Genomic DNA, 57,671 nt, shown 5'->3' on the forward strand with positions numbered 1-57,671 from the left:
CATGAATTTTGTCCATTACACCGAAAAAGCCCATTATTTTGAATAGTGGGCTTTTTTGCTCTTAAATTTTATTGAATGGGTACAATCAACGACTCGCAATGACGTTACAGCCTGTTTGTGGTTTGTAGGAAAGCGTCACTTACTCTTTCACTTAGCCTATTTTCTTTTTATAGTGGCTAAGCTTACTAGAGAATGCACCTTAATATAAGCTTTGATTTAATAGAAATCGATGCTTAATAAAATTTAAGAAATTTATATGTCTGCTCAAATTCTCTATTAATAACGATAAGAACCATTAATAAATCACAAAAAAACAAGGATAATAATATGCGTGCTAAAACTTATAATATTCGCACCGCTGGACAAGCGAACATTCCGGTACTCGGACTGGGTACATGGCAATCAACGGGACAAGACTGTATCGATGTGGTCAGCCAAGGGCTACAAATGGGCTATGAGCATATTGATACCGCCCAAGCTTATGATAATGAAGTCGAGGTAGGAAAAGGCATTAAGCAATCAGGCGTCGCGCGTGATAAGTTCTTTTTAACGACCAAAATATTTCCTGATGACATGAAGTTTGAGCCAGAAAAACTTATCGCTGCGGCCAAGCGCTCGTTAGAAAACTTAGATACTGATTATGTTGATTTACTGCTGCTGCATTGGCCTGATGATCGGGTGCCTTTGTCTGAAACGATGCCAGCGCTTTGCGAGCTACAAAAACAAGGGCTGACTCGTAATATTGGGGTATCTAACTTTAATATCGCCAATATTATCGAGGCTAAAAAATATGCTGATGTGCCTATTTCCGTTAATCAGGTTGAGTTTCACCCCTTTATTAAGCAAAACACCCTGCAAACTTTTTTAAACAATCACCATATTTTATTAGAATCTTACTCGCCGCTCGCGCGTGGTGATGTGTTTGATAATGAAGTGATTAAGGAAATTGCTGATAAGCACGGGATTACGCCAGCGCAAGTTTCACTAGCGTGGATTTTATCTGATAAGCAGCGTATTGCGATTCCAAAAACGTCCAATCCTGAACACTTACAAGGCAACTTAGATGCTGTCAAGGTGACGCTCAGTGCAGATGAACTCGAGAAAATTGGTAGCTTAGCGCGTAGCGATGGCCGTAAAATCAAGCATCCAGATTATTCACCAGAATGGGATGATTAGTAAGCCATAGTAAAGTAAAAATGAGAGTAAGCACAAAAAAGCCAGTGATAAAGGTCACTGGCTTTCTTATATTGAATACTTTTTATAATAACCATTACTGCTGCAAAGTATCGGTCTTATGGATTTTTTCTGCAGGATTATATTGCTCAGAAGAAGGCACTGCGCCATTGCGATTGTTTTCTTTCATCGATTTAGCAACTTCTGGCGGCATATAGTTTTCATCATGTTTGGCCAATACTTCGCCTGCGACAAAGGTATCGCCTTGCATTTTACCCGTTGCTACCACGCCTGAGTTTTCAGCGAACAAATCTGGCAAAATACCTTGATAAGTCACCGGCACGGTTGATTCAAAGTCGGTGATCGCAAACTCCACGCTTAACGGGTCATCTGGCGCACGTTGGACACTACCGGCAACGACCATACCACCAGCGCGGATACGCTTATCCTGCGGCGCTTCACCTTGCGCAATGGCGGTGGCGTCAAAGTAGTAATCGGTCTGTTGCCCAATGGCATAAATCACCAATACCACGGCAATCGCCGCCCCTGCAAGCGTAAACATAACCCACATCAGTTTTTTGCGACGAACTGCGTTCATACCACTACCTCATTGATGAGTCGCTGCTTTACAAACTACGCATTTGCAAAACAGAAAATATTAAAGAAATTCCTATTAGACTGACTTGACAATACGCCCGTCCAACCGTACTTTTCTAATACCTATATGGTAGCATTTTTTGCCCAAATCAATAAGCCCCCCCCAGCAACCGATGCGGTCATATATTTACCAGTAAGGCATTATTATTTGATAGGCTAAAAATTTGATATTAAAAAGAATTTTTTAAGGAGAATTGTTTAGGATGGTTGTTTGGTTTTAGGATTGGGTGTTTTAGCTGTGCGCTGTGCTTGACGCGCTTGCTGAATGGATAGCTGCTTGATAAGCGCTTGGCGTTGACGGCGACTATAAATAATAAAAAACAGCATCACGCCAACCGTAATTGCCCAGCATGACCAGACAAACACGCCATGCTCACCCATGGCAATAAACTCAGAGACGCTATAAAAGTAAGGCTGCATTTTATTTCCCTAGCCGTTATTTGCTTGGTTTATGGTTGTATTTTAGGATTATTTATTTTGGCTACGAACGTATTCTTTGACCCATGCTTTGCCTTGGTCGCGATATAAAATCAGGGTATTGGTCCGATAAATGGCCAATGAGGCGACCAGTAAATAACTACCAATAATCATCAGTAGTAAAGGCAGCCACATATCTGCCGACATTTTTGGTGCCGCCGTCAGGGTAAAGGTTGAACCTTGGTGCAAAGTATTCCACCACTGCACCGAGTACTTAATAATAGGCAAGTTTACCGCGCCAACGATAGACAAAATAGCGGCCGCTTTACCGCGATTGGCAGTATGTTCAAAGGCGGCAAACAACGCCATGACGCCCGCATATAAAAACGCCAAAATGAGCATAGACGTCAAGCGTGCATCCCAAACCCAATACGTCCCCCACGTCGGTTTTGCCCAAATAGAACCGGTCAATAAACTAATCACACAAAGCAAAAACCCCATCGGAGCCAGTGCTTGCGCCACGAGGCTTGCGGTCTTAATTTTCCATACCAGATAAATAACACCCAGTACTGCTAAGGCAAAATAAATAGAGATAGCGAGACTAGCAGCGGGTACATGGATAAAAATAATGCGATAGCTATTGCCTTGCAAATAATCCGGCGGCGCAAATGCCAAGCCCCAAACGCTACCGATGAGCAGACAGAGACCGGCTAATATCGCGAGCCACTTAACCCAAGGCGCAAAGATACGAAAAAACTGCTTGGTACCCACAGTGGTCAAAAAGACCTGCCAAATGCGTTGCCACAGGCTAGGAGATGAGACATTATTCAGGTTGGGCATGGGAATAAACCTATTGCGCAGCTGGTGATTATCGAGTAAAACGCATGATTCATACGCCTACCCGCTAACTTGCTGACGTTAAACGCTGGATAGAATCTACACGTGATTATTTGTTGAATAGCCTATTATAGCAAAGTTGCCAGTTTTCATCATGCTGTTAAGATAAAGGGCTTTCATCAGAAAAGGTATATAGTCGATACTAAATGAAATGGATAGACAATACTATGCCGCGTGACTGGTGCAAATTTTTCTTGCTTGCTGTGCCTACGCCGACAGAGGCGACGAAAAATTTATCCCAGCCCCGCTGCCTCTTTTTAATATTGACCTGAATATAACATGCCAACATTAATTGTTAATTTAACCATGCCATTTTTAAGGTTAGGGCAATCACCCATGGCATCACCAGTACCGAAATGATGCTACCTGCTAATAATAACGCTAAAATCGGCAAGCCGTTGAGACCTGTGGCAAATAAATCAACCGCACCAGTCGCAAAAATCAATACCGGCAACTGCATCGGTAAGGCAATCAAAGGCACCAGCACCGCACCGTTTTTTAGTGATAACGTCAAACTACTGGCAACCGCTGAAAGCATTAATAACATTGGACTGCCAGTGATAATAGATGCCATCAATATCCATGCCTCAAACCAGCTAAGCTGAAATAAAGGCACAGCAAGCAAACTTAATGCCGCCACAATACCGCTACTAAAAATCCAGTGAATAATCAAACGAATCAGCACCCATAGAGGCAGCGACGCTTTAGCGACGACCAGTTGCGCCAAGGTGCCATTATCAAGCGCAGGCTTAAATAAGCCATCGACACCCATTACCAATGACAATAGAGCGGCAATCCAAACTGCGGACACCCCAAGGCGCAGCAGTAAAGCAGGTTCGCTGCCAACCGCTAACGGAAACAAGGTGATAATCACTAAAAACAATACCAGAGGATATAACCACTGCACCGCGCCTTGCTGCTTCACCTGCCATTCGCGGCGCCAAAGCTGCATAAAACTGATACCGCGTGCAGCAGCTGTATTAGCATTTGAAGTGTTAGCATTCGAGCTTGTATTCACGGTTTTTACTGCACTGTCTGTGTCTATCATTTATTGGCTCTTCCACTCATGCTTGTCGCACTTATATTGACGTTTGTCGCAGTTAGATTGATGTTTATGGCAGTTATATTGATAGCATTTACACCATATAATCGGACAAATCGAGCACTTGATTGGCAACGCCGACGGCTTGGTGACTAGTCATTAGTATCGCACCGCCAGCCGTAGCAAATTCGCGCAACCTATCTTCCATGCGTGCTACCATCTCGACGTCAAGCGCGGTAAATGGCTCATCGAGTAGCCATAAAGGCGTGACCTCAGGTGTTAATAAGTAAAGCCGTGCAAGGGTAATGCGCCGTGTTTGCCCCGCAGACAAATGGCTTGAGCTGATGGTCTCAAACCCTTGTAACCCTACCCACGTAAGGGCGTCATCGATATCAGCTGTACTTGGGCTAATGCCATATAAATTAAGCAAAAAAGTGAGGTTTTGGGCGACCGTCAAGTTTGGATGAATACCCAACTGGTGCGACACGTATAAAGGGTGCTCGGGCAAACTTATTGCTCCTTGATAAATAACTTCACCGCTCAGCACGGGCAATAATCCAGCCAATTGCATCAGTAGCGTCGTTTTGCCAGTACCATTAGCACCGACTAAATGACAAATGCTGCCCGTAGCAAGATTGAGCGTCACGCCTTCACATAAAGGGATCTCACCGCGCTGAACCGTTAGCTTATCAAGCGCAAGTAAAGCTGTATTCAGAGCCGTCATCCAAACCTCTCATTTATTTATTAAGCAGCAGGCAATATTCATCACAAACACCGCTGACGTTCGTGGCATAATACCTTATGCTTACTTTAACCCCACAGTATAACAAATTGTCGATTACTATGACCTCAAAACCTACGCAGACTTCAAAAGATAGCCAAAATTTAGACACTCAAAGTGCTACGAGCACCAACCTAACGCTCGACAGCTTAATCGAGGCGCAAGTTGCCTTTATGCAGCAATGGCTGCATGCGCAAGCCCAGCCGTTAACAACACAGGCTTGGCAGTGGTTTGGCGAGCAGCCATTAAGCAAATATATCAGCAGCGATGATTTACAACACCTTATTAATGGTTGGTTTCTTAAGCAGCCGCTAAGCGAGGTAGTACGACGCGATATTCGTGATATTTTGCATACTATTATTTATCATCCGGTTAATGATAATGTACCTTTATCAGAATTAGTCGATGACAGCCAAGTTGAGATTTTAGCCAGCTATGTCGGCAGTCATGAAGAGCAGCGTAATATCTTGGTACATACGTTGGTTGGCAATGAAACCTTTGCTGATTTATTGACGCAAACGCTGTATCACGCTATCAACGACTTTATGGAAACCACGCTAGATAAAGCGGGCCCTGCTGGTAAACTGATGAAACTTGGGCGCAGCTCGTTTGAAAAAGCTACCAATCGCAATCTTGATGAAAAATTGCAGTCCTACCTGCATCGCAATATTAAAGACTTAACACGCCGAGCAGAAGCCAACGCTCAAGCGCATTTATCCAACGAAGAGGTTGCGCGCTTATTGGTCTCCGGTTGGGGGCGCATCAAAGAAAAACCAATCAGCGAAATCCAAACTTATCTACGCGATGAGCCTAACGATAGCAGTATCGCCCATATTGAAAACAGCATCCAACAAAGCTATAACCGGCTGCGCCTATCGCCTTACTTGCACAGCCTTGTGGCAGCAAGCGTCGATACTTGGTATACCAACCATCAGGATGATAGTATCGCCACTATTGCGGCAAGTTTACACGTCGATGAGCAGGCAATAACGCAATTGAGTACTGCCCTGCTCCCTGTCATCACGGACGCTCTTGAAAGCTTATGGTTTACGGCGCATATAACAGAGATGCTGCAAGCGTTTTACGCCCAGCCGTGTATCAAAGCAGGACTGGTATTTGGCAGCAATTAATCTGATGTTGTAGCGTACGGTTTTCTCTAAACTTTTATTATCCACCCTTTATTAGTCAGCTATTATCTATGAGCCAATCTTCTAAACTCAGCTTATGGCAAAGAATCAAGAAGCTGCTTAGTATGGCAACTGAACAGGCTACTATTGACGACACGAAGATTGATAACGACTTGGACTCGGACTTGAGTTCAGATTCAAGTCTGACAAAACAGGATAAAAACAACGCTTATCTTTTAGAAAATGAAGGTGATAGTAATAAAGATAATGGTATAGAAAGCTGTCTTAAAGACGCTAAAGGTAATAAAAACGATGATACGGATATTAGCGGCTCTAGCCCTGACTTAAACCATAATGTGAACCGTAGCGCAAACCACAGCGTTGATAACCACGTTGATAATCACTTCGATGAGGTTATTTATAGCAGCCTTAGTAGCAATCTTGATAGTCGCTTAGATAGCAGCACTGATACTGATACTGACGCTTATTTTGATTTTGATAATGACATCGACAGCATGACGCAGCAAAATGCGCTCAATGACACTCCCATTGTCAATTATCTTAAGCAGTATTTTGACGAGCAACAATGGCATTATAACCATTATCGACCCAAAAGCAGTGACAGCGACAATAATGACAGCCAGCAATCACACTATTTGTCTTTTAGAATGCGTAATAAAAAGCTTGATTGCGGCTATCTGTTTCGCGTGCAAGAACATAACAACCTATTGGCCGTCTATGGTATCTTGCCGTTCTTAATACCCGAAAGCCATCAAAGTGCTGCGATGTTACTGATTACCCAAATCAATTACGACATGCTGATTGGCAACCTCGAAATGGATATCAATGATGGCGAAATACGCTACAAAAACGCCATCGATGTCGAAGCGGTCGGTATGGATGAAAGTACCATTGAGCACTTATTACAAAGCGTCATCGCGATGACCACGGTGACTTATGAGATATTTAGTGAATTGGTCAACAATCAAAATCCTGCTACAGAGTTGCAAGAGCTATTGATGGCGCTATATCGACAAGAGGATGCGCGCACCTTTTTCTTACCCACGCAATTTGTTCAGTAATCCATTGCGCAAACTCAGTATTTGTCGCTCTTACAATTACTCACCAACCCCCTACATTCAAAACGCTTAAATCTCTCTATTCTTTTACCTTCTGTTCTTAAATTACTTTTTAAAAGACATATGTTAATACTATGCTAAAAATTGCTTACTCGGACATTTTTCGTTATTCCGTACCCGAAAAACACCGCTTCCCCATGCAAAAATATACCATGATTCCTGAGCGCTTACTGGCCGAAGGAACCATCACTAGCGATAATTTCTTTGCCCCGAAACGTCTAAGCGAAGAGGAGATTTTAACCACGCATACTGCGGATTATTGGCAGCAGCTTAAAACCCAAACATTACCGCGAAAAGAAGCACGAGCGATTGGTTTTGAGATGACGCCAGAGTTGGTAGAGCGTGGTCGTTATATTGCCCATGCCACCTATGAATGTGCGTTATATGCGCAACAATATGGCGTGGCGATGAATGTTGCGGGCGGCACTCATCATGCCTTTGCCGATCATGGCGAAGGATTTTGCGTTTTTAATGATGTTTGTATCGCCAGCAATTTATTATTAAATCGTGGACAGGCACAACGAATTTTAATCGTGGATTTGGACGTGCATCAAGGTAATGGCAACGCCAGTATCATGGCGGATGAGCCGCGCGTTTTTGTTTTTAGCATGCATGGCGCAAAAAACTACCCTTTTCGCAAACAAGTATCAGACTTAGATATTGAGCTGGATAATGATACGGCTGATACAGAGTATTTACAGATATTAGAGGATACGCTGCCACGCTTAATCCATGAGTTTGCACCGGATATGATGTTCTATCAATCTGCGGTCGATGTATTGGCAACCGATAAATTGGGCAAACTTAGCCTGACGCTAGAGGGTTGTAAGGCACGTGATGCATTTGTCCTACAACAAGCTAAAGCGGCCAATATTCCCGTTGCTATCGTCATGGGCGGCGGCTATTCAGAAGATATTGAAGACGTGGTTGAGGCGCACTGTAATACGTTTCGTTTGGCGCAGCAGCTGTTTTTTGCAGAATTGATTGAGTAGTGGGTAGCGTTCAGCGCAAGGAAAGATAAGAAAAGTAACGCGACAAAAGTAGTAAAGGTAGTGAGGTTATAAATGGCAAAAATATTGATTGGTGTAGGAGTCTTGCTGGTTATTATCGGCGTTATTTGGCTGCTGTTTCCAAATGCATTTTCGTGGCTCGGCAATATGCCAGGCGATATCAAACATACCTCAGGCAATACGCGAGTTTACTTTCCAGTGGTCACCATGATTATTATCAGTATCGTTGCCACTATAATATTAAATCTATTTAATCGCTAAACTTGTTTAAGCGTTAAGTTTATAGCAACGCTGTTATGCCTTGCCAGCCAACCCGAATACCGAGAACGGTAAGAATCAACAAGATAAGCTGACGAAAGCGGGCTTGCGGTAAATAGCGACGCAAGCGAATCCCAACCAACAGCGCAGCGATAGACAATACACTCAGTAAGATAATCAGCTGCCACTCATTAGCACTTAGCGCCATGATAGGTTCACGCAGAACAATGATTTGGGCAATTTTACCCAAGAAATAGCACATGTTGCCGACTTTGGCGATGGTGTTTTTATCGTTACTGGCGGACAATAAATACATCATGAGTATGGTGGACATGGCATTGGTCGCACCGCCAATAATACCAGCGCTAAACCCGACAATAATCAACACAGGCTTGGTATTGGGCAGACGGATTTGCTTACCGAGCAAGTTACTGCTGACATAAAAGCCAATCACCGTAGCTAATACCAATAGAATATATGCGCTATCGACCCACAGCAGTAGCTTGGCACCAAGCATACTACCGAGCAGACTGGTCAATGCCAATAACCAATAGCGCCTACCGTAATGGATGAAGTTTTGCCAAATACTGCGCCCGCCACCTGCCAGCCAAGTCATGGCATTGAGCAATAACGACGGAAAAATTACCAAGACAATCGCATGGGGTAACGGATAAATACTGGCAAGCGCGGTGGTGGTTACTAACGTCACACCCAGTCCACTAATACCGTGCAGCAATGATGCTAAGGCAAAAATTGCCAGTAGCAATAACGTCTGGGTACTATCGCTATCCATCATATTCGTCATATGAGTCATAGAAACTTATAACCTAATAATGATAGTGATGATAGATATCGGCGACTGACATTGACAACAGCGCAATCAGCATTACTAGACCGTTTCTTATGATTAATTATGCTTGATGACGTTGCCAAATCGTTTCACCAATAATGGTTGCCAACTGCTCAGCAATCTCATCTTTACTTGCCTTTTCAAGAATCACATTATCGTGCTCATAACGCTCGGAGAAAAACACTTGCATGGCATTATCGTCACTGGCAAAACCAATATCGGCGCGCGAAACGTCATTACAAGCGATCAAATCCAAATCTTTAGATAGCAGCTTGCCACGCGCATAGCGCTCGACATCTTGCGTTTCTGCTGCAAAACCCACGACAAACAGCTCAGGATGGGCAAGTGAAATCGTCGCTAAAATATCAGGGTTTTTAACCAAGTTTAGCGTCATAGCATCTTGGGTTTTTTTGATTTTTTGCGGTGCGGCCTCGAGGGTACGATAATCGGCGACGGCAGCAGTGGCGATAAAAATATCAGCAACCTTTATACCCGCACTCTCATTTTCAGCATGTTCATGTTGATGCTCTTCACCGCAATTACAGTCATCGTGATGATGAGAATGGTCATAGCTATGTTCATGAGGATGCTCATCAGCGTCTTCAGGCAAATACTGTAGCGCACTATGCGTGCCATCAACGCATTGCTGTGCGGCTTTCAACATATCTTGCGCTGATAACACATCGATGCGCGTGACATTAAGTGGTGTTGGCAAGGCAACTTTGCCACCAGCAATCAAAATCACGTCGGCGCCAGCGGCCACGCAAGCACGGGCTAAAGCAAAACCCATTTTGCCAGTAGAGTGATTGGACAAATAGCGCACCGGATCGATACCTTCTACGGTCGGCCCTGCGGTAATCACCACGCGTTTACCTGCCAATAACTGTGGCGTGGTTTGCATAGCCGTAAATAATTGCACTTCCGCTAATAAATCCTCAGGCTCAGGCAAGCGCCCTGCTCCGACGTCACCGCATGCCTGCTCGCCGCTGGCTGGTGCAATAATTTGATAATTCATATCACGCAGGGTTTGCACATTGAGATTCACTGCTGGGTGCGCCCACATTTGCTGATTCATCGCTGGCGCAATGATAACCGGCGCAGTCGTTGCCAAGCAGACCGTAGTCAATAAATCATCTGCCATACCCATCGCCAGCCGCGCTAAGGTATTGGCAGAAGCAGGCGCAATGACAATCAAGTCTGCCCATTTAGCAAGCTCAATATGACCCATACCCGCTTCTGCTTGCTCATCAAGTAATGAAATATGTACCTCATTACCCGTCAAAGCCTGCAAGGTCAGCGGCGTGATAAAGGCTTGCGCGCCTGTGGTCATAATGACGCGCACATCAAAGCCCGCTTTGACTAAAAGACGGGCAAAAATAGCAGATTTATAGGCGGCGATACCGCCAGTGATAGCAAGCACAATATTTGACATAAGCATGGCATCAATAAAAAAATGAAAGATAAAAATTGCGCTTATAGTAACAATTATGCGATAAGTTAGGGGAAGTTTTGTAGATTTATCTCAGTTATCTGGCATCCATCCTTTGTTAAGGAGTAACAATGGCAATTAAAGACTGGCACGAAGATGATAGACCGCGGGAAAAACTGCTGAAATTTGGCGCCGCTCACTTATCTGATGCCGAGATATTAGCGATATTTTTGCGCACAGGCACCCAGTCGCAATCGGCCATTGAGCTTGCCCGTCACTTGATAGAGCAGTTTGGCAGCCTAGCTGAGCTGTTGGCTGCCCCAAAAGAGACGGTGCTTGCTTGTCACGGTATCGGTCCCGCTAAGTACGCGCAGATTCTAGCATCGCTTGAGATGGGTACACGCTATTTGGACAGTCAGCTTAAAACTGGTCATGCGCTTGGACGCTCGCAAATGGTCAAAGACTATATCAGCACCCAACTGCGCGGTGAGTCTCGTGAAGTTTTCGCCGTGCTGTGTTTGGATAATGCATTAAACCTCATCAATTTTGAGATACTATTTACTGGCGGGATTTCCTCTTGTTCAGTTTGCATCAAACATGTGTTACGTCATGCGTTGAGCCACGCTGCCAGCCAGCTTATCGTCGCTCATAATCACCCTCATACTGACGCTACCCCCTCAACAGCCGATAACCTACTCACTTATGAGCTAAAAAAAGCCTGCGACTTAATAGATTTATCATTGGTTGACCATATCATCGTCGGGCGCAATGAAACGCTCTCGTATGCTGAGAAAAGCCTAGCGCCTTTTGCCTGACACCTTTTGCCTGAGACCTTTTAGCTAGCAACTTCTGTCTGACGCTTGATACATATTTTCGACATAGCGTAGCATTTTGGCTCTTGATAGTTATAAACAACTGTTTCATATTGGTAGCTTACTTTATTTTTGCTCCGTGAGCTTTTATACAGTAGATATCAACAAGCTTAAGTTTTAAATAAAGTCCAACACAGATATTCAATTTGTAGCATAAATGAGCTTGTTCTAAGCCCAGCTATAATGAAAAATTAAAATAATAAGTCACATTATTGCATTTTTTTATTCACTTAAATTTTACGCTGGTGTATGCGGCGTTAGCAAGGAGACAGTCATGGCCATTGGCTTTTTTATTTTGGCAATCCTCATTCAGTTAGCCATGGTCTTGGCCATCTTTTTATTATCTTTATCCCGTGTCACCGGTAGTATCGTCGCCCTCGTGACCGTCCTCGTCACCGCCTTTATCAGTTCATGGTCGCTCATCTTAGGCATACCGTTAGCGCTACTATGCTTAGTATTGCTCATCGCGCCGCTGCGCCAATCATTGATTACCAAGCCCGTCTATAAAGCTTTGGGCGGCGCCATGCCAAGCATGAGTGATACCGAACGTGAAGCGCTCGATGCTGGTACCAGTTGGTGGGAAAAAGAGCTGTTTATGGGCGCGCCAAATTGGGATACCTTTGCTAAATACCCGTATCCTGAATTGTCAGAAGAAGAACAAAGCTTTATTGATAATGAAGTCGAAGTGCTGTGCGCGATGCTTGATGAGTGGAAAATCCACCACGAAGATAAAGAGTTGTCTCCAGAAGCGTGGCGCTTTATCAAAGACAATGGCTTTTTGGGCTTAATCATTCCAAAAGAATACGGCGGACTGGAATTTAGCTCGTATGCCCAAAGCCGCGTGATGAGTAAGATTGCCTCGCGCTCACCAACCGCTGCCGTTACTTGCATGGTGCCAAACTCACTTGGCCCTGGTGAGCTTTTGATGCATTATGGTACCGATGCGCAAAAGCAACGCTGGCTACCGGGCCTTGCCAAAGGCGATGAAATCCCCTGTTTTGGTTTGACCGGCCCTGAGGCGGGTTCTGACGCTGGCGCGATTCCTGATACGGGTGTGGTTTGCTATGGCATGCATGAAGGCGAGCAAGTGCTCGGCCTGCGTATGAACTTCTCTAAGCGCTGGATTACTCTAGCGCCTATTGCTACCGTCGTTGGCTTAGCCTTTAAAATGTATGACCCAGAAGGTCTGCTTGGTGACCCTAAAAAGACCGATTACGGTATTACCTGTGCATTGGTGCCTGCCAGTCACGAAGGCGTCATCACCGGACCGCGACATAATCCAGTTGGCTCGCCATTTATGAATGGTACGGTAGATGGCACTGACGTCTTTATTCCGCTCGATTATATTATCGGCGGCGTCGAAAACGCTGGGCGCGGCTGGCGGATGCTGATGGAATGCTTGGGCGTTGGCCGCGGCATTTCCTTGCCAGCGCTGTCAACGTCGGCCAGTGAAGTTGCCTATTTGACCGTTGGGGCGTTTGCAAAAGTTCGCGAGCAATTCAAAATCTCGATTGGTAAATTTGAAGGCATTCAGGACGTGACCAGCAGCATGGCAAGTAACACTTACATGCTTGAAGCGTTTCGTCATCTGGTTACCTGTGGTCTAAACCAAGGTGGCACGCCATCGGTCATGACGGCAATGGCAAAATACTATGCGACTGAAACCATGCGTGACGTCATTAACGACGGCATGGATGTCGTCGGTGGTCGCGCCGTACAAATGGGCCCGCGCAACTTTTTAGCAATTCCTTATCAAGCCATCCCTGTTTCTATCACCGTTGAAGGCGCAAATATTTTAACGCGCTCGTTAATGATTTTTGGTCAAGGGGCGATGCGTTGCCACCCTTATCTATTTGATGAGCTACAACTGCTGCAAAGTGACGATAAAGAAAACGCGCTTAAAGAGTTCGATAACTTATTCTTTAAACATTTGGGCTATACCTTTAATCGCGGCGCCAAAGCCTTTGTCGCAGGTTATGTCGGTGGTAGCAGTCATGCGCCAAACTTTGCCGATAGCTTTACCCGCCCTTATTATAAAGACATCAATCGTTTGAGCGCAGGATTTGCCCTGACCGCTGATATGGCATTAGGTCTACTCGCTGGTGATTTAAAACGTAAAGAGATGCTCTCTGGCCGCTTAGCAGATATTCACGCCCATCTATTTATCTGTACAGCGATTTTGCAATTTTACGAATACGGTTCTAAGTCAGAAGCCGAGCGCTTACATGCAGAAGTGGCACTGAAAAATAGCCTTTATACTATTCAAGAAGCGTTCTTGTCTTTGTTTGCCAACTTCCCAAATCGCATGGCGGCAAGCTTGGTCAGCTTTGTCATCTTCCCAAGTGGCCGTATCTTTGCCCCAGTGAGTGATGAGCTCAAACGCCAATTGGGCGATACCTTTATGGATGACTTTGAAGCCAATCCATTCCGTGATTACCTTAAAACCATGGTGTATTACAACACCGAACCTGATGATGTCATGGGGCGTATGGAAAACGCCTATCAAACCTTGCTCGAAGTAGAGCCTTTATGGCAGAAATTTAAAAAGGCGGAGCATAAAGACCATTTCGAAGGTCTGACTTTTGAAGATCATGTGGTTTATGCTAGCCAAAATGGTGATATTACCGAAGCAGAGGCGGAGCAGCTGATTCGCTATAATGCCATACGTTTTGATTCCTTATTAACCGATGTCTTTGATAAGCATTTAGCTGAAGCGCAACCTCGCGATAATCCGCACAGTTTAGATAATGCGGTACATAAACTCACCGACTATGCGCAGTTAAAAAACCAAGCACAAGCAAGTAACGGCGTTGCGACAGATGATTCTGCGCAGACAGCTGATGCGGTCACAGCCGATAATCAAGAATCAACGGGCGATGACAACCCTGATCACGGCTATGAAAGCGATGGTGATGTCAAAATGGTCAGTGAGCAAGACACGGTCGAAGAAGTGCAAGAACAAGCCGACTTTAAGGATACAAATCCTGATGCAGAAGCGCTTGATCCGCGGCGCCGTGATGCAGAAACCCATCTGAGCGAGCGTATGAGCTATAACCATAGCCTGCATAAAACGGACTCGCATGCTGACACAACACAGAATGAGATAGAAAACGGCGTAGAAAAATCTGACAATCATGCTGAATGGCAAGATGGTCTACGTCGTGACGAAAATGACAAGATATAAAAAGGTGTGAAGTCATTGCGGTTTTAAACAGTCACGATATAAAACCGCTAAGACCAACCTTTGCTCATAATCGGTTCGCCCTTAAGCGAGATTATTCAATATGAATGGTCTCGCTTTTTTGTTTATACCCCAACTACTACCAATAAATTTACTCAAAAATTGCTTATGTCATTCAATTTAATCTAAAAATTTTTGCTGATAAATAAAATTAAAATACCGTGCGTTTATTCTCTTACCCTGTTTTAGTCATAAATATTTCTTGCAGTTACCCCAACAATTCTTTTATATTGTCCCCAAAATCTGACTTCAGAGACAGATAACAAACTTTTAGACGTAACGAAAATAGGCATAAAAACGATACTTATATACTAAGTAGCGTATTTATGGCTGCGCGTTACGGCAACCAAGGACAGTAGTTATGTGGAAGAATATGGGATTAACGGGCAAGATTATTGTTGCCATGGTGCTGGGTATCATACTGGGTTTATTTATAAACTACTCAGGATTAAATACCGAAGGCAGCTTTGTTAGTGACTATGTGACCAATGGCTTATTTGCCATTATCGGTAAGTTGTTTGTTAACTCGCTAAAAATGCTGGTTGTGCCTTTGGTACTGATTTCGCTTATTTGTGGGGTTTGCGGCATCGGTGATATTCGCTTGCTTGGTCGTATCGGCACCAAGACCTTTTTTATCTATATGATGACAACAGCGCTGGCTATTGCGACGGCGATTGGTCTTGGGGTTTTGTTTGGCATCGGTAAAGGCATGGATATCGAGACGGAAGCGGCATTTGAAGCGCAGTCAGCACCGCCTCTGCTCGATGTATTCTCCAATATTATCCCATCTAACCCCATCAGCGCGATGGCAAATGGCGATATGTTATCGATTATTTTCTTTGCTATCTTAATCGGAATCAGTATCTTGATGGTTGGTAAGCCTGCCAAAGGTTTGGTGCAAAGCTTGGAGCTTATTAACGAAGTCATCTTAAAAATGGTGACCATCATTATGAACCTCGCCCCTTATGGTGTGTTTGCGCTATTAGCAAAAGCCATGTCAGAGCTTGGCTTAGACCTTATCTGGTCGCTGCTTGGTTACGTTGCGGTATTGATTGGCTCGCTTGCTTTTCATTTCTTTGTGACCATGATGATTGTTCTGAAGCTGGCTTCAGGCCTCTCGGTGCGAACCTTTTTAACAAAAATGCGCGAAGTACAGATTTTTGCGTTTAGTACCTCAAGCTCAAATGCGACGATTCCGATTACCTTGCGTACCGTTACCAAACGCATGGGGGTCAATAACTCTGTTGCGTCGTTCACGGTACCATTTGGTGCGACCATCAACATGGATGGCACCGCCATCATGCAGGGAACCGCGACCATTTTTATTGCCAATATTTACGGTATTGATTTGGGTGTGACCGACTATCTAGTCGTTATTCTGATGTCCGTGCTCGCCTCTGTCGGTACGGCAGGCGTTCCTGGCGTTGGTTTAATCATGCTATCGATGGTATTTGCGCAAGTAGGCTTACCGATTGAAGGCATTGGTCTGATCTTAGGGGTTGACCGTATCCTTGATATGTTACGTACCGCCGTCAACGTCAGTGGCGATGCCGCTGTGACCGCTATCGTCGCAAAGTCAGAAGGCAAGATGGATTTGGCAATTTATAACGACCCTGATGCGGGTACAAAAGACGTATTCGATGGTCATATCGATGAAAATAGCGAGCGCGAATTCTCTGAAGTCTTTAGCGATGGCATTATGGGCAGTGAATACGACGATATTAAACGTGGTTAGGTCAAGCATGGCTGGCGGGTAATATCAATTAGTCACTTATAAAAATGCATAATAAAAACCTCAGCCAAATGTGGACTGAGGTTTTTTTCTGTCTTGAGTAAGGGTTTGGAAATTGATATATAGACGAAATAACTTAAGACCGTGACGATACTGCTGGAATAAAGCTTTTTTAACTTATAAAGACTATTTTAACCTCAAAATAACTATCGTTAACCAAGCACATATTTGGTTAGCATTGCCAAACAAACCAACACAATCATCGGACGAATAAGTTTACTGCCGCCTTTAACGACCATATGCGAGCCAAAATAAGCGCCAATCGTCTGCCCAACCATCATTGCCAGTCCCACTTTCCACAGCACATTACCGCCCAAGATAAAGAAAATAAGCGAGCCAATATTGGTAGATAAATTTAGCACCTTTGCCGCGCCCGTTGCTTCAATAATTTGACGACCACGCAGCGCCACATTTCCTAAAGCAAAAAACATCCCCGTACCCGGTCCCATATAACCATCATAAAACCCAATCAAGGGCGCCACTACTTTTTGCCACTTGCTTTCTGAGATACGCGGTGCGGCCTCTACTTCACCCAGCCTTGGGGCAAATAAAGTATAAATACCAATCGCCGCAATCAAAAACGGAATCAGCTTTTCTAATAAATCAGGCGGTGACAACTGTACGGCAATCGTACCAAGAACAGAACCGATAAAAGCCGCGATAATCGCCGTTTTTATATTCTTCGGTTTGACGACACCTTTTCTAATCATCGTAATGGACGCCGCGAGCGCGCCTGACGCTGCTTGTAACTTATTCGTCCCCAAGGTTAGTACGGGTGGAATATTGGCAAGCAGCATAGCAGGAATGGTCAATAAACCACCGCCGCCCGCGATAGCATCGATAAAACCTGCCAGCGCCGCAACAGCCGTCAGCATTAAAATAATCTCGATAGAGAGTGATATGTCCATGACACTAACCTTGAAAATTTGGGGTATAAAAAAGCAAACGCAACGTTAAGATTTGTGTAAAGGCGCTCATTATAAAGATAAAACCGTAAAAAAAACCAAAAACCTAGCAAAGTCTGCTAGATTTGTTATATTCTCGGCTTTATCAGTACGCCTTTTGGTAGGCTTCGCCTGTTTAAAAAAACCGCATAAAACCGTTAACGTATTTAATTGTTTATATGAATAAGATTGTGAGAAACTAGAGCCATCGGTCTGCTGCGTCATTTTTAATGATAAGGGCAGCATGAATGATGAGGGTTTATGGCTCGGCGAAATGCACTTAAGGAAGCCAAAGCAGGAAAGTAAGCAAGCCAGAACAATTTAGAAATTTGAAGTTTTTGAATGATTTAGCACGTTTTATTGAGTCAATGAGGATAATATGGCAATACAAAGAATCAGAGCATTTTTCAACCTCGAAGCGTCAGGCGGCATTGTCTTAGCGCTGGCAGCTATCGCGGCAATGATTATTGCCAACACCTCTCTTAGCACTTGGTATGAGTCTTTTATTCACGCGCCCGTTGCCATTCAAATCGGTGGCTTTGAGATTGCAAAAGACGCCCATCATTGGATCAACGATGGTCTGATGGCAATATTCTTTTTTTTAGTCGGTCTTGAGCTCAAGCGCGAAGTGCTCATCGGCGAGCTCTCTAACGTCAAACAAATTATCTTACCCGCTGGCGCAGCATTGGGCGGCATGATTATGCCTGCTATCGTCTACATGATTTTTAACTATAATGAGCCTGAGTTTTGGAAAGGTTGGGCGATTCCGGCGGCGACCGACATTGCTTTCGCCCTTGGTATTTTAAGCTTACTTGGCAATCGCGTGCCAAACTCGCTCAAAGTCTTTTTGGTATCCATTGCTATTTTTGATGATATTGGCGCTATTTTAATCATCGCCTTATTTTATACCAGTGACTTATCGCTCGGCGCGCTCGCTGTCGCTGCTTTATGTTTACCGTTCTTATATCTACTCAATCGCCGCAATGTTACTAGCATCACGCCATACATACTAATCGGTGTCATTATGTGGATTGCCGTGCTCAAGTCTGGCGTTCACGCGACCTTGGCTGGGGTGGTACTGGCATTATTTATTCCACTATTTGACCGTACGGATCCTGAACACTCGCCGCTAGAAGAGCTTGAGCACGATTTGCAAAACACCGTGTCTTACGGCATTCTGCCTTTATTTGCCTTTGCTAATGCCGGTATCTCGCTTAAGGGTGCAGGCTTTGCGGAATTATTTCACTCCGTGCCGCTGGGTATTGCTGCCGGATTGTTTATCGGTAAACAAATGGGCATAATGCTGATGTGCTGGTTAATTTTCAAATTGGGTATTTCTACCATGCCAAAGGGCATGACCTTTAAGCAAATTTACGGCGCAGCGTTACTTTGCGGCGTTGGCTTTACCATGAGTTTATTTATCGGTGGTCTGGCCTTTGGCGGCGCGACACCATTATTTGACGAGCGCTTAGGTATCATTATGGGTTCAATCGTATCTGGTATCGCAGGTTACTTGATGCTAAAAGCCACCTTAAAAGAAGAGGTCAGCAATACCTCGGTGGACTTAACCCATCATTCTTAAGCACTCATTAAGCGTGAGCGACTTATAGCTATCACGCTAAATAAGTCGCTTAATGCGCTTAAGATGAGTGGATAAAAGCAGACGATATAAAGTAGCTAATCATATGGGTCCCATCGATATCGCTAAAGAAAATGCCAAAGCCAATAGCGCCAGCGCTCGGCAAAAAGCTGACCCTAACCCGGCAATTCACGCTTACCAACGCCATGGACGCACGACGGCGATTGACGACCATAGCGACCTACAAGTCTTAAAGCGCATTAAGCGTTATTTATTGCCAAAAGACTTTGTTATCTCGCAAGAGTTATTGCAGGAAATGGTTGCCGGCTACGATATTGGCGATCCACTAGCCGATGCGTTGGCCGCTGACGGTATTCGTTTTACCAAGCCTTTACAGCAATTTATCTTAAGCGATAGTAATGGTGGCGATAGTAATAGTAGCGATAGAAATGGCAGCAGCTTCGATGCTACCCTTCTAAGCAACCCTGAATTTAATACCTTAACCGAGCAATTTAGCAGCCATCCTGCTTGGTTTGACCCCAAGCTTGCACAAATCGGCGCAGTTGCTTATCGACGTTATCCGCTGATGCTCATTTGGCTATTGCGCAATGTCGCGCTAATGGCCGGCTATAGTATTCCCGCCCTCTCCCTGCCGCTCATTCAAACGGGCGCCTTAATGCACGACGCCCTACCGCGCTTGATGCGTACTTATGCCTATATTCTAGCCGTCTCTGAACACCCACAACTAAATTCTAGTTCTTATAATAATCGTCAACCAATTGAGCAGGTATTGGCGATTGGCTCAGAAGGCTGGCGGCAGTCTATCAAAGTGCGGCAAATTCACACGACGGTGCGGCAAAACTTGCTCAAAGGTAAAGGCAATGCTGCTAAAGGTGTCATACCCGATGCCGACCAACACCACAATGTAGATGGCAGCTGGAACACCGACTATTGGGGTATTCCTATCAATCAAACCGATATGATTGCTACCCATTTGCAGTTTTCATTATTGATTATGCGTGGGCTACGGCTGCTTGGCGCCCGTATCAGCAGCGAGGAAGCAGAAGGTATCTTACATCTCTGGAATCTTGCCAGCTATTGGATGGGCGTTGATTTACAGCGCTTACCAAAAGATGAAGCCGCTTGTTGGGAATGGCTTTATACCTATTTATCAATTCAGCAGCTTGATTTTAAAATGGGTCAGCCACTGGCAAAAGCCCTGCACGATTTACCGCGGCAGCTGATGGGCGAGGACAATCGCCGTGGGCGTTTCGTTGAGATGGTCAATGCCAGCGTGACTCGTACCTTGGTCGGCGATGATATCGGCGATGGGCTGGATTTGCCAAAATCGAAAATCCGTTTTGGCGTCTTATCTTCGGTGCCGATTCTTTTTGCGCTCGATACCGCACGCCAGCACAATCAAACGGTGGCGGGAAAATTAGAAGCCTTCCGTGCTAAACGCCAAGATAATATGAATTGGTGGTTAAAGAAAAACGACGATTATTATAAATAACTTGTGCTAATTACAGTTACTTTAAGAAGAATAATCACTCAGTATTAGATAAAATCAATAACGAATAATATTATGCAAATCTATAACCATAACCAGAGGGCATAAGTCGAATATTATTAGTAGTAAATAGAATATATCAAGCCATTATCAACCGCCTCTACAATAACTATAATAAATCCGCAAAAGACGCGCTTGGTTTGATTAGAAAATGGTTTTACTGTAAACAATTCAATAAATCACCGCAAGCGACTGACGTATTAATTACGCGTATCTTGAATGCGGTAATACCACTCAAGTTGCCGATCAAACCCCGTCTCTAGCAAGCTGGCGATGACGCGTCCTGTCAGACCCCATATTGTTTCGCCATCCACTTGCCAGCTTGGCGTGAGGATGGTCGCGGTCTGACCTTGCATCGTATACTCTATCGCATACTCAACGGTAGGCTGCGTCAGCAAGGTTTCAAAATCTGCCCAAAAGATACGCGAGATTTCATCAAGCTCCGGCACTAACAGTAAATCTGGCGCAATTAGCGCCACAATGGGACGCACACTCATGCCACTTTTAGAGGTTTGAATCGGTAACTGACCAAGTAGCTGGACTTTATTGGGTGGCAGCGCGGTCTCTTCGCAGGCTTCACGCAAGGCGGTGATGACATTATTACCATCGCTGGCGTCATGTTTACCGCCTACGCAAGAGACTTCGCCGGCATGACTGTTCATGTGAGCAGCGCGGCGCGTCAGTAGCAGCTTGGGATGGCGCTCATGAGTGATGGCAACCAATACCGAGGCATCAGCAATCGGTGTCTGATACAGACTCTCTAAAATGCGCTCGCTAAGAGAAGTATGAGAGTTGTGGTATAACGCAGGATTGGTGACCGCATTTAAGGTCTCATGCTGCACGCGTTCCGCCAACTTTCTAATAGTGGGATAACGAATAAAGTCTGGCACAGCGACGGAAAATTCATCGAAATGGACAGACTGCGGGGGGAGTAACATTATTATTGCCCTATGTTTTTATTAGTATCAAGCATCAATGCCGTTAAACATAAATAACCATTAAATAGCCATTAAATAACCATTAAATAAGATGCTGATTACGCAAGTAAGCACTTTAAGATTACATGTTTTTAGGAAATATTTGTGGATAAGATTTTTTCATTAAATAAAATGCAGGGCAAGACCGATGATTGCCCGCAAAGATTGCCATTAATTATCATTGCCCTTGCTTGGGTTGGCGGTACTTTCGCCACCGCCATACTGGCGCTACTGGGCAGCTGGCAAAACGTCGCTATGATTTTGGGCTCATTTGGTGCCAGCTGTTTGCTTATTTTTGCCTATCCAGAGAGTCCATTTGCCCAGCCTAGAAACATCGTTGGCGGGCATCTTATCACCACTTTTACGGGGCTATCGTTTTTGACCTTGTTTGGTATCGAGTGGTGGAGCTTGTCGCTGGCGGTCGGTACAGCGATTGCGCTGATGCTATTGCTGCGCGTACCGCATCCACCCGCCGGCTCTAATCCACTAATCGTCATGCTCGGCGGCGTCAACTGGCATTTTTTAGTCACCCCTACGCTAATCGGTGCGCTTGCCTTGGTTGCAGTGGCGCTGATTTATAACAATATCGGTCGCGGTCGCCATTATCCGCGTTATTGGTAAATCCATCCTTCAAGGTAAAAGGTAAAGCGATCATTTATTATTCAACATCAGTCTAGTCTAGACTAGCGTAATCTAAAAGCGGCTGCATATACTTTATGTGACTGGACTGATGCGCAATCGCAGCGCTGACAATGACGCTTAAAAAACCTTATTTCATAAACGTAAGCCTAGCTACCATCAGTTTAGCAAAAATGTGTGCTTTTTATTATCACGACCAGTGCGATGGAAATTTGTGTTATCTTAGGCTTCATAGCTATGATGCCAGCTGACAAGCGAACGTCATAACATAAGAATTATAATTCTTACAACACCGATAACCTTTTTTCCATCTTTCGTTTATCTTATATAAGGCAGTTGATATGTGCTATTGTCTACAATGCGGCCATGAAGCAGAACGCAAAATACCAGCCACCGATAATATGCCGCGTTTGGTATGCCCAAACTGCAATTATATTCACTACGAAAATCCAAAAGTGATTTGTGGCTCACTGGTCGTACATAAAAATAGAGTGCTATTATGCCGCCGTGCGATTGAGCCGCAATATGGCTTATGGACGTTGCCCGCAGGCTTTATGGAAAATGGCGAAACCATGGCAGAAGGCGCGGCGCGTGAAAGCTTTGAAGAGGCGGAAGCAGTGGTTATCAACCCGCATTTATATTGCTTATATGATATCCCCGATATCGGGCAAATCTATAGCATTTATATCACCGAGTTAAAAGACGGCGCTTACGGTATTGGCTCTGAAAGTCTGGACTGCGCGTTATTTGCTGAAGAAGACATCCCGTGGGATAAGCTTGCCTTTGAAGCCGTGCGCCGTACCTTAAAAAGCTACTTTGCCGACCGCAAGGAGTTTGACGACCATAACGACTTTCCTATTCATCAAGATTTGATTGGCAAAGACCAAGCGATTAAGCGTTATTAATACAGCTTTTTAAAATACTTACTGGCAATAAAAACCGCCGCTTTCAATACAAACACTGAGAGCGGCGGTTTTTTTATACAGTCAATGATTTGCGATGACTGTTTTTGCGCTAAATTAACAACTAGCTTTTAATTTTACAAACGTTAAAACCTAACTCTTTTACGGCTTCTTCTTTATCATAGGGTGCTAATACGGCACGCACGTGTTTTTGTCCTTGCAGATATTGCTTAGCGACGCGCTGCAAGTCAGCAACCGTCACAGATAATATCGCCGCGCGCATTTTACGCTGCCAGTCGACGCCGCGATGATGCAGATTGGCAAAGCAGGCTTTTACCGCCTCCCCTGCTGGAGAGCGTGGTTTATCCATGCCTGAGATAATACCCAAGATAGCTTCTTCTAATTGCTCATCGGTTTGCGGCTCGTTTAATAGCCATTCGATACTGGCATCAAAATGGGCAAAAGTTTCAGCACACTGCGGATCGCGATAGCTAAAGAACTTAAAGGCACAAGCATTGGCATCGTAACCTGCACCGCCGCCATAAGCACCGCCGCGCTCACGAATGGCACTATGCAAGTAACCATTGCGCAGATACGGCGCTAACACCATTAATGCTGCCGTATCAGGATGGTCGGCTGCTGGCACGGTATATGCGCTAGCATTATGATAGACGTTGGTCGGAACTAGCCACGCCAAATCTTCAGCGGTAACCTCTTCTAGTTGAGCGCCATCATTCTTACCATTGAGCGCCGAGTCTAACTGTAAATCTGCAAACTCACTTGGAATGTTCGCTTCAATAGCCGTTTCAGTATTGCTTAACTTTTCCGCAATCTTTGGTGCTTGGCTGTCTTTCCAGCTATCAACGATTAAGTTACTTAAGCGTTCGGTTTGCTCGGCTTCACAGATAATAACGGCGTGTTTCGGCAAACTTATTATACGCTGATGTAAATCCATCAAACTGCTTGCCAATTTATCCCACTGCCTATCGTCACTACTGGCGTGGGTTAAGAAGTCTTTTAGCGCGTTCAATGCTGGCAGCCCGCTACGCACATATTCTAACTGCGCTTGACGGCTCATGCCGCGACTGGCGGTTTGCATAGCATACGAATGCCCAGAACCGGCAAGGTTTGATTGCCAACCAGCTGCGCGCTGCTGCAAAATCTCTTTAATACGGTTATGCTCGCTAAAGACGCTGTGCTCCATGACTTCTTTAAGCAAATCAATGGCTTCAGGCTTACGATTTAGCGCGCGTGTAGCGACGACGAAGTAGCTGCTAATCGCTTGGCTATCATCGATATTGGTACGCTGGCTGATACGCGCCGTCACTCCTGATGAATGCGCCGCTTGCTTGGCCTGCATTTCATGAGCGCTTAGCGAGTCCGTGCCCAGTTCTGACAATAAGCTTAAATAGATCGGCAATAGCGGATGATTGATGACTTCATTAACCGGTAGCTCGCTGGTGTCTTGATTACCAATCGCATCGGTCAATGGCACTATCACTTGGTAATAATACAAGCCATTGGTACCGGCTTCATATTCAAATAAGGTGCTGTCTTGCCCGCTTAAATTTACTTGTTTTTGCGTGCCTTGTTTAAAGCTGATATCGGTTGGCACGTCTTCTAGACCAACTTTTGGCAATAAGCTTAAATCATCAGGCGCAGCTTGGCGCGCTGCCAAATCAAGCGCTTGCTGTTTTAAGATAGCTTTATCATCAGCGGTCAAATCCATCGCAATGGTATCAAGACGGGTTTGCTCAGCGGCTGCCAAACGGGCAGTTTTTTCGCTATCAGGCGTCAACGTGACACGGACACGATGCTGATTATCGAGCAAATGGGTCTTTATTAAATTCGGTAACCACTGTTCGTCTTTGACTTGCTCACGCAGCCATTGCAAGTGCTCATCAACTTCCCACACATCGATAGGGTTGCCATCATGAATCGCCGTGCTAAAGCCCTCTAACATAAGGTTTAAACCATACGGCATGCTATCACCGCCGATATGGCGCTGATCAATCTCGATTTGGTGCAAAATGGTTTCGATGGTTTCATCATCAATCGGATTGCTCGCCACCTCTTTAAGTAAATCAAGAATGCCCTGCTCTACCGCTTCGGCATGCTCAGGGTTTGAACCGCGTAGACCGGTATAGAATACCATTTCATAATGACTGTCATCGAGACCCAATAGCGGACTCGGCGCTTTACCGAGTGGATGGCTGTCCAAATACGCACGCAGGGGCGAACCAGCATGCTCAACCAACACGCCTTCTAATAGACGCAGTGCCAAACGCTGCTTGGGATCGGTAATCGATGGCAATAGCCACGCCACCACATGATGCGTTTGGTCTGGACCAGCTTCATCAGCAGTATAAGTATCAACCGCGCTAATCGGTGCAGACAGACGTTTTTCTGGACGCGAAACGTGTTTTTTACCCGCTTCAAACTGAATCAAGGCATCGTCATGAATTTTTGCTTGCGTTTGGGCAACCGGAATATTACCAAAGCTCATGATCACGCTGTTTGACGGATGATAATGGCTCTGATGAAATTCAACCAGCTCATGATGGGTCAAATCAGGAATATCAGCAGGATCGCCGCCCGAATTATAATGATAGGTCGTCGTTGGGAACAAATGATGGGCGACCGTATGATAAAGCTGGTCAATCTCGCCGCTCATTGCGCCTTTCATCTCATTGAACACGATACCTTTAAACTGCGGTTTATCGTTTTCGTCTAACTCAACGCGGATGCCTTCTTGGGCAAAATCCAGCGGATGAATATTGGGGAAAAACGACGCATCAAGATAAACGGCCAGCAAATTAAAGTAGTCGTTTTTATTTTGGGTCGCGTACGGATACGCCGTCCAATCGGCGGCGGTCATGGCATTCATAAAGGTGTTTAATGAACGTTTAATCATCGAAAAGAACGGGTCGCGGACAGGGAACTTTTCAGAGCCACACAAAGCCACGTGCTCTAAAATATGCGCCTCACCTTTTGAGTCCATCGGCTGAGTACGAAAGCCGACCAAAAAGGCATTTTCATCGCTTGGATGCGCCAAATGGTAATGCATGGCGCCTGTCTTGACGTGCTGGCTTATCAATACGTCCATCGACAGTGCATCGATATGACGGTGCTCAAGCAGCTCAAACGCTGGATGTAGGGTTAAATCAGCGGTAAATGGCGTGTCAGTCATAGTTGTCCTTATAGAGTAACCTGATAGCTTCTTCGTCAAGCGCTCATGTGGCCGTTAACTGATAAAGCAGCTCAGGATAAACAATCAAAAATGGAAAGGTTTATATTTATAAAATTGATTGGTCTAAAATTAATAGCGTTGTAAAAGTTATAAAAATAGCAGTGTTATAAAAATATAGGTAATCTTTAAATAGAATGGCAATTATCAGCTAAAAAGGATTTGCCTAACGAAACTAGATGGGGCTTAGGGCTTGATAAGTCAAGATAGCGCTAGGAGAAAAATAATAACGCTTCAACAATAAATCATAAAGATAGTGTGGATTTAACAAAGCCTACTTAACAGCAGTCAGTAGTAGTGCTATAGTTGAAATCATCTGTCAAAAGGAGCAGCTCATGAGTTACGAACATATTTTATTGGTCACCGACTTGATGTCCGACGCTGATGTGGTCGCCCAAAAGGCCAAACGTATCGTCGAGAATCGTCCGAACGCCAAATTATCGGTATTACATATCGTCAAAGATACCATGGTCGGCTTTGGCTATGAGCTGGTGCCTGCCTCAAGCTTATACGATGAAATCGATGATGAACGCTGCCAAGAAGCACGCGCCAAATTAGCGCAATTTTTGGAGCGTAACGACTTGCACGCGGTCAACTCTGAAGTAACAACCGCCATCTCTAACAGTGAGGGTATCGTCAATTATTGCCATAAGCATGACGTTGATTTATTGGTCATCGGTCGGCATGAGCGCCACGGTATCTCGGCTTGGCTAAGTGGCGCGACGGCAGATAATATCTTGCCAAACGTCCCATGCGACAGCTTAGTGGTGCGACTCGATAAACCCGTTAATAAATAAGCCTAAGAACAGACTAAACATCGTTCCGAAGTTATTTAAAATTATTAAAAAATCTCATTAACAAAAGCGCACTGTATGGCAGTGCGCTTTTTTATTATCCATCAAAATAGTAGATACTCTATCCAATACCTCTATGTTTACTACTAAAATCAATCTTCTGTCAAAATATCAATAAAACTCTGCCAAATGGGGCTTTGATGACGCGCTTTATGCCAAACTAGCCACCACGTGCGCGATAGATCAATACCGGTAACTTTCACCTGCACCAGCTCTCCTTTATCCAATTCTGCTTGAATGACATACTGCGATAAACAGCCAAGACCGATATCGGCGCTGACCATATGCTTAATCGCTTCTGACTGCTGAATCGCCATGACAATCTCGGCATGTGGCAGATGCTGCAATAACTGCTCATCGATGATTTGCCGCGTCCCCGAACCCGCCTCTCGTACCAATAATGGCAGCCTTGCCAATTGTTCCGTGCTGAGCTCATAGCATTTTTCTTTCTCATTATAGGTCATGTCTGTCAGCCATTTACTATGAGATTTAGCAAATACCATCAAGGTATCGGTGCGCCAAGCGTGCTGCTCAATGACTTTCATATCTGTCGGGCGCGGCATACCTTCTACAAGCGCAATATCGATATTTAATTGCTCAACTTCGCCGACTACTTCTTGGGTATTAGCAATATACATATCGATATGGGCATCGGGTAGCGCTTCGTACAATTTAGCAAGCAGCGGCGGCAATACATAATTACCAATCGTGGTACTAGCACCAATATGAATCTGCCCTGCTTGATGCTTATGATAATGCTCAAGGGTTAAAGCTTGTCCCAAAATAGCTTGCGCCTGAATATAAATAGGATGGGCGTTTGGATGCTGATTAAGCCTGCGACCGACGCGCTCAAATAGCGGCATTTGTAACCGCGCCTCCAGCTCAGTGAGTGCACTGCTGACCGCTGACTGCGATAAATGCAGCTCTTCACTGGCACGGCTGGTACTGCCAGTTTGATAAATACTGACAAACACCGATAGCTGCTTAAGGGTAATCCTCGGTAGCAGCTGCATAACTTTTTTCATGATTGGATCACCTCTTTCATCGGCCTTTTATCTTTAACTAATTAGGACATGACCTAGCCTACAACAACTTACCAACCTAAAAAATCGATAGTTTATATCTTATTAATCTGTTTTTATTATAAATCGGTTTATCTTATACTGTCTATTCATAAGCTTATGCTTATTTCGATTATAGATGATAAAAAATAGGATGCGTACGATATGAACGCAGTAGCACAAACCATGCATAATTACTTCCCGCATAACCGTCATGCGATGGGACTTATCGTCGTGCTGATTGGGAGCTTGTTTTGTTTGTGGTTGAATATCAGCTTAGACACATGGTCAAATGGACAAATTGTTGGTCTGTCATCGTTGACGCTAGCAATTTTACTTGGCATGGTACTTGGCAATACGATTTATCCAAATTTTTCTGATCAATTAAGTGCGGGTGTTGGTTTTGCTAAAGGTCAAATACTGCGCCTAGCCATTATATTTTATGGTTTTAAACTGACTTTAACCCAAGTCGCAAGCGTTGGTATGCCCGCCGTAATGACTGATGCATTGGTATTAACCTCAACGTTTTTACTTACCTATTGGCTCGGTACAAAGTGGCTTAAAGTCGATAAGCAAACGACCTTATTGATCGGCTCAGGGGCAAGTATTTGTGGCGCTGCAGCGGTAATTGCCGCAGAACCCGTGGTCAAAGCCGAAGCGCATAAAGTCACCATTGCCGTTGCCACCGTGGTGGTCTTTGGCACGATTGCCATGCTGCTCTATCCATTTTTATATCAACTTGGCTGGCTACAACCTTGGCTAAACGCTCAGCAATACGGCATATATACCGGTTCAACCATTCATGAAGTGGCACAAGTAGTGGTCGCTGGTAACGCCGTCAGCACCGAGGTTGGCAATACCGCGGTCGTCACAAAAATGATACGAGTGATGATGCTCGCGCCTTTCTTATTGATTTTATCGTTTGCCTTAACCAAAACCAGTAGTGATAATGGCGAAAAGCCGTCTTTCATAAATCGTGTGCAACAAGTGAAAGTCCCTTGGTTTGCCTTTATCTTTATTTTGGTGGTGGTATTGCATACGTGGATACCGATGACGGCAAGCTTTGAGCAGAACATGGTCATGCTTGATGATGTCTTATTGACGATGGCAATGTTTGCCCTTGGTTTGACCACCCATATGAGTGCCATTAAACAAGCTGGCGTCAAACCATTGATACTTGGGGCGATTATGTTTACTTGGTTAATCGTTGGTGGCGGCTTGATCAATATTGGCATCGCTTCACTGTAAAAAAGCTATTTACGCACCAATAAAACTAAAAATGCCGACGATTATCACTATAATCGTCGGCATTGTTGTCCTAAGACTTTATTCAACACTTTACTATTTATTTATCAAAAGCAATAAACATAAATAATAGGTGAAAAAAAACGAACCCTAAGGCTCGTTTTTTTATTCATCTAGCTCTAATTGTCTATAAAGACAAATTAGATAGCAACGATGTTATGTGCTTGTGGGCCTTTTTGGCCTTGAGTTACAGTGAACTCAACTTCTTGGCCTTCAGCCAAAGTTTTGAAACCTGAACCAGTGATTTCGCTGTAATGAGCAAAAACGTCTGCGCCGTTTTCTGGAGCGATGAAACCAAAGCCTTTAGCTTCGTTGAACCACTTAACTGTACCTTTTTGAACGTCTGACATAGTCATAACCCTGATATTTAATTTATTTTTGGCCTAATTGGCCGATAACGCTTGCAAATAGCTACTGAACGATAAATATTAAAACGAAGGATTATAACTAATACTACGAGGTAATGATTTGGTGCAGAACTGCTCTTAAGCTTGGAGGTATTATAGGTGGCCTAGCGCAGTATCGCAAGCCTTATCTTATCTTTAGTGTAACAAAGCGCAATTATTGGCTATTTTTTGACCTTATTTGCTTTATTTTTAGGTATTTAGCAAAGACTTTAAGTATTTACTCTATATATTTAGGCATTTGGCAAACGGAATAAATATATGGCGACGCCAGTGCAAATCGCTGCTACTAGCCACGCCATCCACATCATATCCGCTGGCAGACGATAAAATAACATCGATATCGATAGTGTCATCATAATCGTTGCTAACCACTTGGCATATAGCGGAACAGCGCGACGCTCTTCCCAATCACGAACAAACTTACCAAAATACTTATGATTAATCAGCCAAAAATGAAAACGTCGTGAGCTACGTGCCCAGCAACCTGCTGCTAGCAAAATAAAAGGCGCGGTCGGCATCACGGGTAATAATGCGCCAACAATCCCCAAGACAAAAAATATCCAACCAAATATCAAAAATGCCCAACGCACCGCTGGGCTATTGTGTTGATTGGTCTTTGGGCGGTAGTAGAAGTGCTTTTTTTGGCTCATAAAGGATGTCGTTGGATAGTGGATATCGTTGGATAGTGTCAGATAATCAGGTTTTGGCCGGCAAATTTATGACAAAGACGGCGGCTTATAGAACTCACTAAGGATGCCGTATGAGGAGATATGCTACAAGACTATTTTTATGAGGGTTTTGCTATCAATCGGTATGTTTGGTTAGTGATTGGGTAAGTACCAATTACAGATAGTGCGCTCTTCTATTAACACGTCGATTGAAAGCGCCTATAAGATTGAAAGCGCTTATAAAAAGCCGTCACAAATGAGAACTGTTATAAAGGACGGTTAACGAGCGTCAGTCATCACCTTTCATTGTCATTCCTGATACGCTTGCATCACCGCTTACAAGTCGTCTATGATGATGCAGTAGCTATCGATAATAGTCATTAGCAGTACGGATTCATGAGCAATACTGATCAAAAATAATGCAGCACCACTCAATCTTGTCGGGGTGCTTTGCTTTTAACCTTGTAACGATTGTTAAAACCATCGCTGAGACACACCCGTGAACCTGAAGCAGTTAGCACTGACGTAGGAAACAAGCATGACAGACCCTAAGCAGTCTATAAATAAGAGAAATCTCTATCTGATTCGCTGATCTGATGGCGTATCTGACTTTGAGATTTTTCCTTTCTTGTTTTGCCTTTTTTGTTTTATTTAAACAGCATCAGTCTGATTGTTTTCTATCATTAAGAAGGAAACAACCATGCAGTCAACCACCAAACTTACTCTGACCCTCGAATGGTTTTTAAACCCTGATCACCTGCCCTTTATCGCGGGTGTGACCACAGGCGCATATGAGCAGGCAGGGCTAGATATCACTATCATTGAGCCTGATGACCATTATGATGGCTTTGCTGAATTGCAAAATCAAAGTATCGATCTGCATGTGAATGAGCCGATTCATCTGTTTGAGCATTATGCGCCTAATCTGCGTGCGCTTGGCTGTTTTTTTGAGACCGATGGTGGCATATTGATGCAACGCGCTAGCATGGATAAGCTAAAAAACAATCAGCCTATCCGCATCTGCACCCCTGCTGCTGAAGAAAAAACCAATCGTATTGGCTTTGAGATATTAGCTCGCTATGCCAAGAAAAATGGCTTTAGTATCAGCCGTGATAATGTGAGCTTTGTACAAAAAGACTTTTATCATATAAAAAACCTGCAAGAAGACCCAAGCCTCGATGGTGCATGGCTATGCTTTTATAACTTTGAAGGCGTTGAGGCGACACATGAAGGGTTAAACTTTACATTTATCGATCAGCATCTGTCACCTTATCCGAACTTTTCAGCGTTAGAGATTCTCACAACGGATGAGATCTATAGCGCAAAAAAGGACGCGATAGATACCTTTATCCAAGTGACCAACCAGATGACAGAGCTGTGTAAAAATGATCCAGAGACTGCTCACCATATGTATTACAACTACAGTAAGACCGAAGCCGATACACTGATGGATGCCATTATTGATAATACATTGGATAGATTGATCACCCCAATCACGCCTGATGCCAATAAATGGCAAGAGCTACGCGAGATGCTGGCAGAGATCAATATCGTGACGTTGAGTGATGAGCAGTATCAATCGCTGTGGGCGCTGTAGAGATTTTATAAGTTAAGATATTTTTTATCCTAGACAAATCAAAAAATTAATCTTAGATATTAGGAGAAAGTTGTGAATTTATACTAAACTTATTGATTAGTTTCATAAGTTTAGTATTTAATAAAGATTAACAGTTTCATCATTCAATGGTAAAGTACTTTGACACTTGATATACCAATTAGCTTTAAACTATTTTCAATTAATATGTACTTACCAATATATCTGTTAGAATTTTCAATAAAAGCATCTCACTCGACTTCTTCATTATAAATAGATAATTAAAACTGGAATAGCAATTATGGACGATCTAGATACTACAAAAAGAAATATTTTTAGTACTGCTAAACTTTTGAAGGAGAACAACTCCAATGAAGCAGAAACTAGATTCAAACTTATAGATATAATTCTCAAAGAAGTATTAGATTGGAAAACAGAAGATATTGAAGTAGAAAAGCATCTAAGAGAAGATAACAACTCCACTTTCGCCGATTATGTTTTGAAAACAGCAAATACAGCTATAGTTGTCGAAGCCAAAAGAATTAGCAATTTTAATCTAGGTGATTATAATCAACGGAAAATATTACTTGGTAAAAGCTTTCTTGAAACAGAGCTTGGAAAGGCTGTAGTACAAGCACGAGATTATGCTAGAGGTTTGGGAATAGATTTTGCTTGTGTTACGAATGGATTATTGTGGTTCGTATTTCCTGCACAACGTCACGATCAAGTATCATTCAATGAATCTTCAGGCATACTCTTCTCGTCTCTTGAAGAGATTTTTAGCACTTATTATTCTGAATTTACCGCTCTTATAAATAGAGCATCAGTCTTGGCAGGAAGTTTAGAGCTTCATCTATATGGACGTGCTGAGAACCAAATAGATCAGCGACACCTGAAAAACTTTTTTAGTCCTTATTCTAATATTTCAAAAGATAACCCTATCTATGAGAACTTATCTAGTCAGATAGCAACTGCCTTCTCCGAAAAAGTACTTTCATTGGACTCTGCCGAATTTAGTAGACTATATGTACCTAATGCGCAAAATATAAAGTTTGATAGTAAGATAAGAATGACTGTGTCAAAGCGAGACACAGTAGTGGCGAAGAAAACTAATAGATTAATGAGAGATACTGATAGAGATAGATTTATTGAGAAAGTTTCAGATAATAAGAATTTCTCTAAACTTGCATTTATCATTGTAGGTACAGTCGGTTCTGGAAAGACTACTTTTCTACATTATCTTGAGAAAATAAAACTTCAAGACTTGTTAAACAGTCCAGATAATAATTTTCACTGGATTAGAATTGATTTTTTAGAAAGCACTCAGGACCTTTCTTATACATCATTTATATACGAACATCTTTTTCGTTATATTCAGGATTCAAATCTAGGTGATAAAGAAAAATCCATCTCTCCAGCCTATGCTTCTGAAATTGAATCTCTACTAAGGGGACCTCTCGCATTTCTTTCAGATGAAAAAGAAAAAAATCGTGAAATATCAAATTTAATTCTAAAAGATTATAATGAAAAATCACCTTACATAGAGAAAATTTTCAGATATCACTCTGATAAATCAAATATTTATATAATAGTAGATAATATAGACCAAATAGAAAGTGATATAAAACAAAGCGAACTTTTCTCCGCAACACTGTCAATTGCTAGAAAGCTTAACCTAAATTTAATAATTTGCTTGCGCCAGTCTACTTATATACGTAACAGAAACTCTCCATTAATTAATGCGTATGATTATGAATACGGACAAATAGATCCACCTTCTGTACTCGCAGTCTTATCTAAGAGATTTGATCTATTAAGTTCAATTGTACAAGGTATGAGCTTTAATTTTACAGCTGAAAATGGTGCTAGGTTTATTGTTGATGATGCATCCGAAGTAATAGGACAGTTAAAAGAATCTGTTCTAGGTAATGAAGTTGGAGGACAAATCGAAGTATTAGCATCAGAAGATTTAAGACTAGCATTGAGAATGACTAGGGATTTTCTTGAAAAAGGCTATTCTAATACATCTCAAGGCATACAGAGTTATGCTAAAGGTAACAAATATATCCTTCCAAAACATGAAGCTCTTAGAGCCATCATAGTTGGTAATCATACTGTTTACGATGAAAGTTATTCTGCTGTTGGAAACATTTTTGACTCTAAGCTCTCAATACATAATTTACAGCTGTTAAAGCTTTTTATTCTTAATGCATGCGTGAATAGGGCTACCCTTTCTAGTTTTGAAGGCATAGACGGAGACGAAATAATTGAACACCTTAAGAATATAGGTGTAGCGAAAAAATATACTAAGCAGGTATTAAAGGTCTTATGTGAACAACGTTACCTTTTTACACCTAGTCATACTGTATCTGAAGATATCGCCATGTATGCTCCTTCAAGACTAGGAGGGTACGTTGTTCGAGAATTACTTGTGGACTTCACATTTTTAGAAAACCTTATGTTTGACACTTACATATCAGATGACGAAACTTGGCAGAATTTAAAAGAAATTAGTCATGAGATTGAGAGTGAAAAAAACATCATAAGCAAAATAGAAATTAGAGTTAAACGGATTCAATTTTTTTGGAACTATTTAACTAAATCATATAGCCCATTGCTTAATGAATCACTAAAAAGAACCTTGCCTTCAGAATGGTGTAATGACTTATTTGGAGATAATACAGGCACTTTAGAAAATACTTTCTCTAAAGTTAAAGGCTCAGCCAAGAGAAATTATGGTAAATCGAAAAAGTCTTAGAATTATTTTAAACTTCCTTAACTTTTAATTTGGAAGCTAGCTATCACTTCGCTCTATAATTATTTTTGCGCGAGGGACGAGCGCCGAGCTAAGTCGTTAAAGAACACTGCCCCATGCATCGCATATTTCTATGGTGTAAAGAACTCCGATGCTGAGGCTAGTCTTTTTAGTTTTCTGCTTTTTTTACAACGCCTTTAACTGCTCCATCTGCGCCGTCATTGCAGTCAACTGCCCTTCTAACTCAGCCAGTTTCGCCTTTTCAGCATCGACTACTTCGGCTGGCGCTTTACTGACAAAGCCTTCGTTAGAGAGCTTACGCGCGATGCCGTCGGCCTGCTTTTGTAGCTTTTCATGCGCTTTGTCCAGACGTGCCAGCTCAGCCGTTGGATCGATTAGCCCTTTCATCGGTACCAGTACACGTAGCTGGCCGACCATGCTCGATGACGATAGTGGCACCTCATCACCTTCTTTGACGATCTCTAAGCTCTCGACTTTGGCCAGTGCCTTAAACTGGTTTTTGATACGTGATAGACGCGCTTCTTCCTCATCTGAGATATTTTGTAGCAATACTGGTAGGCGTACGGCGTTACCCAGTTTCATCTCACCGCGGATATTACGGATACTGGCGATCAGCTCTTGTAGCCATGCCATGTCCGCCTCCACCTGCTCACTGATCTGTGCATTATCAGCTTGAGGATAGGCTGCGACGACAATGCTGTCAGTATCTTTACGGTTCAGCAGCGGCGCGACAGTCTGCCAAATCTCTTCGGTCAGATACGGCATGATCGGATGGCTAAAGCGCAGCGCCGTCTCGAGCACATGCAGCAACACGTAGCGGATTTGCGCTTTACGCTCGTCTGTCACTGAGTCATCATTGAGACTGGCTTTGGCAAGCTCAACGTACCAATCGCAGTACTCGTTCCAAATAAACTCATAGATATCATGGCTGACCATATCAAGGCGATACTGAGCAAAGTGTTGATGGATATTGCTAATCGTCGAGTTTAGACGACTCATGATCCATTTTTCTGGTAATTCCCACACCTCAGGATTTGCCGTTTGGTCAATCGCTTGGGCGTTGCCTTCTTTATCGATACAATTCATCAGTACAAAGCGGCTAGCATTCCAAATTTTATTACAGAAGTTACGATAGCCCTCAACACGTTTTAGATCAAAGTTGATATCGCGACCGGTACTAGCAAGGGAGGTAAAGGTGAAGCGCAGCGCATCGGTACCGTAAGCTGGAATGCCCTCTGGGAACTCTTTTCGGGTTTGCTTCTCAATCTTTGCCGCATCTTTTGGATTCATCATATTGCTGGTGCGTTTTTCAACCAGCGTTTCCAAATCGATACCATCGATCAAATCAATCGGATCTAAGACGTTACCTTTAGATTTTGACATCTTCTGACCATTGCCATCACGTACCAGACCATGAACATAAACGGTTTTAAACGGTACTTGCGGCGTGCCATCTTCGTTTTTGACAAAGTGCATAGTCATCATGATCATGCGTGCGACCCAAAAGAAGATAATATCAAAGCCAGTGACCAACACGCTGGTCGGGTGAAAGGTTTTTAGTACGCGCGGATCAGCGTTAGGGTCTGCCCAATCAAGCGTACTAAAGGTCCAAAGTCCCGAGCTAAACCAGGTATCAAGCACATCATCGTCTTGGCGCAATTTAACGTCGTCGCTTAGATTGTACTTAGTGCGTACTTCCGCTTCATCACGGGCGACATAAATCTCGCCAGTCGCGTCGTCATACCACGCAGGGATACGATGTCCCCACCATAGCTGACGGCTGATACACCAGTCCTGCAAGTCCGTCATCCACGCCATATACATATTTTTATATTGCGCAGGAACGAACTCAATTCGGCCATCTTCTACGGCATCAATCGCAGGTTTGGCAAGCTTACTGACGGCCACGTACCATTGATCGGTCAACCACGGCTCAACGATCGTACCACCACGCTCAGCACGTGGGGCTTTGAGTGCGTAGTCTTCGATATCCTCTAGCCAACCTTGCTCGCCCGCTTGCTCAACCAAGAATTTACGCGCCGCAAAACGCTCAAGTCCTGCATATTCACTTGGCGTGGTTTCTAATGTCGGCTCACGTGTTTGTAGGTCAGGATAAACTTCCATCGCAGGTAAGATATTGGCGCGTTCATCAAGGATATTAATCAATGGCAAGTTATGACGACGACCAAGCTCATAGTCATTAAAATCATGGGCTGGGGTGATTTTTACGCAGCCAGTACCAAATTCGATATCAACATAATCATCGGCAACGATAGGAACAATGCGACCAGTAATCGGCAAGGTAATGGTTTTGCCAATCAAATGCGCGTAACGCTCGTCCTTTGGATTGACGGCAACGGCGGTATCGCCCAGCAAGGTTTCAGGGCGCGTGGTAGCGACAACCAAATAGTCCTTACCATCTTGGGTTGTGATATCTTTCTCAGTGAAGTGATAGCGAAAATGCCACAAGCTGCCCTTTTCATCGACGTTTTCAACTTCTAAATCTGATAGCGCGGTTTGAAATTTTGGATCCCAGTTGACCAAACGCTTTCCACGATAAATAAGCCCATCATCATATAGACGAACGAACACTTCTTTGACCGCATTGGATAAACCATCGTCCATGGTAAAGCGCTCTCGCGACCAATCAACCGAGCTACCAAGGCGGCGAATCTGCGTGGTGATATTGCCGCCCGACTCTTCTTTCCACTCCCACACTTTATCGATGAAATCTTCGCGCGTCATATCACGGCGCTTCAAACCTTGCGCCTCCAAACGACGCTCAACGACCATTTGGGTGGCGATACCGGCGTGATCGGTGCCCGGTTGCCAAAGGGTATTATCACCATCCATGCGATGATAACGGGTTAGTGCGTCCATGATGGCATTGTTAAAGCCATGACCCATATGCAGTGAACCGGTGACGTTTGGTGGCGGCAAGGCGATAGAAAATGACTCGTCTTTATCAAAACTTGGCTTAAAATAACCGCTATCTTCCCAGCCTTGATACATGCCTGCTTCGACATCGCTTGGATTGTAGGCGTTCTCTAATTGGCTTAAGGCGGCCTGAATCGATTGGGTCAGGTTGGTTTTGGTATTATCAGGGGTATTAGAAGTACTCATAATAGAATGGTCTTTTATTAGAAATGAAGGTGGTCAAACAAAGTTATCGAAAAATAGGGAAAATAATTAATAGAGTGATTTTAACGCAGATAAGCAGATTTTGTTAGATGCTAAGGACATTTATCAGTCTTCAATAGAGGCAGGGGCCAATTTACAACAGTAATCGGCTGAACACTCAACACAATAAACGCTGCGCATACGCTAAAATAAAGAAAAACCTAAATTATCATCAGATAAACAGCGAGCCGACCGTGTCTAAAGATGGCGAGCACAACGATAACAATAATAGTAGCAATAGCAGCCACTTTAAAGCTGAAAAAAAGAGGATGTACGCTCTATAGCTGCTGAAGAAAACAGCGTTGAAGATAAAGTAGAAGGCGATACTGAGGAGCAGAGCGACTCCGATACCGCAGAAAACTTAGAGGACGAAGATTTCTCTGAGGATATTAGCGAAGAAGACAAAGAGACCATCAAAAAAGTCGCCAACGATGATAATTTCAGCCAAGCAAAAAGCTATGCCAGTATCTTGGTTGAGCAGGTGATGGATGGCAGAGAAACTTTTGAGCGCTCGCTTGGCTCGTTATTTACCAGTGCTTTTACCGCAGGGCTTGAGATTGGTATCAGCTTCTTTATGATTTTATCTGCTTTTGCGCTTTTGAGTGGCATGCTCCCCAGTCATTACGCGATCGTCCTCGCTTCCCTATTTTATCCGATTGGCTTTATTATTGTCGTCATCGGTCAGTCACTATTATTTACCGAACAAACCTCACTGCTGAGCCTGCCTGTTCTCAACAAAATCGAACCCTTACATAAGTTGCTACGCCTTTGGGGCATTGTCATCGCCGGTAACGTCGTTGGTGGCTGTTTATTTGCCGCTTTGATGATAGGCCTAGGTTTAAATATGCAGTTATTTAGCGTCAGTGACATCGTTGCCTATGCCGAGCATATCTTAGGGTTTAGATGGTGGGTGATATTTGGTAGCGCCATCTTGGCAGGCTGGATGATGGGCGTTACCGCCTGGCTTGTGACATCAGCGCGTGACACCCTTAGTCGCATTGTTTTGGTGACCTTGATTACTGGCAGTATTGGCTTTTTAGGTTTGCATCATAGTATCGTCGGTAATATCGAGATATTTTCTGCTTTGCTTTATGGCAATACCGTTAGCTTAGCGCGCTATTTGCTATTTTTGGCGGTGATATTGGTTGGCAATACCGTTGGCGGGGTGGTATTTGTCGCGGTCCTAAAAAACCGTACCTTCTTATTTGATATTGCTAAAGTCAAAGAAGAAACTGCCAAAGACAAACCAAACGAAGGCAACAATATAAACAGCCGTATAAATACCCGCCGTCCTTATTAACAATAATTAGCAGTAAAATCCTCAAGCTAATTTTCCATAACAGATTTTAAGCTTTTAAACCTGTTATGGGATTTTATGAACGAGTGATATATAGTAAATTCCATTGAGAAATGTCATAGGACTGCTGGAATAAATTTTTCGAAGCCTTTGGCGTGCGAAGCACACAGCAAGCAAGGAAGATTTATTCCAGCAGAGCGCTATTTTAAATGAACCACTTTTATATTGAATTGGCTATAGATGCTTAGCGTCTGTCTAAATCATTAGCGCTAAAGCATGCGCGCGGCTAACACACTGCTTTCTATTTCAGACTTTCTCAGTTTATTGTGCCGTGCGCTAAATATGCGTACCAAAATCCCTGCCGTCAAGAACATTACCAAGGTATAGATGGCTGGCATCATCGACATATCGTAGTTCGATAATAACGTCAACGCCATAAATATCGACAATGTACTGTTTTGGAGCCCGACTTCTAGCGTGATTGACGTTCTTTGCGCCAAATTTAGACCGAACCATTTGCTACTATAATAACCAAGCGCCATGGTTAAAAGGTTCAATATTATCGACACAGGGCCGGTAGCGATAAAGGCATCGACGATGATATCGCGTTGCACATAGCCCAAAAACAGCACTAAAAACGTTAAAAACAGCACGCCAAAGCGCGACACATAGACTTGTGAGCGATCGGCGACTGCTGGCGCGTAACGCTTAATCAGCATGCCGATACTAATAGGCACAATCGTTAGCAGCACCAAAGTAAGCACCGTTTTTAATACGGGCAATTCAAACGCGCTACCGCTGCCCATAAAATAAATCAACGAAAAGCTCAGTACAATCGGAATGGTAAATACCGTGATAACGCTGGCGATCGCGGTCATCGTTACCGACAGCGCCACATCACCTTTGGCCAAATAAGTAAATAAGTTTGAGGTAGTGCCGCCCGGACACAGCACAAGCAGCATAACGCCAACGGCATACTCTGGGCGTAATGGCATGATATTGGCTAAAGCAAAGCCGATGATTGGCAGTAGTATGAGCTGATTGGTCAAGCCTATACCGACAGCCTTGGGATATTTTAGCACCCGTTTAAAATCATTGGTGACGAGGGTCAAGCCCATGCCCATCATGATTAAAAACAAGCAAATGGGAATAATAACTGAGTTTACTAAAGTGACTAGCGCCAAACTTTCCATAATGACATCCCTGTAAATGTGACCTATTCCTAGATCAACTGCTAATGATTGAGTGATAACGGCTTAGCATTCCTTGCTAAGGCTGGTTAATAGCGGCTGACGCTTAACATCAACGACCATCACTCATTGTTATGCTGAATTGCTGTTATATAGTCAAAATATCCTAAAAACGAGACGGTATTGCTGATATATCGATATTACTTTTCACTCACTATAGCTTTCATGAGAGTGCTTATAGCATAAAAGTCAGCAAAACATATAGCGAGTATATAGCGCAAATGTCATACATATTTGCTTTATTCAGCGACTCATCAGTCAAGTGTGAAATGTGGGAATAGAGTAGAAATAGAAAGGGTTTTATTCTGAATAAGAGGATTTGCCAGAAGGTTTAATATGGTTAGGGTTAAATGGCTTTAAAGGATTGAGGCTTTATCAGAATTCTCACAACTATGGACGGCGGTACCATAGGCAATGGCTTCGACCATACTGCCCAACTGATTGACATTACTGACTTCAAAACGCAGGCCATAAATATGATTATAGCCTTTCGCCTGCGCTTGGCTACGCATACGTACGGCGGCTTCACGGCGCGCGCGATCAAGTAAGGTCTCATAAGTGGTAAGATTTTTACCAAAGATACTTAAAACGCGAGCAATGACCATTTTAAAATAATCTTGCGCAATCACCACACTGCCAAGTACCAACTCACCCTCAGTATGAGCTGCAAGTTTAGATACATAAAAGCGCTCGGTCGAAACGACAATATGGCTAAGCTCTTTTTCAGCGATTTTTAATTGTGCCAAATGCTGACGCTCATGCCGTGAGCCAAAAAACCAGCCGACCACAAACAGTACCAGAAGCGGCGCATAGTTGATAAGCATTTGGGTGAGAGAATTATTCATGGACCGTCTCGAGCGTCAAAAAGCATTGCTGCTTTTTTTACTGGTTAATTAACCAAAAGGATTGAAACGTGGCAAATCATCAGCAGCGGCGGTTGGGTTTTGCGGCACCGCTTGGTTATGATTTTGCAAACCTGTAGGACCAGAAGGATTGCTTGGCGGTTGATGAGATGAAGACGAAGAGATGGACTGCTGCGGCATGGGCACGGCTTTAACCGCTGTGCCATAAACAAACAGCTCAGAAGCGCCTTGGGCAATGCTCGAAGTCGAAAACCGCAGACCTACCACGGCATCGGCACCTAAGGCTTCTGCTTTGATGACCATACGATCGATGGCTTCTTGGCGTGACTCTTCTAACAGCTCGGTGTAGGCCGTCAGCTCACCACCAACGATATTTTTTAGCCCAGCAAACAAGTCTTTGCCCACATGCTTTGAGCGCACAGTACTGCCGTAGACGACACCTAAGCGCTCGGTAATCTGATAGTTGGGTAAGTGCTCAAGATTGGAAAGTTGCACAGTCATGGTACAGCCTTATCAGTGACTTATATGAATTTAATGAAGATTGATGGTTTCAATGAATAATAAACAATCAATATTGTTGAAACAAACCATGCTAGTCATTGGTATGAAACAATAAAAACAGCTCGGTTAAATTGCCTTCGATGCTATTGGCCATTTGCGCCATTTTATCTTCATCAGCGCGCATTTCGGCAAGCTCAGGATCTTCATCATCAATACCGCTTAGCACAATCATCGGTAAGGTTAAGACCGCCACATCTTCTGCGGTTTCTTCATCTTCAAACCAATCGCTGGCTTCATCGCCATACATCGCATCGACAAAACCAATCGACCAAGCAACAATATCAGACTCTTCTGAAAAATCGACCGCCACTTCCTCATTACCGGCATCTTCACCAAAGGGTAGCTCGATCGGCGTCTCATTTTTTAGCTCAGCCATAATCGAGTCGCGCCAGCGCTGAATACCGTCAATCACATTTGCAGGAATGTCACTGACGTGACCTTCAAATAGCGCATCTAGCCAATTTGGCAACTGACGACCAATAACTGTCGCGGTCAAAAAACCATGGGTGGCAACACTATCAAGCACGAACTGGCTCTCATCATTGTCCAAATAGTCTAATAATTCATCGAAACTGAGTGGGTTATTCATAGCAGGGAGTCCTTGGCGGCTAGATTACGGCGTACGCCATACATGAGTATGGCAACATAAAAAGAGCTGATTGCAGCATCATTTTTAACAATTTAATATTATTAAAAACCTCTGACAATCAGCTTAGCACAATATACTTAACATGATGATTGCTTATCTGTGTAACCAGTTAACAACTTTCGGCTAACACATAGCCATTATCTCTACTTTTCCTGATTATCAAGCGGCAAACTTAAAACAGAAATAACGGGTTAAATATCGTCATCGTCCCAGTCATCGCCATCTTCATCAAAATTATCGATGTCATCAAGATCGTCTTTGAGCTCTTTTTCTAGACGTTTTTCTTCTAGTAGGTTATCAATCAAACGGCGTTTCTCAAGGCTGCTTAAGCGCGTACGCACACTGGTTTCGGCCTCTTCCACCATCTTGGCGTCGTCATCATCGACAAAATCGTCATCAAAATCGTCATCAATATCAGCGTCACTCATGACAAACTCCTATCGTTTTTCGGCAAAGGTATTAAAAATACATAAATATATATATGCCTTATAAAGTCTCTCCCAAGCGTTGTCAATCCTTTTTATCACTATGACAACGTTATGCTCAAAGCTAATAAGCGCACAAGCATTTATCTTACAGGCAATTGTATAGATTCACTGACGTCTAAAGTGACAAATTTACCCCTGCTCTTCTGTCTCTTCAATCATCAATACCGCATTACGTACATCAGCCAGCCGCTGAATCATGGCATCATTACCGCCATCGAATATCGCACATTCGCGCTCATAAACGGTCGTTGGGCGCATGACGCTTTGGAGCTGCACATGATGATTGATTTGTTTAATACCCGCATTTGGTAGCAAAATAAGCATCTGCTCTTTTTTACCGACGCTCTCTAATAAATGGCTCATCGCCTCAACTTGCGCATTATCACTGACACCCGCTTTCGCTGGTAAGGCAAATCTAGATAGCTCGATATGCTTGTCGTGGATAATTTTATTCAGCATGAGATATAGCTTAGCGAGCATTACCCCTGCTAATGCTACTTTGGCATGACTATTATCTGCCTTTAGCATCACATAAGCGCCGCTTTCATCAAAGCGTGGCTCATTAATCGCGCTCACCCCAAGCAATAATGGCTGCTTGAGTAATTCGGTCACCGCTTGATTTAATAACTGCGTACATAATGCCAAATAAGGCAGGCGCTGCGACGGCGCTAAGCGCTCGAGCATATTGAACTCATCATGAAAGACTATCTGGACGCTGACACTATCAAATGGACGGTTGGCAGACAGCCGAGCCATACCATTAGAGCCATTAGGCTTATGGCTGTCATGATTGTTAGCATTGCCAGCAGTCACTTGGTCTTGTAGATTGTCCGCGCCATCGTTACTCATAGCATGTGCAGTGGTGTCATGAGTCGCATCAAGCTCAAGATTTTGACCTTGCTGCCCTCTAACGTATTGATTGACCGCACTATGAATATCCAGCTTACGCGGTAGGTCTGATTTATCAACATTTGGATTGCGGCTGGTAGCCGCGACATTGGCGGCACTAGCGGATTCTGCTGACACATCTTCTTTTTCATCGCCACGCTCAAGGTTGCGCTCATAACCGCGCGCAAATTCGCGCTGATCGATCTGCCTGTACTGCTCGCGATGTAAATCTTGAATATCGCGGCTTAGCGCATTGATTTGCTCTTTGGTTGGGCGAGCAATATAACCATAAATCAGCCATAGCAATAAATGCAGCAGCATCGAGCCAATCACAAACGGCCACTGCATGGCGATAATCTCACCCTTGCTAATGTCTTTGAGGGTCAAGGCCACGCTACCGATGACTGCATCGCCTTTGGTGGCGATTTGGCTAATGGTATCGCCTTGCTGCATCGGTGCATTACCGACTGGCACCAAGACATCACCATTATTGTCTTTAATCAAAATGCGCGTGACGTCCTGCTCGCTGGTATAACGATTGGCTATGACGCTAAGGCTGACGCGGTCTTTATTTTCTAAAGATAAGCGCGCTTCATCGATGAGCTGAGCGACCATTTGCTCGCCCTTTTGGGCACGGCTATTGCTCAGCTGCTGATCGGTACTGATGACCAATAATAGGGTCTGCAAACAAAAACTAACCAGAAGAATAATGGCAAACAACCCTTGCCGCGGCGCTAAATACGTCATGATATGGTAAACTTTTTTGGATAAATGGAAGTAAAAAAAACGAGGCTAAGGCTCATTTTCTAGAAGTGTATGCCGCTCTTAATTTGTCTATTTATTTTTTGCTTAATTTACTAGCGCCGCCACTCAATCAATCAATAGTATTACAGTATTTAAACGCATAGCACTTAAACAAATAGCACCTAAACAGATGACACTGAAACCAATGCTATTGATAAGACCTTGCCATCGTACAGCAGTTTTGTTGTGCAATTATGTTTGGTTCATACATTTACCCACAAATCGAGCGCTTATTTTCTCTACTATATCATCATAGTAAGGGTTATGGCGTTAGCGAATCGCATAAATTTATTGTAAGAATTTTCTTCTATGCGGCGGCGCTTTTTAGGCCTGTTAATTGGGTATGCTAAGCGTTTTTATCAGACTGTGAGACTTTGTACCTCATCTATAGGCGCTGCCCAGTAAAGCTGCTATTATTCCCAATCTTATATCAGCATACAAGGGACAATTGAGCGATGCAAAAAAATACATCTTACTCGTTACCAAAAGACAGCAAAGCTTGGCAACAAGCGGTCGATTCTGTAGCCTCATTATTGCCTGAAGGCACAAATCTACATGATTTTGATGCGCTACAATCCTTGCCCGTGTTTGCCTTGATTGTGGTATTGCCGACGCATGTATCTTCGCTCGATATTCATCAATATGTGCAGTCTTGGGTCGATGAACAGCCAAACTGGCACTTGGTCACTGTCGCAGAAGACGCCGACGCCAATTTTGTCGATATTGAGATTGCTGATATAGATACCACGCAGCCATTTGCCAAGCGCTCGTTTATTGATGTGCAAGTGTTCCGCTATTTGCTAGTACCCGTCACCGATACTCTCATGCACCCTGCTAAAAAGACAGCAGCGGCGCACATTATCGATGACCAATTGACCACCCGTCTGCGCCACGAGTTAACCGAAGACTATAAAAACTCGCAAACTACCATAGGTAGCGAGCATTTAGATGTGGTCGACTGTCATATCTTGTCGGTCGGTCATATGCTACGTACCCATAAGCTGGCCTGTTTTGATATGGATTCGACCTTGATTGAACAAGAAGTCATCGTTGAGCTGGCAAAAACTGCAGGGATTGGCGAGCAAGTTGCAGCCATTACCGAAGCGGCGATGCGCGGTGAGATGGATTTTGATGAATCCTTTGCACAGCGCGTGGCGTTATTAAAAGGCATATCGACCGATGTGCTCGATGATATTTGTAGCCGTTTAACCTTATCAACAGGCGCGCTGACCACTATTAGCGCCCTTAAAGCTCTGGGTTATCATACCGTCTTGGTTTCAGGCGGCTTTACCTACTTTGCCCGTTATATCGCTGAGCAATTGGGTATCGATGAAGTCCACGCCAATGCGCTAGATATCGAAGATGGCGAAGTGACCGGTCATGTGCAACTGCCGATTATTAATGGCGCCAAAAAAGCGGCGATTGCTGAACATACCGCCGAGCGCTTGGGTATTGATATGTCACAAGTGGTTTGCGTCGGCGATGGTGCCAATGATTTACCGATGATGGCGCTAGCGGATTTGGGCGTGGCGTTTAATGCCAAACCCATCGTTCAAGCGCGTGCGGACGCTGCGGTCAATGTTACAGGGCTTGAAGGCGTGCTTTATGCGCTTGGCTATCCAGCCTTTGCCCGTACTAAATAACGCTTAACCATTCTAAAAAATTAGCTAGGTTAAGGATTTGTCTTTAGCCTAGCTTTTATGGTTGAAGCTTTTTTATATCTACATCTCTTTTACCCTATTCATCTTACTTTCATCTTGTTAAATAAAAAAGGACTGTCCATGACGGCATCACAATCACCGCGGCCAGATGCGCCGTCATCTTCCACTCCTCTAGATAATGAATATTCAGTTCAGGAAAGCACCCCTATTTATAATGACAGTCCAAAGCAGCTATTTGGCGTCTATGCCAAAGGCATTGCGATGGGTGCAGCAGACATTGTACCCGGTGTTTCTGGCGGTACGATTGCTCTAATTGCAGGGATTTACGAGCGCTTGATTAATGCTTTGAGTAGCGTCGGTCCTCATCTTTGGCAAATCTTTCGCCAACAAGGCGGGCTTAAAGGCTTGGTCGCCGTATGGAAGCAAGTCGATGCCACTTTTTTGGTGTGCTTGCTACTTGGTATCGCCACCAGTTTTGCTACGTTAGCTGGATTTATTAAGCATTTACTCGACCATCAGCCTTTACTGATTTGGTCGTTCTTTTTTGGTTTGGTGGTGGCAACAGTCTTTATCTTATTGACTGAGATTACCCGCTGGAATATAGGACGGGTGGTATTGTTTTTGCTAGGGGCTGGTAGCGCGGTTGTCATCAGTAGCTTGCCCTTATTGACCACCGCGCCAAGTTTGCCTTATTTGTTTCTTGCAGGTGCAATTGCCATTTGTGCGATGATATTACCCGGCATCTCAGGCTCCTTTATATTATTGTTGATGGGCGCTTATGACACCGTACTCGAAGCGGTGCATACGCTAAACTTTAGTATTATTTTTACCGTCATTGCCGGTATGGCAACAGGTTTACTGCTGTTTACCCGTATGCTCAAATGGTTGCTATCACGCTACTATCAAGCAACGCTTGCCTTGCTGACAGGCTTTATCGCCGGCTCGCTGGTGAAAGTTTGGCCATGGAAAACCGATGCGCTCGGTACATTAAATAGCGCTGCTATCAATAACGTCATGCCATGGCAATATCCTACGGGCGCGCATTGGCTGACGACTTTGGGCTTAATGCTGTTAGGCGCTGTTTTGGTCACCGCCTTATCATGGTGGGGGCGCCGCGGCGTTCGTCCTTAAAGCCAAATCTACGTTAAAAGTAAATTAAGTCCAAAAAAGCGCCTACGATTAAGGCGCTTTTTTGTTGCTATTGACGGTAATATTTGCGCGTAAGTTTCTTAAAACTGTTTAAAAAAATCAAACGTCAGCTGTTGTCGCAAAGTCGTCGCTAGCCTCTTTAGCTTTAGCTCGCAAACTTCCATAATGACCCTGTTGGAATTCACCTGATAAAGAGCGAGATGAACAATGTTATTAACCATATTTTCTACTTTTGCCAGTGAGACATGGGGCGCAGGTGCCATATTGGGTACTGGACTGCTAATGGGCTTGGTGCTTGCGCTGGCTTTATCAGCGCAGCGTTGGTTACTGTGGTATCTGTTTGGTGGCATGGCGTATTGGTTGGCGGTTGAAGCCATTTATAGCTTATTAAGTTATTGGTCGGTACTATCAGAATGGCACAATTATGTGGTCGCGATGGGTATTAGCTGGTTGCCTTTGATAGGTTGGGTACTCTATAGAGCTTTGCGTTACGAAGACGTCAGCCGCACTGTACATCAGCAGCGCGAGCTACAAGCCGCCCGCTATATTGAACACACGCCCGTTTATGATGATGACTATCAACCGCGCTTTCACTAATTCAGTCATTTACTAAGCTTGTCCCTATCATACGGCTGTCATCGAATGTTACAAGATACTTAAGGCACTCTACGTAAACCCTAAAGAATGGAAACTTATTATCTGTTCAATCGTTTATAATCTAATTATATATTTGTCATAAAAATTGTTATAAAGTACGCATTATTTTGCGTTTCATTTCTCATTCTTTAGGTTGTTTAGGAGTTCGATTATGTTTACTGTTCCTGTATTAGATATTAAGTCTGACCCATTAGATGTGTTATTAGCGGTGATTGGTTATCGTTTATCGATGCTCGCTGATAGCGAAGATGAAGACGTTAAAGCGCTGTTTGCTGATCGCAAAGTCACTATCGAGCTTGCCAGCACTGACGCTGATATTGCGCGTTACTATAGCTTTGATAATGGTCAATTTAGTCAACATAGCGGTCATGCCAAAGACGCTGATTTGACGATTAATTTTAAAGACTCGATGACTGGCGTTAAGCTATTGACCAAAGGCAGCCTGCCTGCTTTTATGACTGCCGTGCAAGAAGGCAATTTGAGCATCGAGGGCGACTATAGCCTAATGATGTGGTTCAATAAGCTTGCCAAACATATCGTGCCAGCGGTGCCAGAACAGTACAAACCTTATATTCAACAAGCCAAGCCTTACGCCTATAAAGCGCAGCAGTTTGCCAATCATTGGATCGGCGTTGCTAAGCATAAATTGGGTAAATAATAACTCAATCGAATAAATAATGTCACAAGTGAAAATAAGCAGATAGTAGCTGGCTAACGTCCATATAATCTAGCGTAAGGACAATTTAGCGTAAAAACAGTCTAGTGTAAAAATAACCTAGATACGTTTCACTACTTAGCACTATTCTGATTTTCTAAAAAGGTTGCGGTATACTATACGGCAACCTTTTTTTATTGCCTAGAGTTTATCGTTTTAACTTTAACAAAGGCATAAACCCAAGGTTACTCAATTCTTCTTAATTAAACTAATCGCTATTAATTTAACCAATACCTTTAAATACTGTTATAAAAGGATTTATCTCATGGCAGGATTGCTTAATATCTCAGAACCAAATGCCAATAACCATAGTCATAATAATACTGATTCAATACTTAATAATAAAAATGCGTCCCATGATTTTTTAGCAAGCTTAGCGACAGATGCGACTAAAAAGCGCGAGAAAAAATACAATCGTGAACAAATCGCTCAGTTGTTTGACTTACCGTTGATGGATTTGTTACTGCAAGCACAGACCATACACCGCCAACACTTTAGCGCCAATGAAGTACAAATCAGTACTTTGCTGTCTATCAAGACCGGTAACTGCCCTGAAGATTGCGGTTACTGCTCGCAGTCCGGTCACCACCGCGATACCACTAAGCTACAGGCGGAAAAACGTATCGAAGTCGATAAAGTCATTGCCGCTGCCAAACGCGCCAAAGCCACGGGCTCATCGCGTTTTTGTATGGGTGCAGCATGGAAGCATCCAAGTGCCAAAGACATGCCTTATGTGGTCGAACTGGTCAAAGAAGTCAAAGCATTGGGACTTGAAACCTGTATGACTCTTGGCATGCTAGATACAGACCAAGCGGCACAGTTGGCAGATGCAGGTTTAGATTATTACAATCATAATCTCGATACCTCGAGAAGTTACTACGAGCAAGTGGTCAGTACGCGCAGCTATGATGAGCGCTTAGATACCATTGCGAATGTACGCAATTCAGGTATCAATGTTTGTAGCGGCAATATCGTCGGCATGGGTGAAAGCCGTGATGATCGCATCGACTGGGTTCATGAGCTGCTGAAAATGCCCAAAGCACCCGAGTCTATTCCAGTCAATTTATTGGTGCCTATTCAAGGGACGCCCATCGGTGATAAAGTCTTAGCAGAAGGTCAGCTATCTGTCCTTGAATGGATACGGACGATTGCGGTGACGCGTATTTGCTGTCCAACCAGCTATGTACGCTTATCTGCTGGACGCGAAAGTTTATCTGATGCTGAGCAAGCACTGGCATTTATGGCAGGGGCAAATTCATTCTTTTATGGTGATAAGCTTTTGACCACCGGCAATGCCAGCCAATCAGGTGACGATAGGCTGATGCGCGAGCTTGGTTTGACTAAGCAATTTGCCGCACCACGAGCGCTAAAGCAAGTGCCTGTCATGGATGCCATGAGCGGTCATCAGTCGCAAGTTGTCTTAGCAGAGTAAATGCCATGCGTGCCGCTACCATTATCGCGTCATCTGCGCTAAGCTTGCCGACATTATTAATTAAGAAATTGCGCACGACATTGCGCACAAAATATTAAAACGTAAGAGAGAAAGTGATGGCAGACTATTTTAATTGGATTAAAGCGGCTCACATTATCTCTATGGTGTGCTGGTTTGCGGCGATATTTTATCTGCCGCGCCTATTCGTGTATCATGCGATGAGCGACGATAGCATCAGCCACAAGCGCTTTGCCATTATGGAGCGCAAGCTCTATCGCGGTATCATGACGCCATCGATGATAGCCACTTGGTTGTTTGGTTTATGGATGTTGGGAATGGGCTGGGATGTGTATAAGACTCAGGGCTGGCTACACGTAAAACTACTATTGGTGGTACTGCTATCAGGTTATCATGGCGCTTGCGGATTTTATCGCAAAAAGCTGATTGATAATCCGCATTATAAATCACATAAATTTTGGCGTTGGTTTAATGAAATTCCCGTATTTGCGTTAATTTTCATTGTCATTTTAGTGGTGGTAAAACCTTTTTAAAATAATGGAAAGTAAAGCTGACTTACCTTAAAAGTATTTTTATCTTGAGTCTGAAACTCAAAAAAAAGCGTCCGTTATGAACTGACCCCCAAATGTTGGACGGTTTATTACTTTAATAGGTAACGGACGCTTTTTCTAAGTCTTGTTATCTCAAATTAACGCTATTAAACATTTGGCCGCATGATTTGATAGACATTACTTAAGTCGTAAACACGATAGCGCGCAGGTTCACGGCGGTTTTCACCAGCATAGCTAAGTATCAATGCTTGCTTGGCACGCTCATCGACCCAGCCAACAAACAGTCCGCTATGCTCGACGCCATTGTAGCCGTGATTGATATAGTAGAGCCAATCACCGACTTCAATCTCACTGCTATTGGCATAAGGGCCTTGTCCGTAGGTGCCTTTATGGATGGTATTACGGCTCACCCCTGCTCGATTAAATACCGCATTGAGATAATCCCAGCAGCCACCTTTAATAATCGTCCGCTCATTGAGCGCCATCTTGCGCGCGGTGCTGATGACTTCCCGCGCCGCCCGACTACTTTGGGTTTCAGCATTACTGAGTAGCGGCAAATATTCGCTATCGACATTGTCATAACTGCCCGATAGAAATGCCGGCAGAACGGTTGGCGCTTGGCGTTGAACTGCCGGATAGCGGTAATTGCTTTGGGCGTTACCGATATAAGCATTTTGGTTAGAATACGAATTATTCGAGTAGCTGTTATTAGACGCGCGATTAGTAGAATAACTTGGTTGCGCGCTACTCGTATTTGCGCGATAGCTAGCAGCATTGCTAGCGCGTTGAATGGTAGATCGCGTCGTGATTTTGGCAGGAAGAACCGCTGAGTACGTTGGGGTATATCGGGCGCTATAATTAGGTTGAGCTGATTTTTGTGCAATCAGGGCGCTCATGCTATCGGCATTTGCTTGGCTGACCGGAAAAATTGTAGCAAAGGTAAATAATAATGCACTGCTCGACGTTGTGATTGACCAAAAGGACAAACGCGACATGACCAACTCCTTGGCGACATATTATTGATGACTTAGCTTGAGCTTTGACCATTCACAAAGTTTGGTCTTTATAAGCTGGCATCAATAAGCGTATTAACGGTAAATAAGATAAATTTTTCAATCCTACTTATAAACCATTTGTACAGGAATCTGCAAGTACTATTGCTTTGAGGTTAGCGATAAAAGGTATAATTTTAAGGATAAGTGGTAAAACGAGGCTTGGTTTTTATGAAAATATGGTTTTTAGAAAGACATCGGCTTTAGAAATATGAACGGAGATTCAGAAAGAATAATTAGCTATTATCAGATTGTAGACTATTTATAGAAAAACAGACCAAAGGATAAAAGCTAATCAATAATTTACTCATCGCTCATTTTTATATTGGCATGGCGTTTGCTCAAAGCCTGACCTTGTAGGATGGCTTTGGCAGCGGTTGCTTCTTGGATATTATCAAAGCCACTGATTAGATATTTACGTATGTCATCACAGTCGACAATTTGTAGCTGCTCGCCAATTAAGGTAATTTTGTCGCCAGCGCTCAGATGGATATGCGCGCGTTTACCTTGATGGTCATGTACCAACTCGCCATCGCGCACCCACAAGACGCCGCTACTAATAACGCCGCTCATGGTTTTTTTACGCTGCTGGCGCTGACGATTAAAAATAAAACTACCAATAATCAATAATGCCAAAGCGCCAATTGCTAGGCGCTCAGGTAGCAAGCTCATTGCCAAAGCGACCGCCACTGCCCCAACCAGTAAAGCAGAGCCGAACCAGAATAGCCCGTTATCAGCTGCGGGCGACTGACCTTGCAAGGTGATTTTGGCGCCGTCATCGGTCAGCTTTAGCATGCATGATTACCTGTTTAAGAGCAGTGGATAGTTAAAAATTGAAATAAGCAGTTATAAAGGATGGGTTGGAAACTTACCAACCCAATGCTGTTTTTTGCATATCGATCAGCTCAGCGATGCCTTTTTCAGCAAGGATTAGCATAGCGTCTGCTTGAGCGCGGGTAAAAGGTTTTTCTTCTGCCGTACCCTGTAGTTCGATAAACTCACCTTTTTGGGTCATCACCACGTTTAAATCGGTATCACAGCTGGCGTCTTCTTCGTAGTTTAAGTCCAAATACGCTTCGCCATCTTTCATACCAACCGATACCGCAGCGACCAAACCAATTAACGGATCAGCTTTTAGTTTTTTGGCTTTTTGTAGGCTCTCTAATGCATCGATAAGGGCAATCGCCGCGCCCGTCACACTGGCGGTACGCGTGCCGCCATCCGCTTGTAATACATCACAATCAAGATAGATGGTATTTTCGCCAAGTTTACCCAAATCAATCATCGCTCTTAAGCTACGACCGATCAAACGCTGGATTTCTTGCGTGCGACCTGACTGTTTGCCGCGAGCCGCTTCGCGCTGATTACGAGTATTGGTCGCACGCGGTAGCATGCCGTACTCGGCAGTAACCCAGCCTTTGCCTTTACCTTTGAGCCAGCGCGGTACGCCTGCCTCCACGCTCGCGGTACATAGTACTTTGGTATCGCCAAAGCTGACCAATACTGAACCTTCAGCATGCTTCGTATAATGGCGCTCAAAGCTGATTGAGCGAAGTTGGTTAAGCTCACGGTTATCAATACGCATAAAATTTCCTAGTACGATGTTATAAAATCAAAGTGATAAAGCGTTATAAAACAATAGGGTCGTCGCGACGTTAACAGCTATGTTAGCAAGCGAAAAGATGACGTTATCCTAACGTGGCAGCGGCGCAATAGCAAGAATCACCAAGCTATTACGCCGCTACTTTCGCAAGATTTAGTGCTAAAAGTTTGATGCCAAGAGTTTAGTGTTAAAGGACTGCTGCCAACCTTATTCTAACCCTTCCATCTTACGCAATTCTTTACGCAGGATTTTACCGACGTTTGATTTTGGTAATTCATCTACGAACTGAATATGACGCGGACGCTTGTAACCAGTTAATTGCTTTTTGCCAAAATCAATCAGCTCTTGCTCAGTTACCTCGCCTTTTTTGACCACGAACAGCTTAGGATCTTCGCCGCGCTCGTCATTAGGAATGCCGATAGCGCCGCATTCTACCACATTCGGATGCTCGCTCATGGCTTCTTCGATTTCATTTGGGTAGACGTTAAAGCCTGACACCAAAATCATATCTTTTTTGCGATCAACGATTTTGATAAAGCCTTTTTCGTCCATGATACCGATATCGCCCGTTTTCAAGAAACCTTTGGCAGTAAAGGTCTCAGCCGTTTCTTGTGGGCGGTTTTGATAACCAATCATCACCTGTGGCCCTTTGACACAGATTTCGCCGCGATCGCCGAGTGCAACTTCATTTTCATCATCGTCGATTAAAATAATGTCGGTGCTAGAAGCAGGAATACCAATTTTACCGGTAAATTCAGAGATGGTCATCGGGTTAAAGGCCACTACTGGTGAGGTTTCCGACAAACCGTACCCCTCAACGATGGGCAAGCCAGTGATTTTATGCCACTCTTTTGCCACGCTTGGCAAGACCGACATGCCACCGCCAATCGAGGCTTTTAGATTAGAGAAATCTAAACCGGCAAAACCTTCTTTATGGACCAAACCGTTAAATAGGGTATTTACCGCCGGAATAAATGCCGGTTTATACTTCGCCATCTCTTTAATCAATCCATCCAAATCACGCGGATTTGGAATCAGCAAGCCAGCATAACCTTGATACATGCCGTACATACCGCAAACCATAAATGAGAACACATGGTATAGCGGCAGCGCGGTCAAAATCACGTCATCGGCATCGACATCGTCGTCGAAGGCGCTATTCATTAAGACACTGATTTGGAGCATGTTGGCGACTAAGTTGCCGTGTGACAGCATCGCACCTTTGGCAACACCGGTGGTACCGCCGGTATATTGCAACAAGGCGACATCGCTTAAGTTTAAATCAGGACGCTTATATTTACTCGCTGAAACGGCATTTAACGCGTGTTTGAAGCTCGTGCTACCGGGCAAGCGGTAGGCCGGAATCATCTTTTTCACGTGGCGCGCAACAAGATTGACGACGGTGCCTTTGACCAAACCAAGCATATCGCCCAATTTACAGACGATGACGTGCTGCACTTGACCTTTGTCTTCGGCTTCTTGGTAAGTTTTGGCAAAGTTTTCAACGATAAATAACGCCTTAGCGCCGCTATCGTTTAGCTGATGCGATAGCTCACGGCTGGTATATAGCGGGTTGACGTTGACCAAAATCATGCCAGCGCGGATGATACCGAGCATCACAATAGGATACTGCAAGATATTCGGCATCATAACGGCAACTTTGTCACCTTTGACCAATCCTAATGACTGCAAATAACTGGCGATTTGGCGGCTGTATAAATCTAATTGCTTAAAGGTGATTGACGAACCCATGCAAATATAAGCAGGTTTTTGCCCATAACGGCTAAAATTACGTTCGAACACTTCCAGTAAAGACGTATTGTCTTCTGGCATATCGATGGTTGCATTGATGCCATAACGCTCATACGCGCCTAACCACGGACTGTCGCTGTCTATCGTCGGCATGGTAGGAAAGGTATTTTCAACCATTGATTGGTTATCTGCCGCAGCGTTATGGTTTTTGGCTTCTTTATTGGTACTGTCCGTCATAATCTTCCCTAAATATTACTGTTAGTAAGTTGCTATCAAAATTTATTAAATAGAATCACCGTGGTTTATTACAATCACTGAGTTATAAAAGCAAAAACTTGTGAATAAGAAGTCTTATGACATAAGAAACTGCTTATTCAAGAGAATTTGTCATACGCTAACTTTTAAGTTAAAAATCTCGAGACATATAGAGCCTGTCTAAGGGTATTTATGACGATAATATTCTACATTTATCGTCAAATACACCTATTAAATACAAAATCTATGGGCAAGAACTATAGCAGTTTTGCGCCCAGTTCTCTATGAATACTAGCAAACCCTTATAGAAAAACAAAAAAAATGATAAGGTCATTTGCATAAGACCTTATCATCTTTCACCATTCGCCTATCAAATATCAAGATGTTTTTATCAATGCTCAGTATTGATAAAGCGCTATAAAAAGCCCGCTAAATTTGGTATTGGGCTATTTATGATATAAGACGGTTTAAGCGTGTTTCTTTTCTTCTAAGGCGCGTAAGTCTTTATGTAAAATCTTACCGACGTTAGATTTTGGCAGCTCGTCGATAAATTCAACATAACGAGGACGCTTATAACCGGTGAGATTTTCTTTGGCATAAGCAAGCACTTCCTCTTCGGTCAGGCTATTATCACTACGCACAACAAAAATCTTCGGCACTTCGCCGCTTTTTTCATCGTCGATACCGATAACGCCGCATTCCAAAATCTTTGGATGACCAGACATCACATCTTCTACTTCGTTTGGATAAACGTTAAAGCCTGAGACCAAAATCATATTCTTTTTGCGATCGACAATTTTAAAGTAACCTTCTTCATCCATCACGCCGATATCGCCGGTACGGAAATAGCCATCCGCCGTCATGACCTCAGCCGTCGCGTCTTCGCGTTTCCAGTAGCCCTTCATAACCTGCGGACCACGAACACAGATTTCGCCGCGCTCACCAATTGGCAACTCATTACCTTCTTCGTCCAAAATGGCCATGTCAGTCGCTGGCATCGGTAGACCGATATTTCCTGAGAACTTGCCGGTACCTTGCGGATTTGCCGACGCGACAGGAGATGTCTCTGATAAACCATAACCTTGCACGATAATATTGCCGGTTATTTTTTCCCACTTAGTCGCCGTGTCTTTTAATACTGCCATACCGCCGCCCATCGACATCTCAAGCTTGCTATGGTCCAATGCTTGAAAGGCTTCGCTGTTGGCAAGCGCGTTAAATAGCGTGTTGACCGCTGGAAAAAACGCCGGTGGATAATCTTTATAAGCTTTGATCAAGCTTGCGCCATCACGTGGATTTGGTACCAATAAGCCGATACAACCACTGTATAAACCGTACATACCACAAACGGTAAATGAGAAAATATGATACAGCGGCAAAGCGGTCATAATAACCGGCTGCTCATTACGCTCTTGGAACTTATCAAACGCATCGCCAAGATAAGTATCACACTGAATAAGGTTAGCGACCAAGTTGCCGTGCGTCAGCATCGCGCCTTTGGCAACGCCTGTGGTTCCACCGGTATATTGTAGTACCGCCACGTCATCAAGACCGATATTGGTTGGGCGTTTATAGTTTTTGACAGACAATTTATTGAGCGCTTTTTTAAAGTTTACGCTACCGTTAACCTTATAATCA

General features: G+C 43.8%; 48 protein-coding genes (1 of these 48 running past the window's edge). 23 read left to right on the top strand and 25 right to left on the bottom strand.

All coding sequences use genetic code 11. The features are described from left to right. The first annotated feature begins 327 nt into the window (after positions 1–327). The gene (locus tag B3R91_RS05705; protein WP_286796807.1) at positions 328–1,176 is read left to right on the top strand and encodes an aldo/keto reductase; all 849 of its coding nucleotides are present in this window, start codon (positions 328–330) and stop codon (positions 1,174–1,176) included. 94 nt (positions 1,177–1,270) lie between these two features. Here B3R91_RS05705 and ccmE read toward each other — a convergent pair whose 3' ends face one another. The 5 genes from ccmE to ccmA form a co-directional block, all read right to left on the bottom strand. Next, a complete protein-coding gene (ccmE, locus tag B3R91_RS05710; RefSeq protein ID WP_286796808.1) occupies positions 1,271–1,771 on the bottom strand; it encodes a cytochrome c maturation protein CcmE in 501 nt (166 codons plus the stop codon). A 257-nt stretch (positions 1,772–2,028) separates the two neighbouring features. Continuing rightward, positions 2,029–2,250, bottom strand: a complete 222-nt coding sequence (gene ccmD / locus B3R91_RS05715; protein ID WP_286796809.1) for a heme exporter protein CcmD — start codon at positions 2,248–2,250, stop codon at positions 2,029–2,031. 48 nt (positions 2,251–2,298) lie between these two features. After that, positions 2,299–3,087 (bottom strand): heme ABC transporter permease CcmC, encoded by a 789-nt coding sequence (gene ccmC / locus B3R91_RS05720; protein WP_144297829.1) that lies wholly within the window; start codon positions 3,085–3,087, stop codon positions 2,299–2,301. A 352-nt stretch (positions 3,088–3,439) separates the two neighbouring features. Continuing rightward, positions 3,440–4,096, bottom strand: coding sequence for a heme exporter protein CcmB (locus tag B3R91_RS05725; protein ID WP_286796844.1), 657 nt, complete (start codon positions 4,094–4,096; stop codon positions 3,440–3,442). Positions 4,097–4,280: 184 nt separating this feature from the next. Further along, positions 4,281–4,910, bottom strand: a complete 630-nt coding sequence (ccmA, locus tag B3R91_RS05730; protein ID WP_286796810.1) for a heme ABC exporter ATP-binding protein CcmA — start codon at positions 4,908–4,910, stop codon at positions 4,281–4,283. Positions 4,911–5,029: 119 nt separating this feature from the next. Here ccmA and B3R91_RS05735 point away from each other — a divergent pair, with 119 nt between their 5' ends. The 4 genes from B3R91_RS05735 (at position 5,030) to B3R91_RS05750 (ending at position 8,504) form a co-directional block, all read left to right on the top strand. Next, the gene (locus B3R91_RS05735; RefSeq protein ID WP_286796811.1) at positions 5,030–6,097 is read left to right on the top strand and encodes a hypothetical protein; all 1,068 of its coding nucleotides are present in this window, start codon (positions 5,030–5,032) and stop codon (positions 6,095–6,097) included. 68 nt (positions 6,098–6,165) lie between these two features. Next, the gene (locus tag B3R91_RS05740) at positions 6,166–7,176 is read left to right on the top strand and encodes a YbjN domain-containing protein (protein WP_286796812.1); all 1,011 of its coding nucleotides are present in this window, start codon (positions 6,166–6,168) and stop codon (positions 7,174–7,176) included. Positions 7,177–7,307: 131 nt separating this feature from the next. After that, positions 7,308–8,225, top strand: coding sequence for a histone deacetylase family protein (locus B3R91_RS05745; RefSeq protein WP_144297825.1), 918 nt, complete (start codon positions 7,308–7,310; stop codon positions 8,223–8,225). Between the two features lie 72 nt (positions 8,226–8,297). Continuing rightward, entirely contained in the window at positions 8,298–8,504 is a 207-nt protein-coding gene (locus tag B3R91_RS05750; protein WP_286796813.1) for a DUF2905 domain-containing protein, read from the top strand. A 19-nt stretch (positions 8,505–8,523) separates the two neighbouring features. Here B3R91_RS05750 and B3R91_RS05755 read toward each other — a convergent pair whose 3' ends face one another. Continuing rightward, the gene (locus B3R91_RS05755; protein WP_286796845.1) at positions 8,524–9,306 is read right to left on the bottom strand and encodes a sulfite exporter TauE/SafE family protein; all 783 of its coding nucleotides are present in this window, start codon (positions 9,304–9,306) and stop codon (positions 8,524–8,526) included. Positions 9,307–9,412: 106 nt separating this feature from the next. After that, positions 9,413–10,783, bottom strand: coding sequence for a bifunctional phosphopantothenoylcysteine decarboxylase/phosphopantothenate--cysteine ligase CoaBC (coaBC, locus tag B3R91_RS05760; RefSeq protein WP_286796814.1), 1,371 nt, complete (start codon positions 10,781–10,783; stop codon positions 9,413–9,415). 128 nt (positions 10,784–10,911) lie between these two features. Between coaBC and radC the strand changes: the two genes are divergently transcribed. The 3 genes from radC (at position 10,912) to B3R91_RS05775 (ending at position 16,628) form a co-directional block, all read left to right on the top strand. Next, the gene (gene radC, locus B3R91_RS05765; RefSeq protein WP_286796815.1) at positions 10,912–11,595 is read left to right on the top strand and encodes a RadC family protein; all 684 of its coding nucleotides are present in this window, start codon (positions 10,912–10,914) and stop codon (positions 11,593–11,595) included. Positions 11,596–11,926: 331 nt separating this feature from the next. After that, a complete protein-coding gene (locus B3R91_RS05770; RefSeq protein ID WP_286796816.1) occupies positions 11,927–14,836 on the top strand; it encodes an acyl-CoA dehydrogenase in 2,910 nt (969 codons plus the stop codon). A gap of 418 nt (positions 14,837–15,254) precedes the next feature. Further along, entirely contained in the window at positions 15,255–16,628 is a 1,374-nt protein-coding gene (locus tag B3R91_RS05775) for a dicarboxylate/amino acid:cation symporter (protein ID WP_286796817.1), read from the top strand. 209 nt (positions 16,629–16,837) lie between these two features. On the opposite strand, the gene B3R91_RS05780 is transcribed toward B3R91_RS05775, so the two are convergent. After that, positions 16,838–17,593, bottom strand: a complete 756-nt coding sequence (locus B3R91_RS05780) for a TSUP family transporter (RefSeq protein WP_286796818.1) — start codon at positions 17,591–17,593, stop codon at positions 16,838–16,840. Positions 17,594–18,008: 415 nt separating this feature from the next. On the opposite strand from B3R91_RS05780, the gene nhaA reads away from it, so the two are divergent. Continuing rightward, positions 18,009–19,211 (top strand): Na+/H+ antiporter NhaA, encoded by a 1,203-nt coding sequence (nhaA, locus tag B3R91_RS05785; protein WP_102077732.1) that lies wholly within the window; start codon positions 18,009–18,011, stop codon positions 19,209–19,211. Positions 19,212–19,314: 103 nt separating this feature from the next. Next, positions 19,315–20,721, top strand: a complete 1,407-nt coding sequence (locus tag B3R91_RS05790; RefSeq protein WP_286796819.1) for an oxygenase MpaB family protein — start codon at positions 19,315–19,317, stop codon at positions 20,719–20,721. A gap of 257 nt (positions 20,722–20,978) precedes the next feature. Here B3R91_RS05790 and B3R91_RS05795 read toward each other — a convergent pair whose 3' ends face one another. After that, complete coding sequence (locus B3R91_RS05795; RefSeq protein WP_193032115.1) at positions 20,979–21,716, bottom strand: NUDIX hydrolase; 738 nt, start codon at positions 21,714–21,716, stop codon at positions 20,979–20,981. Between the two features lie 144 nt (positions 21,717–21,860). Here B3R91_RS05795 and B3R91_RS05800 point away from each other — a divergent pair, with 144 nt between their 5' ends. Next, a complete protein-coding gene (locus B3R91_RS05800) occupies positions 21,861–22,376 on the top strand; it encodes an HPP family protein (protein ID WP_227514902.1) in 516 nt (171 codons plus the stop codon). Positions 22,377–22,735: 359 nt separating this feature from the next. Further along, positions 22,736–23,299, top strand: a complete 564-nt coding sequence (locus B3R91_RS05805; RefSeq protein WP_286796820.1) for an NUDIX hydrolase — start codon at positions 22,736–22,738, stop codon at positions 23,297–23,299. Between the two features lie 121 nt (positions 23,300–23,420). Here the strand turns inward: B3R91_RS05805 and B3R91_RS05810 are convergent, their stop codons facing one another. After that, complete coding sequence (locus B3R91_RS05810) at positions 23,421–26,486, bottom strand: insulinase family protein (protein WP_286796821.1); 3,066 nt, start codon at positions 26,484–26,486, stop codon at positions 23,421–23,423. 392 nt (positions 26,487–26,878) lie between these two features. On the opposite strand from B3R91_RS05810, the gene B3R91_RS05815 reads away from it, so the two are divergent. Then, entirely contained in the window at positions 26,879–27,340 is a 462-nt protein-coding gene (locus B3R91_RS05815) for a universal stress protein (RefSeq protein ID WP_068403584.1), read from the top strand. Between the two features lie 149 nt (positions 27,341–27,489). Here the strand turns inward: B3R91_RS05815 and B3R91_RS05820 are convergent, their stop codons facing one another. Further along, on the bottom strand, positions 27,490–28,422 hold the full coding sequence (locus B3R91_RS05820) for a LysR substrate-binding domain-containing protein (RefSeq protein ID WP_193032109.1): 933 nt from the start codon (positions 28,420–28,422) through the stop codon (positions 27,490–27,492). Positions 28,423–28,623: 201 nt separating this feature from the next. Between B3R91_RS05820 and B3R91_RS05825 the strand changes: the two genes are divergently transcribed. Continuing rightward, positions 28,624–29,706 (top strand): YeiH family protein, encoded by a 1,083-nt coding sequence (locus tag B3R91_RS05825; protein WP_286796822.1) that lies wholly within the window; start codon positions 28,624–28,626, stop codon positions 29,704–29,706. 197 nt (positions 29,707–29,903) lie between these two features. Here B3R91_RS05825 and cspE read toward each other — a convergent pair whose 3' ends face one another. Both cspE and B3R91_RS05835 read right to left on the bottom strand, forming a co-directional pair. Then, entirely contained in the window at positions 29,904–30,113 is a 210-nt protein-coding gene (gene cspE, locus B3R91_RS05830) for a transcription antiterminator/RNA stability regulator CspE (RefSeq protein WP_068403593.1), read from the bottom strand. A 287-nt stretch (positions 30,114–30,400) separates the two neighbouring features. Next, positions 30,401–30,820 (bottom strand): YbaN family protein, encoded by a 420-nt coding sequence (locus tag B3R91_RS05835; protein WP_286796823.1) that lies wholly within the window; start codon positions 30,818–30,820, stop codon positions 30,401–30,403. Between the two features lie 718 nt (positions 30,821–31,538). On the opposite strand from B3R91_RS05835, the gene B3R91_RS05840 reads away from it, so the two are divergent. Further along, positions 31,539–32,435 (top strand): ABC transporter substrate-binding protein, encoded by an 897-nt coding sequence (locus B3R91_RS05840; protein WP_286796824.1) that lies wholly within the window; start codon positions 31,539–31,541, stop codon positions 32,433–32,435. Positions 32,436–32,733: 298 nt separating this feature from the next. After that, positions 32,734–35,190 carry a hypothetical protein gene (locus tag B3R91_RS05845; protein ID WP_286796825.1) on the top strand — a complete coding sequence of 819 codons (2,457 nt, stop codon included), beginning with the start codon at positions 32,734–32,736 and terminating at the stop codon, positions 35,188–35,190. A gap of 183 nt (positions 35,191–35,373) precedes the next feature. Here B3R91_RS05845 and B3R91_RS05850 read toward each other — a convergent pair whose 3' ends face one another. After that, positions 35,374–38,331: a valine--tRNA ligase gene (locus tag B3R91_RS05850; protein ID WP_286796826.1), complete on the bottom strand. Its 2,958-nt coding sequence runs from the start codon at positions 38,329–38,331 to the stop codon at positions 35,374–35,376. 541 nt (positions 38,332–38,872) lie between these two features. Between B3R91_RS05850 and B3R91_RS05855 the strand changes: the two genes are divergently transcribed. Then, entirely contained in the window at positions 38,873–39,688 is an 816-nt protein-coding gene (locus tag B3R91_RS05855) for a formate/nitrite transporter family protein (RefSeq protein WP_286796827.1), read from the top strand. A gap of 266 nt (positions 39,689–39,954) precedes the next feature. On the opposite strand, the gene B3R91_RS05860 is transcribed toward B3R91_RS05855, so the two are convergent. The 6 genes from B3R91_RS05860 to B3R91_RS05885 all read right to left on the bottom strand — a co-directional run bounded on the left by B3R91_RS05860 (position 39,955) and on the right by B3R91_RS05885 (position 45,131). Continuing rightward, positions 39,955–40,878, bottom strand: a complete 924-nt coding sequence (locus tag B3R91_RS05860; RefSeq protein WP_201589543.1) for a bile acid:sodium symporter family protein — start codon at positions 40,876–40,878, stop codon at positions 39,955–39,957. A gap of 413 nt (positions 40,879–41,291) precedes the next feature. After that, positions 41,292–41,780, bottom strand: coding sequence for a YbjQ family protein (locus B3R91_RS05865; RefSeq protein ID WP_286796828.1), 489 nt, complete (start codon positions 41,778–41,780; stop codon positions 41,292–41,294). Between the two features lie 48 nt (positions 41,781–41,828). Then, positions 41,829–42,299 (bottom strand): YbjQ family protein, encoded by a 471-nt coding sequence (locus B3R91_RS05870; protein WP_286796829.1) that lies wholly within the window; start codon positions 42,297–42,299, stop codon positions 41,829–41,831. A gap of 91 nt (positions 42,300–42,390) precedes the next feature. Further along, the gene (locus tag B3R91_RS05875; RefSeq protein ID WP_286796830.1) at positions 42,391–42,948 is read right to left on the bottom strand and encodes a UPF0149 family protein; all 558 of its coding nucleotides are present in this window, start codon (positions 42,946–42,948) and stop codon (positions 42,391–42,393) included. Between the two features lie 251 nt (positions 42,949–43,199). Continuing rightward, positions 43,200–43,436, bottom strand: coding sequence for a PA3496 family putative envelope integrity protein (locus B3R91_RS05880; RefSeq protein WP_068403618.1), 237 nt, complete (start codon positions 43,434–43,436; stop codon positions 43,200–43,202). 189 nt (positions 43,437–43,625) lie between these two features. Then, on the bottom strand, positions 43,626–45,131 hold the full coding sequence (locus B3R91_RS05885) for a hypothetical protein (RefSeq protein ID WP_286796831.1): 1,506 nt from the start codon (positions 45,129–45,131) through the stop codon (positions 43,626–43,628). Between the two features lie 512 nt (positions 45,132–45,643). Between B3R91_RS05885 and serB the strand changes: the two genes are divergently transcribed. From serB to hemJ, 6 genes are all read left to right on the top strand, one after another. Then, entirely contained in the window at positions 45,644–46,831 is a 1,188-nt protein-coding gene (gene serB, locus B3R91_RS05890) for a phosphoserine phosphatase SerB (protein ID WP_201589547.1), read from the top strand. Between the two features lie 138 nt (positions 46,832–46,969). After that, positions 46,970–47,980, top strand: coding sequence for a DUF368 domain-containing protein (locus B3R91_RS05895; RefSeq protein ID WP_286796832.1), 1,011 nt, complete (start codon positions 46,970–46,972; stop codon positions 47,978–47,980). A 225-nt stretch (positions 47,981–48,205) separates the two neighbouring features. Continuing rightward, on the top strand, positions 48,206–48,595 hold the full coding sequence (aciT, locus tag B3R91_RS05900) for an AciT family ciprofloxacin tolerance protein (RefSeq protein ID WP_068403623.1): 390 nt from the start codon (positions 48,206–48,208) through the stop codon (positions 48,593–48,595). Positions 48,596–48,806: 211 nt separating this feature from the next. Then, complete coding sequence (locus tag B3R91_RS05905) at positions 48,807–49,313, top strand: SCP2 sterol-binding domain-containing protein (protein ID WP_068403625.1); 507 nt, start codon at positions 48,807–48,809, stop codon at positions 49,311–49,313. Between the two features lie 322 nt (positions 49,314–49,635). Further along, the gene (gene bioB, locus B3R91_RS05910; RefSeq protein ID WP_286796833.1) at positions 49,636–50,802 is read left to right on the top strand and encodes a biotin synthase BioB; all 1,167 of its coding nucleotides are present in this window, start codon (positions 49,636–49,638) and stop codon (positions 50,800–50,802) included. Positions 50,803–50,918: 116 nt separating this feature from the next. Then, the gene (gene hemJ / locus B3R91_RS05915; protein WP_068403628.1) at positions 50,919–51,353 is read left to right on the top strand and encodes a protoporphyrinogen oxidase HemJ; all 435 of its coding nucleotides are present in this window, start codon (positions 50,919–50,921) and stop codon (positions 51,351–51,353) included. Between the two features lie 164 nt (positions 51,354–51,517). Here hemJ and B3R91_RS05920 read toward each other — a convergent pair whose 3' ends face one another. From B3R91_RS05920 to B3R91_RS05940, 5 genes are all read right to left on the bottom strand, one after another. Beyond that, positions 51,518–52,366: a hypothetical protein gene (locus B3R91_RS05920; protein WP_286796834.1), complete on the bottom strand. Its 849-nt coding sequence runs from the start codon at positions 52,364–52,366 to the stop codon at positions 51,518–51,520. A 360-nt stretch (positions 52,367–52,726) separates the two neighbouring features. Then, positions 52,727–53,218, bottom strand: coding sequence for a hypothetical protein (locus tag B3R91_RS05925; RefSeq protein WP_286796835.1), 492 nt, complete (start codon positions 53,216–53,218; stop codon positions 52,727–52,729). Positions 53,219–53,291: 73 nt separating this feature from the next. Then, positions 53,292–54,008, bottom strand: a complete 717-nt coding sequence (rph, locus tag B3R91_RS05930; protein ID WP_068403634.1) for a ribonuclease PH — start codon at positions 54,006–54,008, stop codon at positions 53,292–53,294. 225 nt (positions 54,009–54,233) lie between these two features. After that, entirely contained in the window at positions 54,234–55,955 is a 1,722-nt protein-coding gene (locus B3R91_RS05935) for an AMP-binding protein (protein WP_404814949.1), read from the bottom strand. 545 nt (positions 55,956–56,500) lie between these two features. Continuing rightward, positions 56,501–57,671, bottom strand: the 3' portion of a protein-coding gene (locus tag B3R91_RS05940) for an AMP-binding protein (protein WP_286796837.1). The gene runs 557 nt beyond the window's last position; the window shows 1,171 of its 1,728 coding nt (coding positions 558–1,728); the start codon falls outside the window, past its right edge — the gene reads right to left on this strand; the stop codon is at positions 56,501–56,503.

It is taken from the genome of Psychrobacter sp. UBA6291 (assembly GCF_002439405.1).
In the GTDB taxonomy this organism is placed as follows: Bacteria; Pseudomonadota; Gammaproteobacteria; order Pseudomonadales; family Moraxellaceae; genus Psychrobacter; species Psychrobacter faecalis.

Bases quoted from the DNA above. Each gene is read 5' to 3' on its own strand.
- B3R91_RS05935 (WP_404814949.1), bottom strand. From the start codon at position 55,955: ATGGTTGAAAATACCTTTCCTACCATGCCGACGATAGACAGCGACAGT.
- aciT (WP_068403623.1), top strand. From the start codon at position 48,206: ATGTTATTAACCATATTTTCTACTTTTGCCAGTGAGACATGGGGCGCA.
- ccmA (WP_286796810.1), bottom strand. From the start codon at position 4,910: ATGACGGCTCTGAATACAGCTTTACTTGCGCTTGATAAGCTAACGGTT.
- B3R91_RS05855 (WP_286796827.1), top strand. From the start codon at position 38,873: ATGGATGGCAGAGAAACTTTTGAGCGCTCGCTTGGCTCGTTATTTACC.
- coaBC (WP_286796814.1), bottom strand. From the start codon at position 10,783: ATGTCAAATATTGTGCTTGCTATCACTGGCGGTATCGCCGCCTATAAA.
- B3R91_RS05705 (WP_286796807.1), top strand. From the start codon at position 328: ATGCGTGCTAAAACTTATAATATTCGCACCGCTGGACAAGCGAACATT.
- B3R91_RS05755 (WP_286796845.1), bottom strand. From the start codon at position 9,306: ATGACGAATATGATGGATAGCGATAGTACCCAGACGTTATTGCTACTG.
- ccmE (WP_286796808.1), bottom strand. From the start codon at position 1,771: ATGAACGCAGTTCGTCGCAAAAAACTGATGTGGGTTATGTTTACGCTT.
- B3R91_RS05750 (WP_286796813.1), top strand. From the start codon at position 8,298: ATGGCAAAAATATTGATTGGTGTAGGAGTCTTGCTGGTTATTATCGGC.
- cspE (WP_068403593.1), bottom strand. From the start codon at position 30,113: ATGTCAGACGTTCAAAAAGGTACAGTTAAGTGGTTCAACGAAGCTAAA.
- B3R91_RS05845 (WP_286796825.1), top strand. From the start codon at position 32,734: ATGGACGATCTAGATACTACAAAAAGAAATATTTTTAGTACTGCTAAA.
- B3R91_RS05885 (WP_286796831.1), bottom strand. From the start codon at position 45,131: ATGACGTATTTAGCGCCGCGGCAAGGGTTGTTTGCCATTATTCTTCTG.
- B3R91_RS05920 (WP_286796834.1), bottom strand. From the start codon at position 52,366: ATGTCGCGTTTGTCCTTTTGGTCAATCACAACGTCGAGCAGTGCATTA.
- B3R91_RS05780 (WP_286796818.1), bottom strand. From the start codon at position 17,593: ATGGACATATCACTCTCTATCGAGATTATTTTAATGCTGACGGCTGTT.
- serB (WP_201589547.1), top strand. From the start codon at position 45,644: ATGCAAAAAAATACATCTTACTCGTTACCAAAAGACAGCAAAGCTTGG.
- B3R91_RS05775 (WP_286796817.1), top strand. From the start codon at position 15,255: ATGTGGAAGAATATGGGATTAACGGGCAAGATTATTGTTGCCATGGTG.
- B3R91_RS05815 (WP_068403584.1), top strand. From the start codon at position 26,879: ATGAGTTACGAACATATTTTATTGGTCACCGACTTGATGTCCGACGCT.
- B3R91_RS05925 (WP_286796835.1), bottom strand. From the start codon at position 53,218: ATGCTAAAGCTGACCGATGACGGCGCCAAAATCACCTTGCAAGGTCAG.
- B3R91_RS05725 (WP_286796844.1), bottom strand. From the start codon at position 4,096: ATGCAGCTTTGGCGCCGCGAATGGCAGGTGAAGCAGCAAGGCGCGGTG.
- B3R91_RS05810 (WP_286796821.1), bottom strand. From the start codon at position 26,486: ATGACTGACACGCCATTTACCGCTGATTTAACCCTACATCCAGCGTTT.
- B3R91_RS05770 (WP_286796816.1), top strand. From the start codon at position 11,927: ATGGCCATTGGCTTTTTTATTTTGGCAATCCTCATTCAGTTAGCCATG.
- B3R91_RS05850 (WP_286796826.1), bottom strand. From the start codon at position 38,331: ATGAGTACTTCTAATACCCCTGATAATACCAAAACCAACCTGACCCAA.
- bioB (WP_286796833.1), top strand. From the start codon at position 49,636: ATGGCAGGATTGCTTAATATCTCAGAACCAAATGCCAATAACCATAGT.
- B3R91_RS05745 (WP_144297825.1), top strand. From the start codon at position 7,308: ATGCTAAAAATTGCTTACTCGGACATTTTTCGTTATTCCGTACCCGAA.
- ccmD (WP_286796809.1), bottom strand. From the start codon at position 2,250: ATGCAGCCTTACTTTTATAGCGTCTCTGAGTTTATTGCCATGGGTGAG.
- hemJ (WP_068403628.1), top strand. From the start codon at position 50,919: ATGGCAGACTATTTTAATTGGATTAAAGCGGCTCACATTATCTCTATG.
- B3R91_RS05790 (WP_286796819.1), top strand. From the start codon at position 19,315: ATGGGTCCCATCGATATCGCTAAAGAAAATGCCAAAGCCAATAGCGCC.
- B3R91_RS05740 (WP_286796812.1), top strand. From the start codon at position 6,166: ATGAGCCAATCTTCTAAACTCAGCTTATGGCAAAGAATCAAGAAGCTG.
- B3R91_RS05865 (WP_286796828.1), bottom strand. From the start codon at position 41,780: ATGAATAATTCTCTCACCCAAATGCTTATCAACTATGCGCCGCTTCTG.
- radC (WP_286796815.1), top strand. From the start codon at position 10,912: ATGGCAATTAAAGACTGGCACGAAGATGATAGACCGCGGGAAAAACTG.
- B3R91_RS05895 (WP_286796832.1), top strand. From the start codon at position 46,970: ATGACGGCATCACAATCACCGCGGCCAGATGCGCCGTCATCTTCCACT.
- B3R91_RS05735 (WP_286796811.1), top strand. From the start codon at position 5,030: ATGACCTCAAAACCTACGCAGACTTCAAAAGATAGCCAAAATTTAGAC.
- ccmC (WP_144297829.1), bottom strand. From the start codon at position 3,087: ATGCCCAACCTGAATAATGTCTCATCTCCTAGCCTGTGGCAACGCATT.
- B3R91_RS05835 (WP_286796823.1), bottom strand. From the start codon at position 30,820: ATGAGCCAAAAAAAGCACTTCTACTACCGCCCAAAGACCAATCAACAC.
- rph (WP_068403634.1), bottom strand. From the start codon at position 54,008: ATGCGTATTGATAACCGTGAGCTTAACCAACTTCGCTCAATCAGCTTT.
- B3R91_RS05825 (WP_286796822.1), top strand. From the start codon at position 28,624: ATGAACGCAGTAGCACAAACCATGCATAATTACTTCCCGCATAACCGT.
- B3R91_RS05875 (WP_286796830.1), bottom strand. From the start codon at position 42,948: ATGAATAACCCACTCAGTTTCGATGAATTATTAGACTATTTGGACAAT.
- B3R91_RS05820 (WP_193032109.1), bottom strand. From the start codon at position 28,422: ATGAAAAAAGTTATGCAGCTGCTACCGAGGATTACCCTTAAGCAGCTA.
- B3R91_RS05805 (WP_286796820.1), top strand. From the start codon at position 22,736: ATGTGCTATTGTCTACAATGCGGCCATGAAGCAGAACGCAAAATACCA.
- B3R91_RS05870 (WP_286796829.1), bottom strand. From the start codon at position 42,299: ATGACTGTGCAACTTTCCAATCTTGAGCACTTACCCAACTATCAGATT.
- B3R91_RS05795 (WP_193032115.1), bottom strand. From the start codon at position 21,716: ATGTTACTCCCCCCGCAGTCTGTCCATTTCGATGAATTTTCCGTCGCT.
- B3R91_RS05860 (WP_201589543.1), bottom strand. From the start codon at position 40,878: ATGGAAAGTTTGGCGCTAGTCACTTTAGTAAACTCAGTTATTATTCCC.
- nhaA (WP_102077732.1), top strand. From the start codon at position 18,009: ATGGCAATACAAAGAATCAGAGCATTTTTCAACCTCGAAGCGTCAGGC.
- B3R91_RS05840 (WP_286796824.1), top strand. From the start codon at position 31,539: ATGCAGTCAACCACCAAACTTACTCTGACCCTCGAATGGTTTTTAAAC.
- B3R91_RS05880 (WP_068403618.1), bottom strand. From the start codon at position 43,436: ATGAGTGACGCTGATATTGATGACGATTTTGATGACGATTTTGTCGAT.
- B3R91_RS05905 (WP_068403625.1), top strand. From the start codon at position 48,807: ATGTTTACTGTTCCTGTATTAGATATTAAGTCTGACCCATTAGATGTG.